58 protein-coding genes (1 of these 58 cut by a window edge) are annotated in these 53989 nt (G+C 75.0%); 24 read left to right on the forward strand and 34 right to left on the reverse strand.

All coding sequences use genetic code 11. The features are described from left to right. Window positions 1–62: 62 nt before the first annotated feature. Window positions 63–647, reverse strand: a complete 585-nt coding sequence (locus JQN70_RS10325) for a hypothetical protein (protein WP_204131262.1) — start codon at window positions 645–647, stop codon at window positions 63–65. Between the two features lie 141 nt (window positions 648–788). Between JQN70_RS10325 and JQN70_RS10330 the strand changes: the two genes are divergently transcribed. Together JQN70_RS10330 and JQN70_RS10335 are read left to right on the forward strand one after the other, a co-directional pair. Further along, window positions 789–1454: a response regulator transcription factor gene (locus JQN70_RS10330; RefSeq protein WP_204131263.1), complete on the forward strand. Its 666-nt coding sequence runs from the start codon at window positions 789–791 to the stop codon at window positions 1452–1454. Further along, window positions 1451–2818 carry a HAMP domain-containing sensor histidine kinase gene (locus JQN70_RS10335; RefSeq protein ID WP_307835915.1) on the forward strand — a complete coding sequence of 456 codons (1368 nt, stop codon included), beginning with the start codon at window positions 1451–1453 and terminating at the stop codon, window positions 2816–2818. The genes JQN70_RS10330 and JQN70_RS10335 overlap by 4 nt, the downstream gene beginning before the upstream one ends. A gap of 19 nt (window positions 2819–2837) precedes the next feature. Here JQN70_RS10335 and JQN70_RS10340 read toward each other — a convergent pair whose 3' ends face one another. Both JQN70_RS10340 and JQN70_RS10345 read right to left on the reverse strand, forming a co-directional pair. Further along, window positions 2838–3461 carry a MarC family protein gene (locus JQN70_RS10340; protein WP_204131264.1) on the reverse strand — a complete coding sequence of 208 codons (624 nt, stop codon included), beginning with the start codon at window positions 3459–3461 and terminating at the stop codon, window positions 2838–2840. Then, on the reverse strand, window positions 3458–4303 hold the full coding sequence (locus JQN70_RS10345) for a PHP domain-containing protein (protein WP_204131265.1): 846 nt from the start codon (window positions 4301–4303) through the stop codon (window positions 3458–3460). Before JQN70_RS10345 ends, JQN70_RS10340 begins: the two co-directional genes overlap by 4 nt. Window positions 4304–4400: 97 nt before the next feature. On the opposite strand from JQN70_RS10345, the gene JQN70_RS10350 reads away from it, so the two are divergent. Both JQN70_RS10350 and JQN70_RS10355 read left to right on the forward strand, forming a co-directional pair. Further along, window positions 4401–4907, forward strand: coding sequence for a SigE family RNA polymerase sigma factor (locus JQN70_RS10350; protein WP_204131266.1), 507 nt, complete (start codon window positions 4401–4403; stop codon window positions 4905–4907). Then, a complete protein-coding gene (locus JQN70_RS10355; protein ID WP_204131267.1) occupies window positions 4904–5971 on the forward strand; it encodes a hypothetical protein in 1068 nt (355 codons plus the stop codon). Before JQN70_RS10350 ends, JQN70_RS10355 begins: the two co-directional genes overlap by 4 nt. A gap of 15 nt (window positions 5972–5986) precedes the next feature. Here the strand turns inward: JQN70_RS10355 and JQN70_RS10360 are convergent, their stop codons facing one another. After that, entirely contained in the window at window positions 5987–6529 is a 543-nt protein-coding gene (locus JQN70_RS10360; protein WP_204131268.1) for a MaoC family dehydratase, read from the reverse strand. Between the two features lie 112 nt (window positions 6530–6641). Beyond that, complete coding sequence (locus JQN70_RS10365; protein ID WP_204131269.1) at window positions 6642–7580, reverse strand: type IV toxin-antitoxin system AbiEi family antitoxin domain-containing protein; 939 nt, start codon at window positions 7578–7580, stop codon at window positions 6642–6644. Between the two features lie 165 nt (window positions 7581–7745). On the opposite strand from JQN70_RS10365, the gene glpK reads away from it, so the two are divergent. Continuing rightward, a complete protein-coding gene (gene glpK / locus JQN70_RS10370; protein WP_204131270.1) occupies window positions 7746–9257 on the forward strand; it encodes a glycerol kinase GlpK in 1512 nt (503 codons plus the stop codon). Window positions 9258–9267: 10 nt separating this feature from the next. Here glpK and JQN70_RS10375 read toward each other — a convergent pair whose 3' ends face one another. The 5 genes from JQN70_RS10375 to JQN70_RS20025 form a co-directional block, all read right to left on the reverse strand. Further along, window positions 9268–9624 (reverse strand): hypothetical protein, encoded by a 357-nt coding sequence (locus tag JQN70_RS10375; protein WP_204131271.1) that lies wholly within the window; start codon window positions 9622–9624, stop codon window positions 9268–9270. A 24-nt stretch (window positions 9625–9648) separates the two neighbouring features. Further along, entirely contained in the window at window positions 9649–11568 is a 1920-nt protein-coding gene (locus tag JQN70_RS10380) for a PrsW family glutamic-type intramembrane protease (protein ID WP_204131272.1), read from the reverse strand. A gap of 96 nt (window positions 11569–11664) precedes the next feature. Next, the gene (locus JQN70_RS10385; RefSeq protein ID WP_204131273.1) at window positions 11665–12507 is read right to left on the reverse strand and encodes a serine hydrolase; all 843 of its coding nucleotides are present in this window, start codon (window positions 12505–12507) and stop codon (window positions 11665–11667) included. A gap of 62 nt (window positions 12508–12569) precedes the next feature. Further along, a complete protein-coding gene (locus JQN70_RS20020) occupies window positions 12570–13616 on the reverse strand; it encodes a DUF2332 domain-containing protein (RefSeq protein WP_307835916.1) in 1047 nt (348 codons plus the stop codon). After that, the gene (locus JQN70_RS20025) at window positions 13613–14122 is read right to left on the reverse strand and encodes a hypothetical protein (RefSeq protein ID WP_239111421.1); all 510 of its coding nucleotides are present in this window, start codon (window positions 14120–14122) and stop codon (window positions 13613–13615) included. The genes JQN70_RS20020 and JQN70_RS20025 overlap by 4 nt, the downstream gene beginning before the upstream one ends. Window positions 14123–14214: 92 nt before the next feature. Between JQN70_RS20025 and JQN70_RS10395 the strand changes: the two genes are divergently transcribed. Continuing rightward, a complete protein-coding gene (locus JQN70_RS10395) occupies window positions 14215–15705 on the forward strand; it encodes an aminopeptidase P family protein (RefSeq protein ID WP_204131275.1) in 1491 nt (496 codons plus the stop codon). Between the two features lie 42 nt (window positions 15706–15747). Here the strand turns inward: JQN70_RS10395 and JQN70_RS10400 are convergent, their stop codons facing one another. The 5 genes from JQN70_RS10400 to JQN70_RS10420 form a co-directional block, all read right to left on the reverse strand. Then, window positions 15748–15990, reverse strand: coding sequence for a hypothetical protein (locus JQN70_RS10400; protein WP_204131276.1), 243 nt, complete (start codon window positions 15988–15990; stop codon window positions 15748–15750). Between the two features lie 24 nt (window positions 15991–16014). Continuing rightward, window positions 16015–17085, reverse strand: coding sequence for a LacI family DNA-binding transcriptional regulator (locus tag JQN70_RS10405; protein WP_204131277.1), 1071 nt, complete (start codon window positions 17083–17085; stop codon window positions 16015–16017). A 93-nt stretch (window positions 17086–17178) separates the two neighbouring features. Further along, the gene (locus JQN70_RS10410; RefSeq protein ID WP_204131278.1) at window positions 17179–17919 is read right to left on the reverse strand and encodes a PIG-L deacetylase family protein; all 741 of its coding nucleotides are present in this window, start codon (window positions 17917–17919) and stop codon (window positions 17179–17181) included. Between the two features lie 21 nt (window positions 17920–17940). Continuing rightward, a complete protein-coding gene (locus JQN70_RS10415; protein WP_204131279.1) occupies window positions 17941–18537 on the reverse strand; it encodes a YflT domain-containing protein in 597 nt (198 codons plus the stop codon). A gap of 66 nt (window positions 18538–18603) precedes the next feature. Beyond that, window positions 18604–19803: an acyl-CoA dehydrogenase family protein gene (locus JQN70_RS10420; RefSeq protein WP_204131280.1), complete on the reverse strand. Its 1200-nt coding sequence runs from the start codon at window positions 19801–19803 to the stop codon at window positions 18604–18606. A gap of 272 nt (window positions 19804–20075) precedes the next feature. Here JQN70_RS10420 and JQN70_RS10425 point away from each other — a divergent pair, with 272 nt between their 5' ends. The 10 genes from JQN70_RS10425 to JQN70_RS10470 all read left to right on the forward strand — a co-directional run bounded on the left by JQN70_RS10425 (window position 20076) and on the right by JQN70_RS10470 (window position 29764). Further along, window positions 20076–20921, forward strand: a complete 846-nt coding sequence (locus JQN70_RS10425; protein WP_204131330.1) for a serine protein kinase RIO — start codon at window positions 20076–20078, stop codon at window positions 20919–20921. A 71-nt stretch (window positions 20922–20992) separates the two neighbouring features. Beyond that, complete coding sequence (locus tag JQN70_RS10430; protein WP_204131281.1) at window positions 20993–22048, forward strand: hypothetical protein; 1056 nt, start codon at window positions 20993–20995, stop codon at window positions 22046–22048. Next, the gene (locus JQN70_RS10435) at window positions 22045–22659 is read left to right on the forward strand and encodes an HNH endonuclease signature motif containing protein (protein WP_204131282.1); all 615 of its coding nucleotides are present in this window, start codon (window positions 22045–22047) and stop codon (window positions 22657–22659) included. Before JQN70_RS10430 ends, JQN70_RS10435 begins: the two co-directional genes overlap by 4 nt. Before the next feature lie 55 nt (window positions 22660–22714). Further along, window positions 22715–23530, forward strand: a complete 816-nt coding sequence (locus JQN70_RS10440) for an alpha/beta hydrolase (protein WP_204131283.1) — start codon at window positions 22715–22717, stop codon at window positions 23528–23530. Between the two features lie 10 nt (window positions 23531–23540). After that, entirely contained in the window at window positions 23541–24581 is a 1041-nt protein-coding gene (locus JQN70_RS10445) for a Gfo/Idh/MocA family protein (RefSeq protein ID WP_204131284.1), read from the forward strand. 5 nt (window positions 24582–24586) lie between these two features. After that, window positions 24587–25645, forward strand: coding sequence for a saccharopine dehydrogenase (locus JQN70_RS10450; RefSeq protein WP_204131285.1), 1059 nt, complete (start codon window positions 24587–24589; stop codon window positions 25643–25645). Between the two features lie 3 nt (window positions 25646–25648). Further along, window positions 25649–26305, forward strand: coding sequence for a response regulator transcription factor (locus JQN70_RS10455; RefSeq protein ID WP_204131286.1), 657 nt, complete (start codon window positions 25649–25651; stop codon window positions 26303–26305). Between the two features lie 96 nt (window positions 26306–26401). Next, entirely contained in the window at window positions 26402–27082 is a 681-nt protein-coding gene (locus tag JQN70_RS10460; RefSeq protein WP_204131287.1) for a hypothetical protein, read from the forward strand. A 4-nt stretch (window positions 27083–27086) separates the two neighbouring features. Then, window positions 27087–29045, forward strand: coding sequence for a sensor histidine kinase (locus tag JQN70_RS20910; RefSeq protein ID WP_204131288.1), 1959 nt, complete (start codon window positions 27087–27089; stop codon window positions 29043–29045). A 116-nt stretch (window positions 29046–29161) separates the two neighbouring features. Then, the gene (locus JQN70_RS10470; protein ID WP_204131289.1) at window positions 29162–29764 is read left to right on the forward strand and encodes a hypothetical protein; all 603 of its coding nucleotides are present in this window, start codon (window positions 29162–29164) and stop codon (window positions 29762–29764) included. Between the two features lie 48 nt (window positions 29765–29812). On the opposite strand, the gene JQN70_RS10475 is transcribed toward JQN70_RS10470, so the two are convergent. From JQN70_RS10475 to JQN70_RS10485, 3 genes are all read right to left on the reverse strand, one after another. After that, window positions 29813–30673: a L,D-transpeptidase family protein gene (locus JQN70_RS10475; RefSeq protein ID WP_204131290.1), complete on the reverse strand. Its 861-nt coding sequence runs from the start codon at window positions 30671–30673 to the stop codon at window positions 29813–29815. Window positions 30674–30766: 93 nt separating this feature from the next. Next, window positions 30767–31633 carry an HpcH/HpaI aldolase/citrate lyase family protein gene (locus tag JQN70_RS10480; RefSeq protein ID WP_307835918.1) on the reverse strand — a complete coding sequence of 289 codons (867 nt, stop codon included), beginning with the start codon at window positions 31631–31633 and terminating at the stop codon, window positions 30767–30769. Continuing rightward, complete coding sequence (locus tag JQN70_RS10485; protein ID WP_204131291.1) at window positions 31630–32703, reverse strand: HpcH/HpaI aldolase/citrate lyase family protein; 1074 nt, start codon at window positions 32701–32703, stop codon at window positions 31630–31632. Before JQN70_RS10485 ends, JQN70_RS10480 begins: the two co-directional genes overlap by 4 nt. Before the next feature lie 110 nt (window positions 32704–32813). Here JQN70_RS10485 and JQN70_RS10490 point away from each other — a divergent pair, with 110 nt between their 5' ends. Next, a complete protein-coding gene (locus tag JQN70_RS10490) occupies window positions 32814–33266 on the forward strand; it encodes a DUF1801 domain-containing protein (protein WP_204131292.1) in 453 nt (150 codons plus the stop codon). 55 nt (window positions 33267–33321) lie between these two features. Then, on the forward strand, window positions 33322–33888 hold the full coding sequence (locus tag JQN70_RS10495; RefSeq protein ID WP_204131293.1) for a dihydrofolate reductase family protein: 567 nt from the start codon (window positions 33322–33324) through the stop codon (window positions 33886–33888). A gap of 6 nt (window positions 33889–33894) precedes the next feature. Here the strand turns inward: JQN70_RS10495 and JQN70_RS10500 are convergent, their stop codons facing one another. From JQN70_RS10500 to JQN70_RS10510, 3 genes are all read right to left on the reverse strand, one after another. After that, window positions 33895–34839 (reverse strand): DMT family transporter, encoded by a 945-nt coding sequence (locus tag JQN70_RS10500; protein ID WP_204131294.1) that lies wholly within the window; start codon window positions 34837–34839, stop codon window positions 33895–33897. A gap of 146 nt (window positions 34840–34985) precedes the next feature. Continuing rightward, the gene (locus JQN70_RS10505; RefSeq protein ID WP_204131295.1) at window positions 34986–35972 is read right to left on the reverse strand and encodes an LLM class flavin-dependent oxidoreductase; all 987 of its coding nucleotides are present in this window, start codon (window positions 35970–35972) and stop codon (window positions 34986–34988) included. 147 nt (window positions 35973–36119) lie between these two features. Beyond that, entirely contained in the window at window positions 36120–37649 is a 1530-nt protein-coding gene (locus JQN70_RS10510) for an AMP-binding protein (RefSeq protein ID WP_204131296.1), read from the reverse strand. Window positions 37650–37786: 137 nt separating this feature from the next. Between JQN70_RS10510 and JQN70_RS10515 the strand changes: the two genes are divergently transcribed. Next, window positions 37787–38218 (forward strand): PNPOx family protein, encoded by a 432-nt coding sequence (locus tag JQN70_RS10515; protein ID WP_204131297.1) that lies wholly within the window; start codon window positions 37787–37789, stop codon window positions 38216–38218. On the opposite strand, the gene JQN70_RS10520 is transcribed toward JQN70_RS10515, so the two are convergent. Together JQN70_RS10520 and JQN70_RS10525 are read right to left on the reverse strand one after the other, a co-directional pair. Then, on the reverse strand, window positions 38187–39908 hold the full coding sequence (locus JQN70_RS10520) for a sensor histidine kinase (protein ID WP_204131298.1): 1722 nt from the start codon (window positions 39906–39908) through the stop codon (window positions 38187–38189). The genes JQN70_RS10515 and JQN70_RS10520 overlap by 32 nt on opposite strands. Continuing rightward, on the reverse strand, window positions 39905–40639 hold the full coding sequence (locus JQN70_RS10525) for a response regulator (protein ID WP_204131299.1): 735 nt from the start codon (window positions 40637–40639) through the stop codon (window positions 39905–39907). Before JQN70_RS10525 ends, JQN70_RS10520 begins: the two co-directional genes overlap by 4 nt. Window positions 40640–40712: 73 nt before the next feature. Here JQN70_RS10525 and JQN70_RS10530 point away from each other — a divergent pair, with 73 nt between their 5' ends. From JQN70_RS10530 to JQN70_RS10545, 4 genes are read left to right on the forward strand one after another with little or no spacing between them, the layout of a single operon-like run. Further along, window positions 40713–41279: a hypothetical protein gene (locus JQN70_RS10530; protein ID WP_204131300.1), complete on the forward strand. Its 567-nt coding sequence runs from the start codon at window positions 40713–40715 to the stop codon at window positions 41277–41279. Between the two features lie 51 nt (window positions 41280–41330). Beyond that, the gene (locus JQN70_RS10535) at window positions 41331–42626 is read left to right on the forward strand and encodes a magnesium transporter MgtE N-terminal domain-containing protein (protein ID WP_204131301.1); all 1296 of its coding nucleotides are present in this window, start codon (window positions 41331–41333) and stop codon (window positions 42624–42626) included. Next, window positions 42619–43173: a DUF1003 domain-containing protein gene (locus tag JQN70_RS10540; RefSeq protein WP_307835920.1), complete on the forward strand. Its 555-nt coding sequence runs from the start codon at window positions 42619–42621 to the stop codon at window positions 43171–43173. Before JQN70_RS10535 ends, JQN70_RS10540 begins: the two co-directional genes overlap by 8 nt. A 10-nt stretch (window positions 43174–43183) precedes the next feature. Next, window positions 43184–44317, forward strand: coding sequence for an Mrp/NBP35 family ATP-binding protein (locus JQN70_RS10545; RefSeq protein ID WP_204131302.1), 1134 nt, complete (start codon window positions 43184–43186; stop codon window positions 44315–44317). A 25-nt stretch (window positions 44318–44342) separates the two neighbouring features. Here the strand turns inward: JQN70_RS10545 and JQN70_RS10550 are convergent, their stop codons facing one another. Genes JQN70_RS10550 through sigE form a run of 4 tightly spaced genes read right to left on the reverse strand, consistent with a single transcriptional unit; the run spans window position 44343 to window position 47481 of the window. Beyond that, on the reverse strand, window positions 44343–44882 hold the full coding sequence (locus JQN70_RS10550; RefSeq protein ID WP_204131303.1) for a twin-arginine translocase TatA/TatE family subunit: 540 nt from the start codon (window positions 44880–44882) through the stop codon (window positions 44343–44345). Between the two features lie 39 nt (window positions 44883–44921). Next, a complete protein-coding gene (locus JQN70_RS10555) occupies window positions 44922–46334 on the reverse strand; it encodes a S1C family serine protease (RefSeq protein WP_204131304.1) in 1413 nt (470 codons plus the stop codon). After that, complete coding sequence (locus tag JQN70_RS10560) at window positions 46331–46876, reverse strand: anti-sigma factor family protein (RefSeq protein WP_204131305.1); 546 nt, start codon at window positions 46874–46876, stop codon at window positions 46331–46333. Before JQN70_RS10560 ends, JQN70_RS10555 begins: the two co-directional genes overlap by 4 nt. After that, the gene (sigE, locus tag JQN70_RS10565; protein WP_239111422.1) at window positions 46873–47481 is read right to left on the reverse strand and encodes an RNA polymerase sigma factor SigE; all 609 of its coding nucleotides are present in this window, start codon (window positions 47479–47481) and stop codon (window positions 46873–46875) included. Before sigE ends, JQN70_RS10560 begins: the two co-directional genes overlap by 4 nt. 136 nt (window positions 47482–47617) lie before the next feature. On the opposite strand from sigE, the gene JQN70_RS10570 reads away from it, so the two are divergent. Further along, window positions 47618–48253: an O-methyltransferase gene (locus JQN70_RS10570; RefSeq protein ID WP_204131307.1), complete on the forward strand. Its 636-nt coding sequence runs from the start codon at window positions 47618–47620 to the stop codon at window positions 48251–48253. Between the two features lie 18 nt (window positions 48254–48271). Here JQN70_RS10570 and JQN70_RS10575 read toward each other — a convergent pair whose 3' ends face one another. From JQN70_RS10575 to JQN70_RS10605, 7 genes are all read right to left on the reverse strand, one after another. After that, a complete protein-coding gene (locus JQN70_RS10575; protein ID WP_204131308.1) occupies window positions 48272–48628 on the reverse strand; it encodes a hypothetical protein in 357 nt (118 codons plus the stop codon). 131 nt (window positions 48629–48759) lie between these two features. Next, the gene (locus tag JQN70_RS10580; protein ID WP_204131309.1) at window positions 48760–48933 is read right to left on the reverse strand and encodes a DUF3117 domain-containing protein; all 174 of its coding nucleotides are present in this window, start codon (window positions 48931–48933) and stop codon (window positions 48760–48762) included. Window positions 48934–49059: 126 nt separating this feature from the next. Next, window positions 49060–50388 carry a hypothetical protein gene (locus JQN70_RS10585; protein ID WP_239111423.1) on the reverse strand — a complete coding sequence of 443 codons (1329 nt, stop codon included), beginning with the start codon at window positions 50386–50388 and terminating at the stop codon, window positions 49060–49062. Further along, a complete protein-coding gene (locus JQN70_RS10590) occupies window positions 50375–52540 on the reverse strand; it encodes a DivIVA domain-containing protein (RefSeq protein ID WP_204131310.1) in 2166 nt (721 codons plus the stop codon). Before JQN70_RS10590 ends, JQN70_RS10585 begins: the two co-directional genes overlap by 14 nt. Then, on the reverse strand, window positions 52537–52974 hold the full coding sequence (locus JQN70_RS10595; protein WP_204131311.1) for an SRPBCC family protein: 438 nt from the start codon (window positions 52972–52974) through the stop codon (window positions 52537–52539). The genes JQN70_RS10590 and JQN70_RS10595 overlap by 4 nt, the downstream gene beginning before the upstream one ends. Further along, window positions 52974–53258, reverse strand: coding sequence for a DivIVA domain-containing protein (locus tag JQN70_RS10600; RefSeq protein ID WP_204131312.1), 285 nt, complete (start codon window positions 53256–53258; stop codon window positions 52974–52976). The genes JQN70_RS10595 and JQN70_RS10600 overlap by 1 nt, the downstream gene beginning before the upstream one ends. A 28-nt stretch (window positions 53259–53286) precedes the next feature. Continuing rightward, window positions 53287–53989 carry the 3' portion of an LOG family protein gene (locus JQN70_RS10605; RefSeq protein ID WP_204131334.1) on the reverse strand. 29 nt of this gene lie beyond the right edge of the window, so 703 of the gene's 732 nt are visible here — the last part of the coding sequence; its start codon lies off the right edge, out of view; it ends in the stop codon at window positions 53287–53289.

Raw genomic sequence — 53989 nt, forward strand, 5'->3', positions numbered from 1 at the left:
CCCCCCCCCGGGCGGGTGCCGGGCCGGGGGGGGGCGGGGCGGCCGCCGGGCCCGCACGCCGGTCAGCTGCCCGACGGGGTCGAGGACGCCGACGGGGCCGGGGCGGGCGAGCAGTCCGCGCCACCGGCCGGCGGTGCCGGGGCCGCGGGGGCCTCGCCGGCCTTCGGCGCGGTCGGCGCGTCGCCGGCCTTGGGCGGGGTCGGCGCCTCGCCGGCCTTGGGCGGGGTGGGCGCCTCGCCCGCCTTCGGCGGGGTGGCGGCCGGTCCACCCGCGGGCGGCGCCGGTGCGGCACACCCGCACCCGGTCGTCGGGCTCGTCCCCGACCCGCCGTCGGAGGGAGCCGTGGTCGCCCCGTCCGTCGCCCCGGAGCCGTCACCCGACGGCACGGTGACCGAGGGAGCGCTCGAGCCGGTCGGGGTCGACGGGCCGTCGGCGTACGCGGCGCCCATCCACATCCCGCCGCCGAGGAGGGCGGCGGCGGCCACCCCGGCGGCGACGGTGAACCGGGTGCGGGTGCGCCCCACCGGTCGCTCCGCCACCGGGGTGGCCGAGGACGGGAGGGCGGCCATCTCGTGCGTGTCCCAGCGGCGGCCGTCGGGGTGCTGCGGGTCGGGGCCGGGCTGGTTGCGGTACAGGTTGTCGTCCACGGGGACTCCTCGGTGCCGGGCCCACCCCGGTGGCGGGCCGTCGGGACCGAGCCTGCGGACCCATCCTCAAGCCAGCCTCAAGCCGGCGGCCGGTGCGCATCCTTTGAGGAAACCTTGAGGTCGGCGACCCAGACTGGACCCATGGCCCCCGCCCGCATCCTCCTCGTCGAGGACGACGACGCCATCCGCGAGGCCGTCGCCGTGGCGCTGCGCGACGAGGGGTACGAGGTCGCCGCCCGGCGCGACGGCGACGCCCTCGAGGACCACCTCGAGGTCTTCCGCCCCGACCTCGTCGTCCTCGACTGGATGCTCCCCGGCCGCGACGGCCCGACCCTCGCCCGGGTGGTGCGCCGCTTCGGCGACGTCGGGGTCGTCATGCTCACCGCCCGCGACGAGGTGTCGTCGCGGCTGCGCGGGTTCGACTCCGGCGTCGACGACTACGTGACCAAGCCCTTCGCGATGGCCGAGCTCCTCGCCCGGCTGCGGGCGCTGCTGCGCCGGCTCGGGAGGGTCCCGTCGACCGTCGAGGTCGGTGACCTCGTCGTCGACCTCGACGCCGCCGTCGTCACCCGGGCGGGGCACCGGGTCGAGCTGACCGCCACCGAGCTGCGGCTCCTCGGCTTCCTCGTCGAGAACCGCGGCCGGACGATGTCGACGACCCAGATCCTCACCCAGGTCTGGGGCTACGAGGACGTCGCCGAGAACCTCGTGCAGGTCCACGTCTCGGCGCTACGGAAGAAGCTCGAGGCGCACGGTGGTCGCCTCGTCCACACCGTGCGCGGCATCGGCTACGTGGTGCGCGCGTGAGCCCCGGGGAACCCGGGCGCCTGCGCACCGGGTCGCTGCGCTGGCGGGTGACGGCCGCGGTGATGGTGCTGCTCGTCGCCCTGCTCCTCGTCCTGTCGGTCACCGTCGACCGGGTGCTGCGCTCACGCACCGAGGGCCAGCTCGAGCAGCGGCTCCTCGACCGGGTGGCGGTCGCCCAGGCCCTCGCCGACCAGGTGTCGGCGCAGGACCTCGTCGACCGCATCGGCGGCGAGGGCGTGTCGGTGCGGCTGACGACGGGCGACGGCGAGGTCCTGACGGCCGGCCCGCAGGCGGCCGCGCCGTCGCCGTCCGCCACCCCCGGGGGCCCGGCCCCGAAGCCCGGGCCGGCCGCCCCCGACCGGGTCCGGCGCAGCGGCGACGTGTACAGCGTCGAGCGCCGGCTGCCCGTCGGCGAGCTGGTGCTCACGACGGACGCCGGTGGTCTGCGCCAGACCCTCTCCCAGGTGCGGGTCGTCCTGGCGCTGTCCTCCCTCGGCGTCCTCGTCCTCGCGGCGCTGCTCGTCGGCCTCCTCACCGGCCGCCTCCTGCGACCGCTCGACACGATGACGACGACGGCCCGCTCCATCGCCGCCGGCGACCGCGGGCGGCGGCTGCGACCCGATCCCCCCGACACCGAGCTCGGACGGATGGCCGGCGCCTTCGACGACATGCTCGACGCCGTCGAGGGTGCGGAGGGCCGGGCCCGCGCCGCCGAGGCCCGGGTCCGCGACTTCGTCCTCGAGGCGGCCCACGAGCTGCGGACCCCGCTCGCCGGCGTGCAGGCCTCGGCCGAGGCGCTGCTGCTCGGGCACCCCGGCCGCGAGGAGCGGGAGCGGCTCCTCGCCGGGGTGGTGCGCGAGTCGCAGCGTGCCGGCCGGCTCGCCGACGACCTGCTGCTCATGGCCCGCATCGACCGCGGGGTCGAGCTCGAGCGCGGGCCGGTCGACCTGCGCCTCCTCGCCGAGGACGTCGCGGCCACGGCCACCCGGCGCCCGGGCGCGGCGGTCAGCGTGGGGTCCGCGCACGGGCCGTCGGTCGTCGAGGCCGACGCCGACCGCGTGACCCAGGTGCTGACCAACCTCGTCGACAACGCCCGCCGCGCCACCGGGCCGGACGGGCGCGTGCGCCTCGAGGTCGGACCGGGCGGGCGGGTGGTCGTCGCCGACGACGGCCCGGGCGTGCCCGCCGCGGACCGCGAGCGCATCTTCGAGCGGCTCGTCCGCCTGGACGCCGCCCGCTCGCGCGACCGCGGCGGTGCCGGCCTCGGGCTGCCGATCGCGCGCGGGCTGGCCCGGGCGCACGGCGGCGACCTGCGCCTCCTCGACACCGGCACGGGCGCGGCCTTCGAGCTGACCCTGCCCTGAGGCGGCCGCGCGCCCGGCGTCAGCCGCTCGCGCCCGCCCCGCGGACGAAGGCGGTGACGGCGTCGGCGACCATCTGCACGGCGATCGCCGAGAGCAGCAGGCCGGCGATCCGGGTGAGCAGGACGATGCCGCTGTCCTTGAGGAGCCGCGCCAGCGGGAGCGCGAACCGGAAGACGAGGAAGACGAGGAACAGCGCCGCGACGAGGGCCAGCCCGACGGCGAGCAGGCCGCCGGACCCGTCGGCGCCCTGCACGGCGAGCATCGTCGCGACGATGGCACCGGGCCCGGCGAGGAGCGGCGTCCCGAGCGGGACGAGGGCCACGTTCACTCCGGCGTCGGCGTGCTGCTCGGACTCGGCGCCGGTGAGCAGCTGGAGCGCGACGATGAGCAGCAGCAGCCCGCCGGACGCCTGGAGGGCCGGCAGCGAGATGTGCAGGTAGTCGAGGATGCGCTGGCCGAAGACCGCGAACGACGCGATGACCCCGAGCGCGACGAGGCTCGCCCGGCGGGCTGCCGCCACCTTCTGCTTCGGCGTCAGCGGACCGGTGAGGGCCAGGAAGATCGGGATCGCCCCGGGCGGGTCGAGGATGACGACGAGCGTGACGAACGTCGTCGTGAACGCGGAGAGGTCGAACCAGCTCACGCCCGGACCACCTCCGCGCCCGTGGCCGAGGCCTCGATGCGTTCGAGCACGTCGGGGTCGGTCGTGTTCTCGCCCAAGCGGTTCCGCTTGCCCTCGCCGTGGTAGTCGCTCGACCCCGTGACGAACAGGCCGAGCCGGGCCGCGAGGTCGGTGAGGTGCGTGACGTCGTGCGGCTCGTGGTCGCGGTGGTGCACCTCGAGGCCGGCGAGCCCGGCGGCGGCCAGCTCCTCGATGAGCGCGTCGCCCACCGTGCCGGTGCGCGTGCGCGAGGACGGGTGGGCGACGACGGGCACTCCCCCGGCGGCGCGGACGACCTCGACCGCGCGCACGGGGTCGGGTGCGTAGTGGGAGACGTAGAACGGGCTGTCGTCGGACAGCCAGCGGGCGAAGGCCTCGTCGCGGTGCGTCACGACGCCCGCCCGCACGAGCGCGTCGGCGATGTGCGGCCGGCCGGGCGTGGCCCCCTCGTCGACCTCGGCGCGGACCGCCTCGACCGTGACCGGGATGCCGGCGGCGGCCATCCTCCCCACCATCCGGTCGAGCCGGGAGTCGCGGCTGTCGCGGGCCTGCTCGAGCTCGGCGACGAGGTCCGGGTGGCTCGGGTCGGGCAGGTACGCGAGGAGGTGGAGCGAGCGGCCGCGGCGCCCGCAGGAGACCTCGATGCCCGGCACGAGCGCGACACCCGCGCGCCGGGCCGCCTCGGTGGCCTCGGCCCAGCCGAGCGTCGTGTCGTGGTCGGTGATCGCGACGACGCCCAGACCCGCCGCGGCGGCGGAGGCGACGAGGTCCGCGGGGGACTCCGTGCCGTCGCTCGCGGTGGAGTGGGCGTGCAGGTCGATCACCCGCAGATGCTACCGGCGTGCGGAGAGGGGGCCGACCGAGGCAACCTTTCCCCGGGTACCCCCGTAGAGAGGGTGTGACCGAGCACCTGGAGGGACCATGACCACACGGGTGAGGGCCGAGCGCGACGCCGCGTTCACGGCCTTCGTCGAGCAGGCGTCGCCGTCGCTGCTGCGCACGGCCTGGCTGCTCACCGGCGACCACCACGCGGCCCACGAGCTCGTGCAGGCCGCCCTCGTCAAGACCTACGTCGTCTGGCCGCGGGTGCGTCCGGAGGGGGCGCTCGCGTACGCGCGCAAGATCCTCGTCAACGAGCGGACCGATGCCTGGCGCCGCCGCCGCGGCGAGGTGGTCGTCGGGGAGGTGCCGGAGGCGGGCGTCGCCCCGTCGTCCACGAGCGAGGACCGCGACCTCGTCGTCCGGCTGCTCGCCGGCCTCCCGGACCAGCAGCGGCGCGTCGTCGTCCTGCGCTACTACACCGACCTCAGCGAGCAGGCCGTCGCCGACCTGCTCGACATCTCGCTCGGCTCCGTGAAGTCCGCCGCCTCGCGCGGGCTCGCCGCCCTGCGCACCCAGCTCGCCACGACCGACGGGAGTACCCGATGAGCCACGACGTCTTCGAGGACGAGCTGCGTGCTCGCCTGCTCGGCGCCACCGAGGCCGAGGCCCCGGCCTTCCACGACATCGACACCGCGGAGGTGCTCGGCACCGGCCGGCGCATCGTGCGGCGGCGGCGGATGGCCGCCGTCGGCGGGACGCTGGCCGCCGTGACCGTCCTCGGCGCGGGTTCCTGGGCCGTGCTGGACGGCACGACGAACCGCGCCGCCGACGAGATCCCGGCCACGCGCAGCAGCGGCCCGCAGGTCGCCCCCGACGTCGTGTCGGTCTCCCTGCCGGCCGGCGACGGGGGCGCGGTCCCGGTCTACACGGTCCACCTCGAGCGCAGGACGGGCCGGGTCACCGTCGCCTCGGTCTCCGCAGCCGGGACGGCCACCGACCTCGGTGACGTCGGCCGGGTGCCGGCCGACCGGCCGTCGGCCGTCTACGCCACGGTCTCGCACGACCCCTTCGTCGCCGTCGGGGTCGTCCCCGCCGACGCCGAGCAGCTGATGCCCCGCTTCACCGGGGGCGACCTCGGCGGGGTGAGCACCGAGGAGGGCGCACTCCCGACGACGACGTGGAAGGCCTTCCTCGTCCACTCGGAGAAGTCACCCGCGGACGCCGACCTCACGGGGCTCGACTGGGCCGGTGGCGGACGGGTCTTCGACGAGGGTGGGCGCCAGCTGCCGAGTGCCGGCCTCGGGGACCGGACGGTGTACCTCGACACCGCGGGCGGCGAGGTCGGCGTGGTCACGGCGGACGGCAGCGCCCGGTCGCCGTTGTCCTCGACGCCGGCCGGCGATCCCCCGCACGTCACGACGGCCGTGAAGCAGGACGGCAGGCCGACCGTCACGACGACCGCCCTCGTGCTGCCGATCGACGCGCAGGACGTCCTCGTCGAGGCCGCCCCGGGTGCCACCCTGCGCTCGAGCGACACCGCACCGCTGTTCGACGGGGCGGGCCTGGCGGTGGTGGCCGTGGTCGAGGGGCCGGACTCGGCCGTCCCGGCGGTGGCGCGGGTGCGCTGGACCGTCGACGGTGCGGCACGGGACTGGACGCCGAGCGGATGAGACGGTCGCGGGACGTCAGTCCTGCGTGGTGGCCGCCGGACCAGCCCAGTTCCGGTCCGGCTGCGGCGCGGGGCGGCCGGGCTGCTCGCCGCCACGGGCCTCGAGGTAGTTCTCCTTGGGCACCATGACCTTGCGGCGGAAGATGCAGACGACCGTGCCGTCCTGGTTGTAGCCGATCGTCTCGACGTGGACGACGCCGCGGTCGTCCTTGCTCGTGCTCTCCCACTTGTCGAGCACGGTCGTCTCGCCGTAGAGGGTGTCGCCGTGGAAGGTCGGCGCGACGTGGCGCAGGCTCTCGATCTCGAGGTTGGCGATCGCCTTGCCGCTGACGTCCGGGACGCTCATCCCGAGGAGGATCGAGTACACGTAGTTGCCGACGACGACGTTCTTCCCGAACTGCGTCGTCTCCTCGGCGTAGTGGGAGTCGAGGTGCAGCGGGTGGTGGTTCATCGTCAGGAGGCAGAACAGGTGGTCGTCGTACTCGGTGACCGTCTTGCCGGGCCAGTGCTTGTAGGTGGCACCGACCTCGAACTCCTCGTAGCTGCGGCCGAACTGCACGTCGTCTCCTCCGGTCGTGGGTCCGGCCATCCTCCCGTGCGGCGTCCGGCCGTGGCAGCCCCCGGCTGCGTGCCCTTCCCCACACCCGCGCGGGCCGGACGGGGTTGTCGGCTCAGGACGCGGACACGACCCCGCCCGGTGCCGACAACCCCGCCATCGCCCGGCGGATGCGCACCACGACGCGCTCCGGGTGGTCGAGGTCGGCCCAGGTGACCCGGACGACGACGTAGCCGAGCGCCCGCAACCGATCCTCACGGCGCTTCTCGGCGACCAGCGCGCCGCGACCGTCCGCGCCCGCGTACTTGACGGCGACGTCGAACTCGACGACGACCCGCTCTCCGACGAGCAGGTCGACGCGGGCGACGAGCCCCACCTCGTCCGCGATCGGCACCTGCGCCCGGACCTCGAAGCCGGCGTCGACGAGGAACAGGCGGGTCAGGCTCTCGCCAGGCGACTCCGACAAGGCGCTGCACCGCGCGAGGACCGACTGCGCCCGCTGCTGCTGCATCGGCCGACGCGCCAGGCCCAGGAGCACCTCGCCCACCTCCTCGCGCGACACGCGGCCCTCGTGCAGCGCCGCGTCCACCGGGACGAGCGCGGCCCGGACCCCGGAGCGCAGCGTGACCTGTGCGAGCGCGACGGCCAGCGGCACGCACCGGTAGCCGTCGGCCACCACGTGGTCGGCGGTCGCGCGCGGGTGCATCCGCAGGCCACCCGCGGTCCGGGTGCGCTCGACGTCGGCGAGCACGTCGACGACGTCGAGCGGCACGCCGACGAGCGGGAGTCCGTGGAGCGCCGGCGCCGACCGGTGCGATGCGACGTCGCCGCGCCGCGTCCGGAGGACCGCCCGGGTCCGCAGCGCGAGCCGCTCCTCGGGCCCGGCGGCATCCCACGCCTCCCCGAGCACGTAGGCGTCCCGACGCACGCGCACGAGCTCGCCCGACCGGCGACCGCGACGCAGGGTCGTCTCGTCGACGCCGAGGACGCCGGCCTCGCCACTCGTGAACACCGCGCCGCGCCCGAGCGCGAATGCCGTCAGCCGACCGTCCATCGGGTGATCGTCGCGGAGTCGGGCCGGCCGGCCGTGAGGTTCTCCACAGGCGCGGGCCAGGACGGGGTTGTCGGCGGCGGACGCGCAGACAACCCCGTCCCGCGCCGACAACCCCGTCGGCGGGCGGCGGTGCGGCGCAGGCAGCCGGAGTCCTAGGGTCGGGGCATGGCGGACTTCATCGGCGCGGTCGACCAGGGCACGACGAGCACCCGGTTCATGGTCTTCGACCACGACGGACGCGAGGTGGCTCGCCACCAGCTCGAGCACGAGCAGCTCCTCCCCCGCGCCGGGTGGGTCGAGCACAACCCGCTGGAGATCTGGGACCGCACCCAGACCGTCATCGGCTCGGCCCTCACCGGCGCCGGCCTCGCGACCTCCGACCTCGCCGCCATCGGCATCACCAACCAGCGCGAGACCGCGGTCGTCTGGGACCGCCGCACCGGCCGGCCGCTGCACAACGCCATCGTCTGGCAGGACACGCGCACCGCGTCCATCGCCAGGGCCCTCGACGCCGACGGCCGCGGCGACGTCGTCCGGCGCAAGGCCGGACTCCCGCCCGCCACGTACTTCAGCGCCGGCAAGGTCCAGTGGATGCTCGAGAACGTCGACGGCCTGCGCGACGCGGCCGAGCGCGGCGACGCGCTCTTCGGCACCCCGGACACCTGGGTGGTCTGGAACCTCACCGGCGGCCCGGACGGCGGCCGGCACGTCACCGACGTCACCAACGCGAGCCGCACGATGCTCATGGACCTCACGACGCTCGACTGGGACGACGAGCTGCTCGGCTTCTTCGGCATCCCGCGGGCGATGCTGCCGACCATCCACCCGAGCAGCCATGCCGAGGCCTACGGCACGACGAGCGGGGTCCGGGGCTCCACCCGTGTCCCCATCGCCGGCGTCCTCGGCGACCAGCAGGCGGCCACCGTGGGCCAGGTCTGCTTCGAGCCCGGAGAGGCCAAGAACACCTACGGCACAGGCAACTTCCTCCTGCTCAACACCGGCGAGGAGCTCGTCCGCAGCAAGAACGGCCTCCTGACGACCGTGGCCTACCAGCTCGGCGACGCCAAGCCGGTGTACGCCCTCGAGGGTTCGATCGCGGTCACCGGCAGCGCCGTCCAGTGGCTGCGCGACCAGCTCGGCATCATCAGCGGAGCGAGCGAGGTCGAACGGCTCGCGGCGCAGGTCGAGGACACCGGGGGCGTCTACTTCGTCCCCGCGTTCAGCGGCCTGTTCGCCCCCTACTGGCGCAGCGACGCCCGCGGCGCCATCGTCGGCCTCTCCCGCTTCAACACCAACGCGCACCTCGCCCGGGCCACCCTCGAGGCCATCTGCTACCAGTCCCGCGACGTCGCGGAGGCGATGGAGGCCGACTCCGGCGTCGAGATGACCTGCCTCAAGGTCGACGGCGGGGTCACGTCCAACCGCCTCTGCATGCAGCTGCAGGCCGACGTCCTCGGCGTGCCGGTGTCGCGTCCGGTCGTCGCCGAGACCACCGCGCTCGGCGCCGCCTACGCGGCCGGGCTCGCGACCGGCTTCTGGTCGGGCACCGACGAGCTGCGCGCCAACTGGGCCGAGGACGAGCGGTGGGAGCCGACGTGGTCCGAGGACCAGCGGCGCGACGGCTACGCCGGGTGGAAGAAGGCCGTCGAGCGGACCCTCGACTGGGTCGAGGACTGAGCGGCTCGGCTCACTCCGGGGCCAGCACCTCGCTGACGGCCTCGAGGACCTCGACCCGCCACCGCGCCGGGACGGTGTCGAGGAAGGCGAGGACGGTCGCGGTCAGCGACTCGCCCGCCCGGGGCGCCAGCCCGGGGGCGGACGGGGCGTCGTCGAGGTCGGCCGGGTCGCCGAGGTCCGCCGGACCGGTCGGGGCCGCCGCCGCCGCGGCCTCGAACACCGCGTCGAAGTGCGCGTCGAGGTCGGCAACCGTCGCGGCCCGGACGTCCTCGGGCAGCGCCGCGAGCGCGGCCACGGCCTCCTCGCCGAGCAGGTCCGCCGGCGGGACCCAGACCGTGTGCGCGGCGCCGGTGTCGTCGATCCACATGGTGTCCTCCTCCCGTCCGGCAGCCTAGGGGCCCTTGTAGATGAAGTGGCGGATGAGCTCGCGTCCACCCTTGACCGCGCGGACGGTGACGTCCGCCCAGCCGTACTTGCCGTAGCGCACCGGCGGCACGTCGGCGTCGAACCCCCGGGCCCGCATCCGGGCCGCCCACCGGTTCGCCTGGCCCTTGATGTCCGCCACGCTCTTCCCGTAGGTCCGGGTCCGGCTCGTGTTGTCGGTGTACCGCGGCGGGGGGTCCCCGCCCGAGCCACGACCACCGCCCCCGCCACCGTCGTTCGCCTGGTTCATGAGGACGCCGGACTCGGCGAGGATCGCCCCGGTCGTCAGGGTGAGGACGAAGGCCGACGACACCTCGAGCACCGGGACCAGCAGCCCACCGGCACCGACCGCGAAGAGCAGGGACGGCGGGAACATCACGAAGGACATGAGGACGAGGGCCAGCCCGGCAACGAGCAGGAGCGTCGACAGGGCGTCGAGCACGTGGAAGGTCGGCGCCACCCGGCCGTTCGGGTCACGCTCGACGACGGTCAGCGCGAGCATCAGCACCGCGACGCCCAGGGACGACAGCGCGGTCGCGAAGCGGGCGTCCCTCCGCAGTGCGACCTCGTGGAGGCTCGGTTGCGGTACCGCGCGGGTCGAGGTCCAGAGCCCCCGCAGCTGGGAGGCAGTGAGCAGGCCGCCCGCGAGCACACCAGCCGCGAGCAGCCACAGCCCGACCGTGCTCGTCAGGGCGCGCTGGACCGACGCCGTGAACGGGAAGGCACCGAGGACGAGGTAGAGCACGGCCGGCACGAGGGCCAGCGCCCAGAGGACGAGCCGCCAGGACCGCAGCGCCGACAGGTCGAGCCCGCCGAGCAGCCGCCGCCCCGCCCCCTGCCACGCTGCCGTGGCGCCCGGCGCCTCCAGGGCCCGGGCCACCGGTGCGATGCCGTCCGCGAGCCCCGGCTCCGGGGTACCCGCGGCCAGCGCCCGCAGGGCCGCGCGCCGGCTGAGGACGAACTGCCAGGTGACCAGGGTGCTCCAGGGTGGCGCCAGCGTGACGAGGCGGGCGAGCCGGCCGGCGTCGAGGCCCATGGTCCGCTCCCCCGCGAGGAGGACGTCCGGACGCTCCCGGCGCCCGCGGGCCAGGGCCAGGCGGTCGAGCACCACCGCGACGAGCAGGGCCGGGACGAGGAGGAGGTGCAGGTGGTCGCCGAACCAGGCGAGCAGGTCGCTGAGGACCCCGTCAGCGTGCGGCGGCAGCTCGAGCCGGGCGTTGTAGTTGGCGTGGTCGAGGGCGACGCCGAGCGTGGGCAGCAGGCCGAGCAGGCGCAGCGCGTCGCGGCGCCGCCCGAACCACGCGATGCCGAGGGCCGCGAAGGCCGTCCAGACGAGGTGCTGCGGGGTGTCGCCGGCGGAGGCGAAGAGCTCGCTGTACGCCGCCGGCACCGGGAGCCACGACGTCCCGGAGGTCCAGAGCGAGGGAACGGTGACCGTCCCCCCGAGGCCGGCCGAGACGAGGTAGCCGCCGTGGACGTGCGTCGCGGCGAGCCCGAGCCGCGAGAAGCGCAGGACCGCCTCGAGCAGCTCGAACCCCATGCCCAACGCAGCACCGAGCAGCAGGTGGTCGACGTACCCGAGCTGGCGGTACGCCCGGGGCCTGCGCCACGCGAGCCAGAGGAGCGGCAGGACCTTGGCGACCTCCTCGATGACCGGGTCGACGGTCCAGGCGGCGAACCGCTGCACGTCGGCCACGGTGGCGACCCCGAGCGCACCCACGGCTCGCGTCCAGCCCCACTGGAGGACGGCCGCCCCCACCCCGCACACGAGCGCCCCGACGGCGAGGGCCTGCACCACGGTGCTCCAGCGGACGGAGCGCGCCGGGGACCCGAGCACCGTCAGCTGGGTCACCGCGACGATGGCGGCGACGACCATGAGGAGCAGCATGGGACCTCCGCGTCAGGCCGCGACCAGACTAGGGAGCCGCCGTCGGGACGGCAAGGGTCCGGGGCCGGCACTGGCGGCCGGCCTCCCCGCCGGCGGTCAGGCCAGCGGCTGGTCGAGTGCGTCGAACACGATGCGGCACAACCGGTTCACTGTCTCCTGGCCGTACCCGTACCCGTTGTGCGACCGCGACATGAAGGCCAGCTGGAAGCTGCGACCCTGCCCCGACACGTGGCCGACGCCGTTGAGCCGGTAGCCGTCGGAGCGGGGACCCCAGCCGTTCTTCAGCTCGACGTGCACCGAGGACGGCAGCCCGTCGCCCAGTCCCCACGTCTGGCTGGGGGTGACCGACGCCATGAGCGACCGGGCGTAGGCCCGGCGGTCGGACGTCAGGTAGGTGCCGAGGACGAGCTGGTTCATCGTCTGCACGAGGTCGCGTGGCGACGACGTCGAGTGCCCCCACCAGGTCGGCGCGCGGAAGACCGTGCTGCCGTGGACCGTCGTCTCCCGCAACCCGATCTGGTCGGCGACGATGCGCAGCCGGCGCAGGGTCGCGAACCGCACGAGCGCGTCGGTGGCGTCGTTGTCCGAGCTCCGGATCATCCGCGAGGCGAGCGACTTCTGGCTGCTCGTGAGCCCCTGCCCACGGTCCTGCATGATCTTCAGCGTCGTGATGAGGACGAGCACCTTGATGGTGCTGTGCGTGTGCCGGTTCAACGGCGGACGCCAGGCGAAGTAGCGACCGGTGCGGTTGTCGCGCACCATGAGTCCGGCGTTGCCTGCGCGGGTCGCCATGTACCGGTCGAGGGCCGCGGTGAGCTGGGCGGGGGTGTCCACCCCGGCCGCGGCCGCCGGTGCCGCACCGAGCCCCAGGGCGCCGAGCGCGATCCCGACCGACCCGGCGCGCACGACCTCACGGCGTCCCGGTGCCGATGTCCCCATACCCCGCTCCTCCCGCTCCGTGGACGGCGATCGTCCCACGGGGCGGTGCGGCGCACCACCGTTCAGGAGTGCACGAGCTCCAGGGGCGGTCCGTGGTGGGCGCAGCCGGCGAGGACCTCGCCGTCGAGCTCGACGACCGGCAGGTGTCCGGGCGAGGTGTCGGGGCGGGTCCGGTCCGCCGTCCAGGGGTTCTCCATCGCGACGTGGGCGACGGGGATGCGGGAGCGGGCCTCCTCGACGGCCGACTCGAGGGCCTGCGACTCCTCGAGCGGCCAGTAGAGGCGGGTCACCGAGTGCCAGACGACCGTGAGCAGGTCGTCCTCGACGGGTTCGGCGAGCCGCTCGCGGACCCAGTCCGCCGCCCGGGCGCGGTCGAGGACGACGGGGGTGGTGGCCAGCGCGGCGAGCGCGCCCTCGAGCCGTGCGTGCCGGTCGAGCATCCACGGCCAGACGAAGGAGCGGAGGTGGGTCGCACCCTCCTCCCGCGTCGCGTCGACGGGCGCGACGTCGCAGCCCCGTCGCCCGACGACGGTGAACTCCTCGGGGCGCAGCCCACGGGCACCGCACCCGTCGACGACGAGTGGTGCGTCGAGGGGGCCGTGCGCCCATCCGTCACCGACGAACCGGTACCGGTCCACGAGCAGGCCGAGCCCCGCCGACGCCCCCGGCTCGAGCAGTCGCACCCGACGGATGCCGCTGCGCCGCACCGCCTCCGAGACGCCGACGAGCAGGGCGAGCGTGCGCGCCGGCTCGTTCGTCTGGGGTGCTTCGTCGAGCGAGGCCCGGAGCTCGTCGACGTGGGCGGACAGCACCGGACGGACCGCCGCCCACGCGTCGGACGGGTCCTCGTCGCCGCCGAGGCACGGGTAGAACGGCTCGAGCTGGGGTGCCTCGCCGCGCAGGACGAGCCGGAACAGCCCGGCGAGGAGGCGCAGCTGGGGGAACTGCCGGGCCTCGGCGTCCTCCCAGCCGTCGAAGAGCTCGCGGGTGACGCCGCCGGCGTCCCAGTCGTCGGCCATCTCGGCGAGGAGGACGCCGTAGAGGTGCTCGCGGTGGCCGAAGTGCACGCGGAACCGCTCGGCGAGCGAGGGCTCCGCGGAGGTGGTCACGGGAGCAGTCCGCCGATGACGCCGGGGACGACGTCGAGCAGGCTGCCGCCCGGGGAGGGCGTCGAGGTCGGCGTCGGCGTGGCGCTCGGGGTGGCGGAGGGGCTCGACGACGATCCGGGAGTGGACGGGCTCGGGTCGGGCGTGCCCGACCGGGCCGCGCTCGGGGTCGCCGACGCGGTGGCGGACGGCGTCGGGGAGGGTGCCGGGTCGGCGGCGTCGGCGGCCGGGTCGGCGGCGTCGGCGGCCGGGGCCGAGGGCCGGCTCGGGGGCGCGCTGCGGGTGAAGCTGCGCGAGGCCCGGTTGAGGCCGTCTCCGCGCTCCGTCGTCGTCGTGGACGCGGGCTCGGTGGTGGTCGTCCCCGTGCTGTCGGGGGCGGCGGCCACCCGCGGGGCCTCGGCGCTGCCGTCGGCGAGGGTGGTGGCGAAGCCGCCGGTGGCGAGGAGCGCGACAGCCCCTGCGGCGACCGCGGCGGGGGTCCGTCGGCGTCGTGCGCTGTGCTTGCCCATCCGGCCAGTCTCGCAACGGCCGCACGCCGGTCGCAAACCGGTGCCCGCCTCCCGTGGCCGACCTCACCCCCGTGCCGTGGCAGCATGGACCGGTGAGCGAGGAGCAGAAGCAGGCCGACAACCGCGCCCGGGCGACCACCGACGAGCTGCGCGCCTTCATCCGCGAGGACTGGGCGCCGCGCCGCCCGACGGCCGAGGCGGCCGCGCCGGCCGCCGCCCCCGCGGCCGCCCGCCGGGCGGTCCTCAGCGCGGCCTACCCGAAGCAGCGGCTCGTCGTGCCTGCCGGGGGCCTGAAGGTCCGCAGCAACGACACCGACTACGTCTTCCGCCCGCACACGGCCTTCGCCTACCTCACCGGCCTCGGCGCCGACCGCGAGCCGGACGCCGTGCTCGTCCTCGAGCCGCTCGACGACGGCGGGCACGAGGCGGTGCTGTACTTCCGCCCGCTCGCCGAGCGCCACAGCGACGAGTTCTTCGCCGACGCCCGCTACGGCGAGTTCTGGGTCGGCGCGCGCCCGAGCATCGAGGACGTCGAGCTCGAGCTGGGCCTCACCGCCCGCCACGTCGACGGCCTCGTCGACGCCGTGGCCAAGGACGCCGGCGAGGTCGCGGTGCGGGTCGTCCGCGACGCCGACGCCGAGCTGACCGCCCGCCTCGACGCCGCCCGCGTGGCCAACGGCGCCGCCGAGGAGGGGCTCCAGGAGTCCGACGACGCGCTGGCCCACGAGGTCTCGCTCATGCGCCTGTGCAAGGACGAGCACGAGGTCGAGCAGATGCGCGCGGCCGTCGCCGCCACGCACGAGGGCTTCGAGGCGATGATCGCCGCCCTCCCGGAGGCGGTCGCCACGGGGCGCGGCGAGCGGTGGCTCGAGGGAACCTTCGGCCTCACCGCGCGCCACCGCGGCAACGGGGTCGGCTACGACTCGATCTGCGCCGCGGGCGACCACGCGAACACGCTGCACTGGATCAAGAACAGCGGTGAGGTCCACGAGGGCGAGCTCGTGCTCATCGACGCCGGCGTCGAGGTCGACAGCCTCTACACGGCCGACATCACGCGCACGCTGCCGGTCGACGGCACCTTCACCGACGCCCAGCGCGAGGTGTACGAGGCGGTGCACGCGGCCCAGGAGGCCGGGATGGCCGCCGTCCGGCCGGGCAACAAGTTCTCCGACGTGCACGCCGCCGCGATCCGCGTCATCGCCGAGCACCTCCACGCGTGGGGCCTTCTGCCGGAGGGCATCTCGGTCGAGGACACCCTCGACAAGGAGCACGGCCAGTACCACCGCCGCTGGATGGTCCACGGCACGTCGCACCACCTCGGCCTCGACGTCCACGACTGCGCGCTCGCGACGCGCGAGGAGTACATGGACGCCGAGCTCAAGCCCGGGATGGTGCTCACCGTCGAGCCCGGCCTCTACTTCAAGGCCGACGACCTCAAGGCCCCGGAGCGGTTCCGCGGCATCGGGGTCCGCATCGAGGACGACGTGCTCGTCACCGAGGACGGCTGCGAGAACCTCTCGGCCGCGATGCCCCGTGGCGCCGACGAGGTCGAGGCCTGGATGGCGCGGGTCCAGGGCCGCTGAGCGACCCCGGACCCCGCCGGCCGGTGTCCGGGGACCGGCCGGTCAGCAGCCGGCCGGGGTGGCGGGACGGCGCACCGGGTCGATCCGGTCGGCCCAGCGCCGCTCGACGGCCGCGGCCCGGCGCAGTGCCGCGGCGAGGGCCCGACGGCCGGGCGCCGCGGTGGGCACCTCGCGCCGGCCGGTGAGGTGCGCGCGGCCGTCGTCGACGACGGGGGCGTCGGGACGGGCGGAGAGGGCGTCGGAGTCGGCTCGCCGGATGATGGTGAGGGCGATGTGGTCCTGCATGGTTCCTCCTGTGGGAGTGGGTGGTCAGCGGGGTGCGGGTCCGGTGCTGGAGCGCACCACGAGCTCGGTGGGGAGCAGCACGCGCCGCTCGGTGTAGTCGGGGTCGAGGAGCATCCGGCCGAGCAGCCGGCCCTTCTCGGCGATCGGCTGGCGGACCGTGGTCAGGCCCACCGCCTCGGCGCGGGGGATGTCGTCGAAGCCGGTGAGCGAGACCTCGCGCCCGACCTCGAGCCCGCGCTGGTGCACGGCGTCGCGCGCCCCGAGGGCCAGCACGTCGCTGATGCACGCGATGGCGCTCGGGCGGTCCTGGCGATCGAGCAGGAAGGCCGCGCCCGCGGCGCCCGCCTCCTGCGAGTTGTGCCCGGCGAACACCGCCGTGACGGTGGCCTGCGGCCCGAGCGCGTCGCGCAGCGAGGTGAGCCGGGCGCGTGAGTCGACGAAGAGGTCGGCCTCGTCCTCGGGCCGCACGACCCGGGCCTCGCCGAGCGGGGCCCGGCCGTCGACGATGATGCCGACGCTGCGGTGCCCGAGGTCGCGCAGGTGCCGGCCGAGCGCGCGCCCGGCCCCCTCCTCGTCGATGAGGACGTAGCGCTGGCGCTCGTCGGCGTCGTCGATGGTCGAGACGAGCGGCAGCCCCCGCTCGAGGGCCACCTCCCGCGCCGGGTGGTCGGCGTCGACGCAGTACGCGACGACGCCGTCGACGACCGCCTGGCGCATCGCCTGGGCCGAGGGCTCGGCGTCCTGCGGACGGCTGGGGTCGAAGTGCTCGAGCGGGATGAGCAGCAGCCCGGTCCGGTGGGTCTCTGCCACCTGGGCCAGGCCGGCGAGCAGGCCGACCGAGTACGGGTCGGAGAAGGCGTAGGACAGCTGCTCGGTGAAGAGCAGGCCGATGGCGCCGGCCCGCTGCGAGCGCAGGCTGCGGGCGGCCGGGTCGGGCCCGGCGTACCCGAGCCGCTTGGCGGTGGCGAGCACGCGCTCGCGGACCGCCGTGGAGAGCTGGTCCGGCTTGTTGTAGGCGTTGGAGACCGTCGAGACCGAGACCCCGGCCTCCTCGGCGACCGTCTTGAGGGTGACCCGCACCATCGGGACCACCACCTCTCGCTCGTCGTCTGCATCGATCTACTAGATCGATCTAGTACAACGATACAGAAAGGGTCGCACTGGGGCAAGACGAAGGAGCGGCAGGCGTCAGCGGCGGTCGATCACGAGGTCGAGGGTCAGCGCGAAGTCGACGCCCGCCCGCCGACCGCCGTCGCCGAGGATCGACTCGACGAGGGCCCGCGGGGCCGGGAAGTCGTCCGGGAGGGCGGCGTTGTACGCGCCGTGGGCCTCGAGCGAGCGCACCGCCGCCTCGACGTCCTCGCGCGAGACCTCGACGTGGTGGGTGGGCTCGGGTGCCCCGGCGACGGCGAGCACGCCCACCCCGCCCCAGGGCTCGAGGCCCTCGTCGAGCAGCTCCCGGTGCAGCCAGCGGTTGCCGGCGTCGGCGACCGCGTCGACCGTCGCGAGCCCGACCGCCCGGTGGTCGGCCTGGTTGACGAAGCCGCCCGCGAAGCGCAGGTCCCACGGCTGGGCGACGACGACCTCCGGGCGGTGCCGCCGGATCGCCGCGGCGATCTCGCGGCGCAAGGGCACCCCCTCCTCGATCGCCCCGTCGACGAGCCCGCCGAACTCGACCACCTCGACCCCGACGCGGCGTGCGGCCTCCCGCTGCTCGGCCTCGCGGACCGGCCCGGCCTCCTCGGGGGCCATCGTGTCGATGCCCGCTTCGCCGCGGGTCAGGAGGAAGTAGGCGACCGAGGCGCCCTCCCCCACCCACCGGTGGACGGCGGCGGAGGTGCCGTACTCGATGTCGTCGGGGTGCGCGACGACGCAGAGGACGGAGCCGAAGCGGTCGTCGAGGCGCTCGAGCGCGGGTCGGTCGGCCATGGCCGCGACCCTACGCGCGGCTCAGGCCCGCGGGGGCTCCTGCTGCGGGGCCTGCGTCGTGCGCGCGTCGGCGGCCGTGCGGGCCCGCTCCTCCTCCTGGGCCCGGCGCACCTCCTCCTGGGCGGCGCGCATCGGGTCCATCTGGGCGAGCAGCTCGCGGCCCCGGGTGACGTGCCGGTGCTCGCAGAGGACCTCGTACTTGGCGGCGACGACCTGGCTCACCGAGGTGAAGTCGCGCTGGCCGCGGGTCAGCCGGTAGCCGAACCACGCCCAGACCGTGCCGAACACGGCACCGAAGAGCACGGTGGAGATGATCGAGACGATGTTGAAGCCGCTCGGGTCGAAGAGCGCGAGGATCGTCCCGACGAAGAGCCCGAGCCACATGCCCGACAGCGCGCCGGCCCCGATGACCCGGCCTTGGGTGAGCCGGCCGGTGACCCGCTCGAGCTGCTTGAGGTCGGTGCCGACGATGAGGACGTCCTGCACCGGGAACTCGTGGTCCGAGAGGTAGTCGACGGCCTTCTGCGCCTCCTCGTACGAGTCGTGGACCCCGAGGCTCATCGGGTACTCCAGCGACAGGGCGGCGCGCAGGCCCGGACGCATCGGCTGGTTGCTCATGCGACCAGTGTGTCACCGCGGGCTGGACGCGGGCTGGACGCCTCCTGTGGGGCGTCGGGACCGGGCTCAGCGGGCCTTGTAGTCCTCGAGCAGCCGGCGCCCGATGATCATCTTCTGGATCTCGGCCGTGCCCTCGCCGATGAGCAGCATCGGGGCCTCACGGTAGAGCCGCTCGATCTCGTACTCCTTGGAGTACCCGTAGCCGCCGTGGATGCGGAAGGACTGCTCGACGACGTCGGCGCAGTTCTCCGCGGCGAGGTACTTCGCCATCCCGGCCTCGAGGTCGTTGCGCTGGCCGGCGTCCTTGAGCCGCGCCGCCTTGACCATCATCTGGTGGCTCGCCTCGACCTTGGTCGCCATGTCGGCCAGCCGGAAGAGGATGCCCTGGTGCTCGGCGATCTTCTTGCCGAAGGTCTCGCGCTGCTGCGAGTAGGCGATGCCGAGCTCGAAGGCGCGCCGGGAGAGGCCGCAGGCGCGGGCGGCGACGTTGACGCGGCCCACCTCGACGCCGTCCATCATCTGGTAGAAGCCCTTGCCGGGGACGCCGCCGAGGACCTGCTCGTCGCTGGTGCGGTGGCCCTGGAAGACGAGCTCGGTCGTGTCGACGCCCTTGTAGCCCATCTTCTCGATCTTGCCGGGCACGGTGACGCCCTGCGCCGTCTCGCCGAAGCCGGACTCCTTCTCGACGAGGAAGGTCGTCATGTTCTTGTACGGGCTGTCGGACTCGCCGAGGTCGGTCCTGACGAGCACCGCGACGAGGTTGGCCGAGCCGCCGTTGGTCAGCCACATCTTCTGGCCGTCGATGGTCCAGCCGCCGTCCTCGCCCTTGACCGCCTTGGTGCGGATGGCCGAGACGTCGGAGCCGAGCCCCGGCTCGGACATCGAGAACGCCCCGCGGACCTCGCCGGTGGCCATCCGCGGCAGGTACCTCTGCTTCTGCTCGTCGGTGCCGTGCTGGAGGATCATGTACGCGACGATGAAGTGGGTGTTGATGATGCCGCTGACGCTCATCCAGCCGCGGGCGATCTCCTCGACGACGAGCGCGTAGGTGAGCAGGCTCTCCCCGAGGCCGCCGTACTCCTCGGGGATCATCAGCCCGAAGATCCCCATCTCCTTCATGCCCTCGACGATGTCGGTCGGGTACTCGTCGTTGTGCTCGAGCTGGGTGGCGACGGGGAGGATCTGCTCGTCGACGAACTCGCGCACCAGCTTGATGAGCTCGTGCTGCTCCTCGGAGAGGCCGTCGGTGGTCTGGAGGCGCGACATGGTGGCGAGTATGCCTGCGGCGGCGGGCGGCCGGAACGCGCGCACGGTGTGAGTCCCCCCACCGTGTGACCCGCCCCACGGACCACCACTTTCCCTCCGGCAGGTCGGGAAAACCGGTGGCGCCGGGTGCGCAGGCTCCGGCACGCTGGACCCGACGCACGGCGCCCGGCCGTGCCCTGAGCGCCTGGAGGTGGACCCGATGTCGACGACCGTCGCGGGCCGTACCCCGGTCCACCTCCCCTTCCTCGCTCAGGAGCACTCCGTTGGCACACATGCCGTTCCACCTGCCGGAGAAGCAGGCCTCCTTCTCCACCGACTCCTCCCCTGACGCCCCGCCCGAGGGCGAGCGCTGGTCCTCCTGGGACGGCGCCACGCACGGGCCGAAGCCCCGACCGGGCTGGGTGATCACCGCCCTCGGCGCCGTCGACGCCGACCTCGGTGTCCTCAAGACCGGCAAGGAGGCCGACGTCCATGTCGTCCGCCGCTGGGTCCCCGGCGCCGGCGACCCCGTGACGATGGCCGCCAAGCGCTACCGCTCGGGCGACCACCGTCTCTTCCACCGCGACTCCGGCTACCTCGAGGGTCGCCGCGTCCGCAAGAGCCGCGAGATGCGGGCGATGGCCCGGCGCACCGACTTCGGCAAGCAGGTCATCGCCGGCCAGTGGGCGATGGCCGAGTTCGACGCGCTCGGGAAGCTCTGGGAGCTCGACCTCCCGGTTCCCTACCCGGTCCAGCTCGACGAGTCCGAGATGCTCATGGAGTTCGTCGGGACGACCGACGGCGCCACCCCGGTCGCGGCCCCGCGCCTGGTGTCGATGCGCCCGGACCCCGAGCACCTCGCCGACCTCTTCGACCAGCTGCGCACGGCGATGCTCACCCTCGCCCACCACGGGTGGACCCACGGCGACCTCAGCCCGTACAACGTCCTCGTCCACGAGGGCCGGCTCGTGCTCATCGACTGGCCGCAGGTCGTCGACGTCATCGGCAACCCCCAGGGCTTCGACTTCCTCGAGCGCGACGCCACGACGATGGTGACGTGGTTCCGCCGCAAGGGGCTCGACGTCGACGCGGGCGAGCTCGTCGCCGACCTCGTGGCCGAGGCGACGACGCGCTTCTGACAGGCGGTGCGCAGCAGGTCCTGAGTCGTTCGGCGACCCTGACCCCAGACGTCGAATGAGGCTGAAATCATTTGCGCCACAGCAGTTTTGCTCACCCTGAACCCTTCTCTTTCGAACGCCTGTCCGGTACGATGGATCCGATGAGGGAGGGGGGTCCGATGGCCACGACGAGCACGCTGATGGAGGCCGCGAGAGCGGCCTTCGGGCTGCTGGTCGAGGCCCTCGATGCCGGCCCGGTCGGCGCGTCGCAGGCGGAGTGCGCCGAGCTGCTCGGTGAGCTGCAGGCGGTCCTCGACTTCGCGTCGGCGGCGCAGGACGTGGCGATCGTGGCGTTGGCTGCGGTCGAGTCGGAGTGGGCCGAGGACGGCACGCTGGTCGAGGTGCGGCGGGCGCCGGGGCACGTGGCCCTGGATGCGCCTGCGATCGTGTCGGGGGTGCTGAACGTGTCGGCGGTGCACGCCGAGCGGCGGGTGCGGGATGCGGTGCGCCGCGCCGCGGACGGGCCGGAGGGGTCGCTGCTGCGCACCGGTCTGGGTGGGTTGCACGTCGCGATGCACGCGGGGCGGCTCGATGCGTACCGAGCACAGGTCGTCGCTCACGAGCTGGAGGAGGTCCCCGCCACGGTCGCCGCGACGGTGGTGGACTCCCTGCAGGAGTGGTTCGACCGCGAGGACGGCGCTCACCTTCGCCGGAGGACGCGCCGCCACCTGGCTCGGATCAGCCCGGACCTGCTGCGGCAGCGCGCGGTCCGGGCACGGGCCGAGTCCCGGTTGGAGCGGTGGGTCGACGAGCCCGGCGTGGACACGTGGCACGGCACCTTCCCCTCCGAGGAAGCCTGCCCCGCGTGGGCCGCGATCGACGCCCTGGCCCAGCAGTACGTCACCGACGGGGTGTGCCAACACGTCGACCGGGCCCGCGCCAAGGCGCTGACGGACCTGGTCACCGGATCGGCGACCATCGACCTCCAGGTCGTCCTGACCACCGCCGCCGGGAGCACTGTCCAGCCTGCCGCTGAGCGTGCGCCGGGTGCGTCCGGTGACCTGGTCCTGTCGGCACCACCCGCGCCGGGGAGCCCCTGCTCGTCGAGCGCGGCTGGCTCGAGCAAGCGGTCGCCGCCACCACCGTGACCGGGCGTGATCGCGTCGGGCGGGTCCTGCTCCTGCCCTGCGACACCGGCAGCGGTGCCCCCGTCGACCCCCACGGCGAGCTCACCGCTCGCGCCTACCGCCCCTCCGCGCGATTGGCCGCGTTCGTCCGGGCCCGGGACCGACACTGCCGCTTCCCCGGCTGCTCCGTCGCGGCCCGCTTCTGCGATCTCGACCACGTCCGCCCGCTCCCGACCGGTCCCACCAGCGCCGGCAACCTGGCCTGCCTGTGCCGGCGCCACCACCGCGTCAAGCAACGACCCGGCTGGCGGGCCGAGCCGCACCCCGACGCCTCCGTGACCTGGACCGACCCCACCGGTCGGACCCGCACCAGCCACCCACCCGACCAGCTGCATCCGGTCACGCTGCCCGACAACGGGACCGACCCACCCCTGCCACCGCGCGGCAACCCGTCACTGGTGCTGCCCGACGGCCCCCACTCGACTCTCGAGCACCACCTCGAGCACCATCCCGCCGCGTGGACCTGCCGTGTCCACATCATCCGACCGCGGATCCACCTGGCCGTCGAAACACCTGCGCACACCCGCGGCCGACGACGGCCGGCGACCGCCCCGGAGGCGCCACCCTTCTGAGCGGGCCGCGAAGACATCTCGTCGGTGTCCAGGGCGTGCCACCTACGCTGGCACCGTGACCCGACCCGACCGCCGGACCGTGGTGGCTGGTGCCCTCGCGGCGGTCGCGGCGGCGGCGAGCGCCTGTTCGCGCCGACCGGAGGGGTCTGGCGGCGCGGGTGTCGAGGTGGAGCGCGGAACCCTGCGCTCGCGCCACCTGCCCGGCCGCGACCTGCCCTGGGTCATGGCGATCCCGCGCGACGCCGACCGCCACCGGCCTCCGGTCGTCGTCCTGCACGGCAAGGGCGGCCACGCCGAGCAGGCGCTCTCGCTCCTCCGCCTCGGTGACCACGTCGCCGCCACCGGCCTGGCCGTCGCCGCGGTCGACGGCGGCAACGGGTACTGGCACCGGCGGCACGACGGCACCGATGCCGGCCGGATGGTCCTCGACGACTTCCTGCCCCTCGTCGCCCGCGCGTACGGCGAGACCGAGCGGGTTGCGTTCCTCGGCTGGTCGATGGGCGGGTACGGGTCGATCCTCCTGGCCAGCGAGCTCGGGCCCGAGCGCGTCGTCGCCGTCGTCGGGTCGAGCGCGGCGCTGTGGACCTCGCCGGGCGACTCGGCCCCCGGTGCCTTCGACGACCGCGCGGACTTCCTCGCCCACGACGTCTTCGCCGACGACCGGCTCGCCACCCTCGCCCGGCTCCCCGTGCGGCTCGACTGCGGGCGCGACGACCCGTTCGCCGGGGCCAACCGGGCCTTCGCCCGGGTCCTCCCGAGCGCCGCGCTCACCGTCGACCCCGGCGGCCACAGCGGCACCTACTGGCGTGAGCACGGAGGTGCCCAGCTGCGCTGGATCCGCGACCGGCTCGACGGGGCCGCCAGCACCTAGGGTGCTCACCATGCCCGCCTCGCCCGCCCTGGCCGACCCCACGGTGCCCGACCCGATGGACGCCCCGCCGGTGCGCTGGGGCGTGCTCGGCCCCGGCGGCATCGCCCACACCTTCGCCGCCGCCGTCCGCGAGGGGACGCGCTCGAGCGTCGTCGCGGTCGGGTCGCGCTCGGCCGAGCGGGCCGCCGACTTCGCGCGCCGGCACGACGTCGCGTCCGCCCACGGGTCCTACGAGGACCTCGTCGCCGACCCCGCCGTCGACGCCGTGTACGTCGCCTCGCCGCACAGCGAGCACCACGAGCACGCCCTCCTCGCGCTGCGGGCCGGCAAGCCGGTGCTCGTCGAGAAGGCCTTCACCCGTAGCCTCGCCGAGACCGACGAGGTGCTCGACACGGCCCGCGCGAGCGGGCTGCTCGCGGCCGAGGCGATGTGGAGCCGCTACTCCCCGCAGTACGACGTCGTGCGGCGGACCGTCGAGGCGGGCACGCTCGGCGACGTCGTCCTCGTCGAGGCCGACCACGGCCAGCGCCTGTGGCCGGACGGGCCGCAGCGCCTCTCCGACCCCGCCCTCGCCGGCGGCTCCCTCCTCGACCTCGGCGTCTACCCGATCGCCTTCGCCGACCACGTGCTCGGCGGCCTCGACGACGTCGCCGCCCGGGGCACGCTGAGCCCCGAGGGCGTCGACGTCACCGTCGGCGTCACGGCCCGAGGCGGCGGGGCGCTCGCCCGGATGACGAGCACGATGGCCGCCACCACCCCGTGCCGGGCCCTCGTCGCCGGGTCGGCCGCCCGCCTCGAGCTGAGCGGCCCGGGCTTCTTCTACGGCGCCGCGACGACCGTCCGGCTCGTCGCGCCCGACGGCACCGACCTCGACACCTGGACACCGGACCTCCCCGAGCACGGCTTCCGCTTCCAGGCCGCCGAGGTCGCGCGGGCCCTGGCCGAGGGGCGCACCGAGCCGTGGTCGGTCCCGTGGGAGGCCACCCGCAGGGTCATGGCGGTCATGGACGAGGTCCGCCGTCAGGTCGGCGTCGTCTACCCGGGAGAATGAGCGCCATGAGCTCCGTCCACCTGTGGCTGCGCCACGAGACCCGCTCGACCGAACGCCGCGCCCCGCTCGTCCCGCACGACGCCGCGCGCCTCGTCGCCGACGGGGTGCGGGTCACCGTCGAGGAGTCGCCGCAGCGCGTCTTCGACGTCGAGGCCTACCGGGCCGGCGGCTGCCACGTCACGCCGGCCGGATCGTGGGTCGACGCTCCCGACGACGCCCACGTCCTCGGCATCAAGGAGCTGCCGGACGAGCCGGCGGCGTTGCGGCACACCCACATCTTCTTCGGGCACGCGTACAAGGGCCAGGACGGGGCGGGGTCGCTGCTCGCCCGGTTCGCGGCCGGGGGCGGCGAGCTGCTCGACCTCGAGTACCTCACCGTCGACGGCCGGCGGGTCATCGCCTTCGGCTACTGGGCGGGGTACGTCGGGGCCGCGCTCGGCGTGCTCGCGGCTCGGGGCGCGCTCGCCCCGCTGCACCCCATGGAGCGGGCCGAGCTCGACGCCCTCGTGCGCGCGGCCGGCGCCGACGGCATGTCGGCCCTCGTCGTCGGGGCGCAGGGACGCAGCGGCCGCGGCGCCCTCGACGCCCTCCTCGCGGCGAACACGGTGCTCGACGGCTGGGACCGCGAGGACACCCGCGTCCTCGACCGGGAGGCGCTCCTCGACCACGAGCTGCTCGTCAACTGCGTCCTCTCCACCACGCCGCAGCCGGCCTTCGTCCGCCCCGAGGACCTCACCGCACCGCGCGCCCTGCGGGTGGTCGCCGACGTCACGTGCGACGTCACGTCCGAGCACAACCTCGTGCCCGTCAACACGGCGATCACGTCCTGGGAGGAACCCGCCCGGCGGGTCGGCGACGACCCGCCGCTCGACGTCATCGCCGTCGACAACCTGCCCTCCCTCCTGCCCCGCGAGGCCAGCGTCGCCTTCTCGGCCGACCTCGTCCCGCTCGTGCCCACCCTCGCCGGACGCCGGGGCCCCTGGCGCGAGGCGCTGCGGGCCTTCGTGGCGGCGCAGGCCCACCGCGCCGGCGGCCCCCGCGCCGTCGCCCCCGGACCCAGCTGAGCGATGGTCCCGCCGCCCGGCACCCGCGTGCTCGTCCTCGACGACCACGCCGTCGTGCGGCGCGGGCTGCTCGCCCTGCTCGCGGACGTCACGTGGGCCGGCCCCGTGGTCGAGGCCGGCACCGTGGCGGAGGCCCGCGAGCTGGCGACGCGGCTGCAGCCCGGCCTGGCGGTCGTCGACGTCGGCCTCCCGGACGGCGACGGCATCGACTTCGTCACCGAGCTGGTCCGCATCGCGCCCGGCTGCCGGTCCCTGGTCCTCACGATGGACCGCTCCGTCGGCACCGCCGAGCGCGCGCTGGCCGCCGGCGCCGCAGGGCACCTCGCGAAGGACTCCGCCCCCGAGCTCGTCGTCGACGCCCTGGGCACCATCGCCTCCGGCGGCGTCGTCCTCGGCTGGGACCTCGTCGCCGGCCGGGTGAGGGTCGGCGGCGCCCCGCCCGCACCCGGAGCGCGGGGGCCGCTGGCGGCGTTGTCGCCGCGCGAGCTCGAGGTGGCCCGGCAGGTCGCGGCCGGCGTCGCCAACCCGGTCATCGCGCGGCACCTCGGCATCAGCGAGAAGACGGTCCGCAACGTGCTGTCGGGCGTGCTGCCGAAGGTCGGGGCGCGTGACCGCGTCCACCTCGCCCTGCTCGTCCGGGAGCACGACGGACCCGGCTGAGGTGGCCCGGTCCCGCTCCCGTTGTCGGCCGGGCGGGGTCGGAGGACACTGAGGGGTCGGCGGGGCCGGGCGGGCCCCGAGCAGAGGAGACCCGCGATGGCCGACCCCGACGACCTCGTCCTCGCCATCACGCCCGACGACCGGCTGCTCCACACCGGGACGCGGCGCTGGCTGCTCGACCACGTCTACGGCATCGACCCCGCGGTCGGCGTCCGCCGCGACCTGCACGACGCCGAACCCGGTGCCGGCGTGGGCGCGCTCGAGGTCTTCGACGACTCCGGGCACGCGCTCCGGGTCGCGGACGACGGCACCGACCTCGTACCGGTCGGGACCGGCGACGTCGACCCCGACGTGCTCGTGGGCCGGGTCGCCCACGTGCTCGACCTGGTCCGCGAGCACCTGGCGACCCATCCGGAGCTCGACGTCCCCCCGAGCGCCGTCCCGTGGGCGACGGGCCCGCTCCCCGAGGTGCTGGCCCTCCTCGAGCGGGCCGGCGCAGGCGCCCCGACCACCCGGCCCGCCCGACACGTGCCCGGGTCGGGGCTGCGCCAGCGCCTCGTCGCGGCGGGTGCGTGGGTGTGGGCCGCCTCCGTGCGCCGCGCCCCCACGGTCACGGCCCGGGTGGCGCGGGTCGTCGGACGGCTGCCCGGCCTCGGCGGCGCGGGTGACCTCACGGGCGACCCGACGACGCCTCCCGTCCCGCCGTACCTGCCGCCGGACGGCGTGCCGCACAACGGCAACTGGCTGCACAACCTCTGGCACCGGCTCAAGGGCTGACCCCGTGCGGCGCGGGCACCCCGTCGCGTTCGCCGGGACGGTCTCGGCGGCCGGCCTCGTCGTGCTGGGCCTCGCCGGTGTCCTCCTCGGCCCCGGCGGGCGGCTCGACCCGCCGATCGCCCTCACCGTCTCGGCCGCGGTCGGCTTCGTCCCGGTGGGGGTCTTCCTCCTGCGGCACCGGCCCCGGAGCCGCACCGCCCGCCTCACCGCCCTGACCGGGCTGGCCGCCCTCGTCGGCCTCGTGGCGGTGGCCTGGTCCGGGACGACCGCCGGCGCGTGGCTCGTCCAGTGGTCGTGGTGGCCCCCGCTCGCCGTGGCCCCGGCCGTGCTCCTCACCTTCCCCGACGGCGCCGCGGGCCCGCGCGCACGGCGCGCGTCGCGGCTCCTCGTCGCCACGGGTGCAGCGTCCTCCGCGGTGCTCGCCGCCGCCGCGGCCCTCGCCCCGCGGACGCTGCTCACCGACAGCCGCGTGCCCCTCCCCGATCCGTGCCTCCCACTGCTCGTCGCCTTCGCCGCGCTGGGCGCCGTGTCCGCCCTCGCGCTGCCGGTCGCGCTCGTCGTGCTCCTGCGCCGAGCGCGGGCGCGGGAGGGTGCCGTCCGGGCCCAGATCCTCTGGCTGACGCCGGCCGCGGGCCTGCTCTGCGTGGGGCTCGTGCTCGACGCCCTCGACGTGCCCCTCGCGCTGACCCCCGCCGTGCTCGCCCTCCCGCTCGGCATCGGCGCCGCCATCCTCGAGCACCGGCTGGACGACCTCGACCAGGTGGTGCCGCGGGGCGCCGTACGGCTCACCCTCGCGGTCGCGGTCCTCGCCGCGTACGCCGCGACCCTCCTGCTGGTCGAGCGGGTCACCGGCTCGGTCGGCGTCGGGTCCGTCCTCGTCCTCGCGGTCGTCGCGGTCCTCCTCGACCCGGCCCGGCGGTGGCTGCAGCAGCGGGTCGAACGGCTGCTCTTCGGGCGCCGGGACGACCCCTACGAGGTGCTCACCGCGCTCGGCCGCCGGATGGCGACGGCCGCCGCCCCCGAGGAGATGCTCCGGGCCGGCGCGCAGGCCATCGTCGAGACCCTGCGGCTCCCCCGCGCGACGGTGGGGGTCGACGTCGACGGGCGCGACCTCGTCGTCGCCGACGTCGGGCGGGCCGACACCGACGCCGTCACCTTCCCGCTGCGCCGGGAGGGGCGGCGCGTCGGCGAGCTGACGGTGTGGACGCGCCGTCGCGGCGACGGCCTCGGCCCGGCCGAGCGCGACCTGCTCGCCGAGGTGGCGCGGCAGGCGGCCGAGGCCGCCGAGGCGCACCGGCTGACCCTCGCCCTGCGCGCGGCCCGGGAGCACCTCGTCCTCACCCGCGAGGAGGAGCGGCTGCGCCTGCGTCGCGACTTCCACGACGGCGTCGGGCCGATGATCGCCGGCGTGCGCATGCAGCTGCACGCCGCCCGGCCGCGGGTCGAGGGCCGCGAGGGCGCCGTCCTCGACGACGTCCTCGCCGACCTCGGGGACCTCGGGCGGTCGGTGCGCGAGATCGTCGACGGCCTCCGGCCCGCCGCGCTCGACCTCGGCCTCGAGGCCGCCGTCCGCCGGGCGGCCGAGGCCGTGCTGGCCGGACGGGACGTCCGCGTCGAGGTGGCCGGACGGGTCGACGACCTGCCGCCGGCGGTCGAGGTCGCCGCCTACCGCATCCTCGCCGAGGCCCTGAACAACGTGGCCCGGCACAGCGGCGCGACCCGCGTCGACGTCTGCCTCCTGAGGTCCGAGGACCTCCGGGTCTCGGTGCGGGACAACGGGTCGTGGCTCGACCCCGCGGCACGGACCGGGGTGGGGACGACCTCGATGCGGGCCCGCGCCGAGGAGCTCGGGGGGCGGCTCGACGTGGTCGGTGGTCCGGAGGGGACGCACCTCGAGGCCGTCCTGCCGATCGGCCGACCGGTCGGCGCGCCGGCGGAGGATCCCGGGACACTGTCCCGCTGAGACCGGGACGCTGTCCGTGGCCGGCGGGACACGACCAGGCCGACGGTGGCGACGAGGCGATTCCGTCCTCACCAGACCGCCCCGGCCGTGACCGGGGCCGACCCGAAGGACCCGTCATGATCCACCTCGACAGCTACGCCGGCCAGAACTGGACCATCGTCCCCGTCACCACGCCCCCCAGGCTCCCCGTGACCGGGCCCACCGCGCCGTCCGGGCCGGTCGCCAACCTGCCCGACATCGACATCACCCCGGCGACGGACGTCGGGGTGCCCTACCCGAGCAACCAGCTCTGGGCCCTGACCCTCACCGGGGTCGTGTTCTGCGACGTCCAGGGCACGAGCGAGAGCGCCTGGCGCTACGAGACCGTCTCGTTCACCCCCGACTACACCCCGGCCCTCGAGCGGGCCGCTGCGTGGATGGGGGCCGCCACGGGTGGGCGGACCTGGCTGTTCGAGCTCGAGCAGTGGGCTCCGCACGTCACGACGGCGACGAACTTCAACCGCAACGTGGCCAACAACTCCGGCCACGGCGTCGACGCCTGGCGTCCCGCCCCCTTCCGGACGGAGACCGACGCCTTCGGGGTGGAGCGGAGCCACCTCTTCGACGGGGTCCTCGCCGACGTCGTCGTCCGCGACACCGACGCGATCATCCACCGCCTCGCCTACCACGTGACCCTCGTGGGACGGCTGGCCCTGTGGACGCCGCCGCCCATCCCGTGACGTCCGCTCGTGGCGCCGGCCCGGTCGAGGACCTCGGCCGGGCCGGCGTCAGCGCACGAGGACGCGGCTGCCGATCGGCATGAGGCCGCGCGACCAGATCATGTTCATCGCCGAGTTGCTGACCCGCGCGCACCCGTGCGAGGCCGGGTAGGGCGGGATGCTCGGCGAGCCGTGCACGGCCCAGCCCCGGTAGAAGTACTTCGGCCGCCAGAGGACCCCGAGCTTGCTGTCGTCCTGGCCGTCGACCTGCCGCTGGACGGCGAACGAGCCGCGCGGCGTCGTCGCGATCGCCGGGTTGCCGGCCGAGGAGGTGTACTCCTCGCCGCTGCCGGTGGAGGTGTTGAGGACCATCGACACCCGACCACCCCGCACGACCATGAGCAGCTGCCGGTCGAGGTCGATCTCGATACCGTTGCCGGAGAGCTGGTTCCGCGGACGGACACCGGCGGCGAGCGCCTTCTTGGTCTGCGGGCCGACCACCCCGTCGCGGGAGATGCCGGCCGCCTTCTGGAGCGCGAAGACCGCCTGCTGGGTGAGCGACCCGAAGCTGCCGTCGGGCTCGCCCAGCCAGTACCCGAGCCCGGACAAGCGCTTCTGCAGGGCGAGGACGTCCTTGCCGTGGTCGCCGTAGCGCATCGTCGTCCGGGGCTTCGTGGGTGTCGGGGACGGGCTCGGCGTCGGCGTCGTCGAGGGGGACGGGGCCGGGGTGTCGGTGGGCGTGGGGGTCGCGGTCGGCGTCCACGACGGCGTCGGCGTGTCCGCCGTGGGGGTCGGCGACGCGGCCGTGGACGACGTGCTCGGGGCGGCGATGCCGGTCGGCGCGTCCGTCGCGGAGCAGCCGGAGACCACCGTCGCCGCGGCGAGCGCGAGGGCGGTGAGGACCGTGGTGCGGGCGTGCGGCGTGCTCATCGCCTCACACGAGACGGCACGGAGGCCGGTCCGCGCAACCGACGCGCCCGCGCCGTGACCGCATCGTTGTGCGGACGCCTCCCGCGGTCGTCGTCAGGAGCGGGCGCGGACCGCCTCGTCGGTGGCCAGGACGCCCCGGGCCACCTCGACGTGGAGGTTCTCGACCATCCTCCCGTTGTAGGTGACGACACCGCTCCCGGCGCCGGCCTCCCAGGCCTCGAGCAGGCCCCGGGCGTCCTCGACCTCGGCCTCGCTCGGCGCGAACACCGTGTTGCACGGCTCGACCTGCCCCGGGTGGATGAGGGACTTGCCGTCGAAGCCGAGGTCGCGTCCCTGCCGGCACTCGTCCTCGAAGCCCGCGAGGTCCTTGACGTCGTTGTACACGCCGTCGAGCACCGCCACCCCGGCCTCGCGCGCCCCGAGGACGACGAGCGCCAGCGACGTGAGCAGCGGGGCGCGGCCCGGCACGAACCGCGCCCGCAGCTCCTTGACGAGGTCGTTGGTGCCGAGGACGAGGACGGCGAGCCGGTCGGACGCCGCGGCGATGGCCCGGGCGTCGAGGACGGCACCCGGGGTCTCGACCATCGCCCAGAGCCGGGTGCGGTCCGGGGCGCCGAAGCGCTCCATCGCGTCGACGAGCCGGTGGACCTCGTCGGCCGAGCCGACCTTGGGGACGACGATGCCGTCCGGGCCTGCGGCACAGGCGGCCTCGAGGTCGGCGTCGTGCCACTCGGTGCCGAGGCCGTTGACCCGGATGGTCACCTCGCGGTGGCCGTACTCCCCCGATGACGCTGCGGCACAGGCGTTCTCGCGCGCGCCGGGCTTGGCGTCGGGCGCGACGGCGTCCTCGAGGTCGAGGATGAGCCCGTCGACCGGGAGCGTCTTCGCCTTCGCGAGGGCTCGCTCGTTGCTGCTCGGCATGTAGAGGACCGAGCGGCGGGGGCGCAGGTCCTCGCTCACGCGCCGGCCTCCCCGTTGCTGGGGGCGTAGAGCTCGGCGAGCTCGGGGTCGTTGGCGGACAACCGGTCCGCCAGCTCGAGGATGACGAGGCACTGCTTGAGGCTCGCGTCGTCCTCCATCTTCCCGTCGAGCATCACGGCGCCCGTTCCGTCGCCCATGGCCTCCTTGACGCGGCGGGCGTGCGCGACGTCCTCGGCGCTCGGGCTGAAGACCTTCTTCGCGATGGCGATCTGCACCGGGTGCAGGGTCCAGGTGCCGACGCAGCCGAGGAGGAAGGCGTTGCGGAACTGGTCCTCGCACGCGACGACGTCCTTGATGTCGCCGAACGGCCCGTAGTACGGGAAGACCCCGTGCATCGCGCAGGCGTCGACCATCCGCGCGATCGTGTAGTGCCAGAGGTCCTGCTGGAAGACGGCGCGGGCTCCCTCGACGTCGCCGTCGACGGGGTCCTGGCGCACGAGGTAGCCGGGGTGACCGCCCCCGACGCGCGTGGTCTTCATCCGGCGGTCGGCGGCGAGGTCGGCCGGGCCGAGGCTGATCCCCTGCATCCGGGGGCTGGCCCCCGCGATGGCCTCGACGTTCGCGACGCCGCGGGCGGTCTCGAGGATGGCGTGGACGAGGATCGGGCGCTGCACACCGGCCTTCGCCTCGAGCTGGGCGAGCAGCCGGTCGACGTAGTGGATGTCCTCGGGGCCCTGGACCTTCGGGACCATGACGACGTCGAGCCGGTCGCCGATCTCGGTGACGAGCGTGGTCAGGTCGTCGAGCGCCCACGGGCTGTCGAGCGCGTTGACGCGCGTCCAGAGCTGGGTGTGCTCGCCGAGGTCGGTGGCCCGCGCGATGTCGACGAGCCCCTGCCGCGCGGCCTCCTTGTTCTCGGCCTTGACCGCGTCCTCGAGGTTGCCGAGGAGGACGTCGACCGTGCCGACCATGTCCGGGACCTTCGCGGCCATCTTCGGGTTGCTCGGGTCGAAGAAGTGGATCATCCGGCTCGGCCGGGCCGGCACCTCCCGGACCGGCGCCGGGGCCCCGACGGCGAGGGGGGCGAAGAAGTCCTTGGCGCTGCGCATCATCGAGCCTTCCGAGGCGGGTGCACGGTCGCGTCGGACGCTAGCAGCGGGTCCCGCCGCCCCCGCATGAGCCACGTCACGGTGTGACCCACGCCGCTAGCATCCGGCCCATGGACAGCGCGGAGCAGGTCGAGGCGCACCTCGCGGGTCTGCCCGCCCCCCGGCAGGCCGACCTCCGGACGATCCACGAGCGGGTGCTCGCCGAGCACCCGGGCTGCCCGGTGTCGTTCACCGACGGGCGCGACGCCAGCGGGAAGGTCGTCACCAACCCGACCATCGGCTACGGCGAGCGCACCATCACCCACGCGGACGGCTCGACGCGCGACTCCTTCCGGGTCGGCCTGACCGCGACCTCGAGGGGCATCTCCGTCTACGTCCTCGGCCTCGACGACGACACGCACCTGGCCCGCACGTACGCCCCCTCGATCGGTCGCGCCGACGTCACCGGCTACTGCATCCGCTTCCGGCGGCTGGCCGTCGTCGACCTCGACGTGCTCCTCGCAGCGGTCCGCGACGGGATGACGGCCGGTGCCGGCGCCCCACCCCGCCGCCCCGGCCGTTGACTCCCGACCCGGTGAGGTCGCAGGCTGTGCACCCACGGGCGGAGGAAGGGGCACCATGGGCAGGCTGATCTACGCGGCCAACGCCTCGCTCGACGGCTACCTCGAGGACGAGACCGGCGCCTTCGACTGGTCCGAGCCGGACGAGGCCGTGCACGCCTTCTGGAACGAGCACGAGCGCGGCGTCGGCACCTCGCTCTACGGCCGGCGCATGTACGAGACGATGCGCGTCTGGGCCGACGACGACTGGCTCGAGGGCGAGCCGCCGGTCGTCCGCGAGTACGCCGAGATCTGGCGGGCGGCGGACAAGGTCGTCTACTCCACCTCCCTGCCCGAGGTGACCACCCCGCGCACCACCCTCGAGCGGTCCTTCGACCCCGAGGCCGTGCGACGCCTCAAGGAGGCGTCCGACGCGGACCTGAGCATCGGGGGCGCGACGATCGCCGTCGAGGCCTTCCGCCACGGGCTCGTCGACGAGTGCGTGCTGCTCCTGCACCCCGTCGCCGTCGGCGGCGGGAAGCCGGCCCTGCCCCACGGGGTGCGACTCGACCTCGAGCTGCTCGAGCAGACGCGCTTCGACAGCGGCGTCGTGCACCTGCGCCACGCGGTGCGGCACCGGACCTGAGCCCGCTCAGGCGCTCGCCCGCAGGGCCTCCCGCGCGTCGTCGGGCACGGCCACGGCGGGCCGCCGGCTGCGCTGCTCGTGCCACGCGAGCCCGAGCACGGCGCCGAGGACGAGGACGAAGCCGCCCCACTGCGACGGGGTCGGCCGCGCGCCGAGGGCGACGATGCCGACGACGACGGCCGAGAGCGGGAAGGCCAGCTCGGCGAGCGTGGCCCGCGACGCCGGGGTGTGGCCGAGGGCGCGGTAGTAGAGCACGAGCGCGAGCAGGCCCGGCAGCAGGGCGAGCAGGAGGATCGGCACCACGGCGTCGGTGCCGACGGCGAGCGGGGTCGAGGTGAGGACCGCGGTGACGCCGAGGGTGAGGAACCCCAGCGCGAAGCGCAGCGCGGTGAGGTCGGCGAACCCCAGCTCGGCGCTCGCGGCCCGGCCGAGCACCGTGCCGGCCGCCCACAGGGCCGCAGCACCGAGGGCCAGCAGCGCGGCCTGCGCGCTCGTGACCCCGACCGAGGTGGGGTCGGGGAAGGCCAGCAGCCACGCGCCCACCACGGCGGGGACGACGAACCACAGGAAGCGCCGGCGGACCCGCTCCCCGAGCAGCAGCGCCGCGAGACCGACCGCGATGAGCGGCTGGAGCTTCTGCAGCACCTGGGGGGTGATGGGGTCGCCCAGCCGGAAGGCGGCGGTGAACATCACCGTCGCGAGCGCGGAGGAACCGGCCCCGATGACGAGTACCGACAGCTTGGTCCGCACCGACGACGCCGCGACCCGCCGCAGCGCCGGCCCCAGCCACCACAGGGTCAGGACGGTGAGCACGAGGTGCTCCCAGAAGACCACCGTCAGGCTGGGGTACTCACGCGCCAGCGGACCGCGCCAGAGCGAGGACAGCCCCCACAGCGTGGCGGCGAGCGCGACGAGCCAGGTGCGGTCGGCGCCGGGACGGGTGGTGCTCATGCGGGTCCTCCGGGACGGGTTGTCGCCCACCGGTTCCCGGGGGCCGGACGAGTCACCACCGTACGGCGGAGGGTGCGGCCGGAGCGCGGGTGGGCGAGCGAGAGCGCATCACCCACCCGCGCGTCCGGGGGTGCCTCGCGAGGCGGTCAGGACGCCTCGACCTTCGGCATGATGTCGTTCTTCAGGCGCTTGAGGTCATCGAGGGTCTTCGACACCGGCACGTCGGCGAAGGGCGGCCAGAGCAGCGGCATCGTCAGCCCGGCCTCCTGGTAGGCCTTGAGCCGGTCGGTGATCTGCTGCTCGGTGCCGACGAGGATGTTCGTCAGCTTCCGGTTGTCGGTCTGGTCGGTCTCGGTGTCGGTGATCGTGAACCAGATCATGCTGCTCATCTCGAGGTCGTCGATCGACTTGCCGAGCGCCTCGAGCTCCTGGGCGATGGCGGCGCGCCAGTCGGCGAGCTCGCGCGGGGTGTCCTGGATGCCGATCCAACCCGCGAGGCCGTACTTCGAGACCCGCCGCGCCGAGCGCTTGGGGTCCTTGAGGCCGCTGAAGAAGATCGGCGGCCCGGGGCGCTGCAGCGGCTGGTGGCCGAAGCCCGACGGCGCGAAGTCGGCGAACTCGCCGTGGTACTCGAAGGTCTCGTTGGCCCAGATGCCCTGGCAGATCTCGATCGTCTCGCGGACGTGGGCGTGCCGCCGCGGGAAGAGGTGCGTCGCGCTGGCGGCGTCGAACTCCTCGGGCATCCAGCCGGCGCCGATGCCGACGTTGAGGCGCCCGCCGGAGAGGTGGTCGATGGTCGCGCACTCGGCGGCGAAGACGCCCGGCGAGCGGTACGGGGTGTCGGTGATGCTCATCCCGATGCGCAGCTTCCGGGTGCGGGCGGCCAGCCACGGCAGCAGCGGCCAGCCCTGGAACCACTTGCCCCTGGACTCGACGGGCATCTGGGGCGGGAACTGCTCCATCATCCCGAACGGGTACTGCAGCTCACCGCGGTCGGAGGCCTCCGGGACGATGATGCGGTCGAGGGTCCAGACCGAGTCGAAGTCGAGCTCCTCGGCCAGGTCGGTGAGGTCCTCGAGCTCCTTGACGGTCACGTGGTTGCGGAAGTTGGGGAGGTAGAGGGCGAGCTTCATCGGTCAACTCCTCGGCAGCGGTCTCGGCCCGGGTGGCCGTCGCGGGTTCCGGGAGAACCGTTCCGGCCGTACGTCCAGAGAACACAGTCGGCCCGTCGTGCCACAAGGGGCGGCGTCCTCATGGTTTCCTCAACGCTGCGTCGCGGGTCAGCCCTCGCGCAGCCGCTCGCGCAGCTCGCGCTTGAGCACCTTGCCGTAGTTGTTCGTCGGCAGCCCGTCGACGAGGTGGTACTCCTTCGGCCGCTTGAACCGCGCGATCCGCTCGATGCACGTGCGGTCGAGCTCCTCGGACGTCGGGGCAGCTCCCTCGGCCGGCACGACGAAGGCCACGACCGACTCCCCCCACTCCGGGTCGGAACGGCCGACGACGGCCACGGCCTGCACGCCCGGGTGGGTGAGGAGCGCTTCCTCCACCTCGCGCGGGTAGATGTTCATCCCGCCGCTGATGATGAGGTCCTTCGACCGGTCGTGGAGGGTGAGGAAACCGTCGTCGTCGAGGCTGCCGACGTCGCCGGTGTGCAGCCAGCCGCCGCGCAGGGTCTCGGCGGTCTCCTCGGGCTGGTCCCAGTAGCCGGCCATGACCACCCCGCCGCGCACGAGCACCTCCCCCGGCTCGCCGGCCGGGAGCGGGCGGTCCTCGTCGTCGACGACCCGGACCTCGACGTCGGTGCGCGGAAACCCGACCGACTGCATCCGCTCGCGCCAGCGCGGGTGGTCGCGGTCGGCGTGGTCGGCGGCGGACAGGCCGGTGATGGTCATCGGCGTCTCGCCCTGGCCGTAGATCTGCGCGAGGCGGGGACCGAAGGTGGCCAGGGCGTCCTCGAGGTCGGCGAGGTACATCGGCGCCCCGCCGTAGATGATCGTCTTGAGGCCGGTGAGGTCGGCCCCCGCGAGGGCCTGGTCGTGGGCGAGGCGGCGCACCATGATCGGCGCGGCGAAGAACGACAGGCCCGGCCACCGGGCGAGCAGCGCCAGCAGCCCGGCACCGTCGAGGGCGCCGCCGGGCGGGAAGACGCTCACCGCGCCCCGGGCCACGTGCGGGAGCCCGTAGAGGCCCGAGCCGTGCGAGAGGGGCGCCGCGTGGAGGACGCTGTCGGTGGCGGCAACGGGGTCGATGTCGGCGAAGTAGCTGAGCGAGGCCATGAGCAGGTTGCCGTGGGTCAGCGTGGCGCCCTTCGGCCGGCCGGTCGTGCCGCTCGTGTAGAAGAGCCACGCGGGGTCGTCGCGTCCGCGGTCGGCGAGGGATCGCGGTGTGCCGGAGGTGAGTCGGTCCCAGTCGGGCCCGGGCGCGACGACCACCTGCTCGAGCGTGGCCACCGCGTCGAGCAGCGGACGGACGTCGGCCTCGTGCTCCTCGTCGGTGACGACCGCCCGGGTCCCGCTGTGCTCGAGGACGTAGGCGATCTCGTCGCGGTGCAGGCGCGCGTTGACCGGGACGGCGACCAGCCCGGCGTGCCAGGCGGCGAACTGCACCTCGAGGTACTCCGGGCGGTTGGCCATGACGATCGCGAGGCGGTCCCCCTCGTCGAGGCCGAGCCCGTCGCGCAGCCCGCCGGCGCCCGCGGCGACCCGCTCGGCCCACTGCCGCCAGGTCGCGTGCACGTGGTCGCCGACGGCCAGAGCCGCCGCGTCGCCGAGCCGGCGCCCGTTCCGCTCGACCCACGTCGCGAGGTTCATGCCGCCAACCTCTCCGCCGGCGCGGGGTCCGTCAAGGCACCGGCGGCCGCGTTGAGCGGACGATGATGCTCCGGTCCTAGCCTCGGGGCCACGGGCCGTCGTGGTGGCGTCCGAACCGAGCGGACGGGAGCACGACGATGCGGCTGACGAGCGAGACGGCCCGGGCCCGGCTGGCGGCCGAGGTGCACGGCGTCCTGTGCACCCTGCACCCCGAGCGCGGCCCCGACCCCCAGCCCGTCGTCTACGCCGTGAGCGCCGACGGCCACGTCGGGGTGCCGATCGACCGGGTCAAGCCCAAGTCCTCGTCCCGGCTGCGCCGCGAGGACAACCTCGAGGCCGACCCGCGCGGCTCGCTGCTCGTCGAGCACTGGGAGACCGAGGACTGGTCGCGGCTCTGGTGGGTGCGCGCGACGCTCGAGCACGTGCCCGATCCGCCCGCCGCGCTCACCGACGAGCTCGCCGACCGGCTGGCGAGCACCGTGCCGCAGTACGCGGACAAGCCGTTCCACCGGGTGCTCGTGTGCCGCATCACCGGCGTCACGGGCTGGGCCGCCTCCGAGGACGCCTGACCCGGGCACGGGGCAGCCGCAGGACCATCGAGGTGCCGGCGGCCGAGGTGGCCCCCACCGCGAGCTCGCCGTCCATCGCGACGGCGAGCCCGTGCGCGAGGCCGAGCCCCAGCCCGATGCTCCCCTCGTCGGGTGTCCTGCCGCCCTCCGGCGGGCCGGCCGCCCGCGCGGCGTGGACGTACGGCTGGAAGACCCGCGGGAGCAGGTCGGCGGGGATGCCCGGCCCGTCGTCGTCGACCGAGAGCACGACGACGCCCGGGTCCTCGCCGGGCCGGGTGCGGACCTCGACGGCGCCCCCCGTGCGTCCGTGCCGGACGGCGTTGCCCACGAGGTTGAGCAGGAGCTGGCGCAGCCGGCGCCGGTCGGCGAGGACGAGGTCGTCGGCGAGCGAGCGGCCGAGGGAGGTCCCGCGGCGCGCGGCGGCGTCGGACAGCAGCCCGAGCACCTCCTCGACGACCTCCCGCACCGCGACGGGCTCGAGGGCGAGGGGCAGCGCGCCGGCCTCGAGCCGGCTGAGGTCGAGGACGTCGGCGAGCAGCTCCATGACGTGGCCGGCGGCCGCGTCGATGCGCGCCAGGGCCTCCCGCCGCCGGTCCGGGTCGAGGTCCATCGTCCCGAGCAGCTCGGCGAAGCCGACGATGGCCTGGATCGGGGTCCGCGCCTCGTGCCCCACCGCGGCGAGCAGGGCCGAGCGCTCCCGCAGCAGCCGCTCGGCCGTCCGCCGGGCGGTCTCGGCCTCGGTCCGCGCCCGCCGGTGGCGCTCGGCCGCGTGGCGCTCGGTGAGGTCGAAGACGTTGACGACGTACTGCGCGGGTTCGCCGTCGCGCCCGTGGAGGAGCGAGACGGTGACCTCGACCTGCACCTCCGGCGCCGGGTCCCGGCGCAGCGCCGCCTCGAAGACGACCGGTGCGACGTCGTCGGCGTGCAGCGCGGCGAGGCGGGCCCCGAGCGTCGACCCCGACGGGACGAGGACGTCGGCGAGCGAGCGCCCGACGAGACCCCCGCGACCACCCGCGAGGGCGACGAGCGCGGTGTTGGCCGTGACGACCGTGCCGTCGAGGCCGATGATCGCCATGCCGAGGGAGTTGTCGTCGAACGAGCGACGGAACCGCTCCTCGCTCTCGACGAGCTCGCCGAGCGCCTCGGCGTGCTCGATCGCGACCGACGCGAGGTGGGTGTACCGGTCGACGAGCTGCTCCTCGCGCGGCGTCGGGCGGTGCGGGTGCGGGTGGTAGACGGCGAAGGTGCCGACCGGCAGCCCGTCCCGCCCGTCGATCGGGGTCGACCAGCAGGCCCGCAGGCCGGCCGCGTCCGCCGCCGGCCGGAAGTCGACCCACCGCCGGTCGGTGCGCACGTCCCTCGCGACGACGACCACGTCGAGGGCGGCGGCCGTGCCGCACGACCCCGCCCCGTCGCCGATCGGCAGCCCGTCGATGGCGGCGACGTAGCCCGCCGGCAGGCTCGGCGCGGCGCCGTGGTGGAGCGTCCCGCGCTCGCGGTCGAGGAGCAGCACCGAGCAGCAGGCCCCCGGGATGAGCCGCTCGAGGGAGCCGAGGATCTCGGTGAGCACCGCCGTCAGCGGCGCGCCACCCGCGATGAGCTCGAGGACCTCGGTCTGCCGCTCGAGCATCTCCTGCGCGTCGCCGGGACGCAGGGCCGACCCCGCGTCGTGCAGCCCGGCCGTGCTCATCCGCGGTCGCTCAGCTGGTAGCCGACGCCGCGCACGGTGAGCAGCAGCGCGGGTCGGGCGGGGTCGGCCTCGAGCTTGAGGCGCAGCCGGTGCACGTGCTCGGTGACGGTCGCCTCGCCGAGCCACTCCGACGAGGAGTTCCAGACGCGGTCGAGCAGCTGGCTGCGGCTGAACACCTGGCGCGGGTGGGTGACGAGGAAGGCGATGAGGTCGAACTCCTTCGGGGTCAGCTCGACCTCCTCGTCGTCGACGAGGACCCGGCGGGCGGCGGGCTCGACCCGGACCGCGCCGACGACGACCGCCTCCTCCGACAGCTCCGGGCTCGACCGCCGCAGGACCGAGCGGACGCGGGCGGCCAGCTCGCCGGGCGAGAACGGCTTCACGAGGTAGTCGTCGGCCCCGAGGTCGAGGCCGACGATGCGGTCGGTCTCGCCGCTGCGGCCGGAGAGGACGATGACCGGGGTGTCGGAGCGACCGGTCTCGCCGCTGCGCACCCTCCGGAGCACGTCGAGCCCGCCGAGGCCCGGGAGCGACAGGTCGAGGACGACGAGGGCCGGCCGGTCGTCGCGCAGCCGGCGCAGCGCCGTGGGACCGTCGTCGGCCTCGACCGTGCGGAAGCCGTCGTCGTCGAGCTGCCAGCGCACGACGGTGCGGATGGCCTCGTCGTCGTCGACGACGAGCACCACCGGCGCCCGCGCGTCCGCGGCCCGCTCCGTCGCGGCCCGGTCCATGAGGGGATGGCTACCACACCGCCGGGCCCCGCGTCACGCGATCGGCCGGGGCCGGGTGTGGGAGAGTCGGGCCATGTCCGAGCCCGCCACCCCGGCGTCGGACCCCGCCGCGGGGCCCGACGTCACCCGGCTGCTCCACGAGGCGGCGAGCCGGTCCGGGCTGATGTGGGTGCACGTGCCCGGTGGCACCACCCACCCGGTCTGGCACGCCTGGCACGACACCGGCGACGAGCGGGGCACCGGCCCGGCCGCGTACGTCGTCTCCGGACCCGGCGAGCAGACCCTGCCCTGGCTGCCGACCCAGGTCGAGGTCGTGCTCCGCAGCAAGGACACCGGCGGCCGCCTGCTGACGATGCGCGCCACCGCCGAGGAGCTGGCCCCCGGCTCGCCCGAGTGGGAGGCCGCCGCCGAGGTGCTGCGCCCCGAGCGCCTCAACGCCACCGGCGACGTCGTCGAGCGCTGGCGCCGGGGCTGCACCCTCCACAAGATCACGCCGCACGGCCGCCCGATCGAGTCCCCCGGGCACTACGAGGACGCCTCCGGCGCCGAGCCCGTCCGCCCGGCGCCGGCCACGACCGCGGCCTGGCGCCCGTGGCACTGGCGCGGCCGGGCCGGCGCCCGCCGCAACACGAGGCGCTGACCGGCTGCCGCCGCACCGACCCGGGCCCTGCCGGCGGCTAGCCTGTCAGCCGTGAGCACGCCGACCCGCGCCTTCGTCGGCCGCCTGTCCGAGCTGGACGTCTTCGACCCGCTCGGTGACAAGGTCGGCCGCGTCCGCGACGTCGTCGTCACCTTCAGCGCCGCCCGCACCCGACCCCGCGTCATCGGCCTCGTCGTCGAGGTCCCCGGCCGGCGCCGCGTCTTCGTCCCGATGACCCGCGTCACGAGCGTCGAGGGCGGTCAGGTCATCACCACCGGCCTGGTCAACATGCGCCGCTTCGAGCAGCGCCCCAACGAGACCCTCGTCGTCGCCGAGCTCTTCGAGCGCGAGGTGCAGGTACGGGTCGACTCCGGTGACGTCGTCGCGGCCACCGTGCAGGACGTCGGCATCGAGCAGCTCGGGCCACGCGGCTGGGGCGTCACCCGGGCCGCCGTCCGGCTCTCGGCCTCCCGCCCCGGTCGGCTCGGTATCGGCCGCCGTCGCGGCGAGACCTTCGTCGCCCCCATCGAGGACGTCCGGGGCATCCGCGACGCCAGCGAGGGCCAGGGCGCGGCGATGCTCCTCGAGACCTACGAGGACCTCAAGCCGGCCGACCTCGCCGAGGTCATCCACGACCTCACCCCGCAGCGGCGGGCCGAGGTCGCCGCGGCCCTCACCGACGAGCGGCTCGCCGACGTCATCGAGGAGCTGCCCGAGGACGACCAGGTCGAGATCCTCGTCGGCCTCGAGGTGGGCCGGGCCGCCGACGTCCTCGAGGCGATGGAGCCCGACGACGCCGCCGACCTGCTCTCCGAGCTCCCGCCGGAGCGCCAGGAGGAGCTGCTCCAGAAGATGGACGCCGACGAGGCCGCCGACCTGCGCCGCCTCCTCACCTACGACGAGAACACGGCCGGCGGCCTGATGACCACCGAGCCGGTCATCCTCGGGCCCGAGGCCTCGATCGCCGAGGCGCTGGCCGTCGTCCGCCGCCAGGAGCTCTCGACCGCGCTCGCGTGCACCGTCTTCGTCTGCCGGCCCCCGCTCGAGACGCCGACCGGCAAGTTCCTCGGCATCGTCCACATCCAGCGACTGCTCCGCGAGCCCCCGCACGCGCCGATCGGCGGCATCCTCGACAAGGACGTCGAGCCCCTGCTGCCGACGGCCAGCCTCGGCCAGGTCACGCGGATGCTCGCCACGTACGACCTCGTCGGCATGCCGATCGTCGACGAGGAGGGGCACCTGCTCGGCGCGGTGACGGTCGACGACGTCCTCGACCACATCCTTCCCGACGACTGGCGCGAGGAGCGCCACGACGTCGTCGCGCACACGGAGGTGACCCGTGGCTGAGCGCGAGCGCCGCCCCCGCATCGACCAGCCGCGCGAGAGCACCCGGCGGCGCTTCACGATGCCCAGCGCCTTCACCGAGGAGGCCTTCGGGGTCCTCTCCGAGAAGTTCGCCCGCTTCATGGGCACCGCGTACTTCCTCATCGGGATGACGGTGTTCGTCGCGGCCTGGCTGCTGTGGAACACCCTCGCGCCCGGTGACCTGCGCTTCGACCCCTACGCGTTCATCTTCCTCACCCTGATGCTCAGCCTCCAGGCGTCGTACGCGGCCCCGCTCATCCTCCTCGCGCAGAACCGGCAGGCCGACCGCGACCGCGTCGCGCTGGAGCAGGACCGCTCCCGCGACGAGCGCAACCTCGCCGACACCGAGTTCCTCACGCGCGAGGTCGCGGCCCTGCGCATCGCGCTGCGCGACATGGCCACCCGCGACTTCGTCCGCAGCGAGCTGCGCGACCTCCTCGACGAGATGGACGAGCGCGGGCTCGTCGTCTCCCGGGCGGTGCCGGCCGAGGACGGGGCCGAGGACGGCACTCCGGCCGAGCCGACCTAGACTCGGGGGCATGCCGCAGGTCAGCCCCGACGCCCTCCACGCCGCCCTCGAGACGGTCATCGACCCCGAGATCCGGCGACCCGTCACCGAGCTCGGGATGGTCGAGTCGGTCTCCTGCGACGACGACGGCCGGGTCGCGGTCACCATCCTGCTCACCGTCGCGGCCTGCCCGCTCAAGGACACGCTGACGAAGGACACGACGAACGCCCTCGCGGCGGTCGAGGGGGTCACCGACGTCACGGTCACGCTCGGGGTCATGAGCGACGACCAGCGGGCCGACCTCAAGACGAAGCTCCGGGGCGGCACGGCCGAGCGCGAGGTGCCGTTCGCGAAGCCGGGCTCGCTGACCCGCGTGTACGCCGTCGCGTCCGGCAAGGGCGGGGTGGGCAAGAGCTCGGTCACGGCCAACCTCGCGGCCGCGCTCGCGCAGCAGGGCCTGTCGGTGGGCGTCGTCGACGCCGACATCTACGGCTTCTCGATCCCCCGGATGCTCGGCGTCGAGCACAAGCCGACCCAGGTCGACGACATGATCATGCCGCCGGTCAGCCACGACGTGCGGGTCATCTCGATCGGCATGTTCGTCCCCGGCAACCAGCCGGTCGTGTGGCGCGGGCCGATGCTGCACCGCGCGCTCCAGCAGTTCCTCGCCGACGTCTTCTGGGGCGACCTCGACGTCCTGCTCCTCGACCTCCCCCCGGGCACCGGCGACATCGCCATCTCGGTCGCCCAGCTCGTGCCCGGTGCCGAGATCCTCGTCGTCACCACGCCGCAGCAGGCCGCGGCCGAGGTCGCCGAGCGGGCCGGCTCGATCGCCCTCCAGACCCACCAGCGGCTGGCCGGCGTCATCGAGAACATGAGCTGGCTCGAGCTGCCCGACGGCTCGCGCGAGGAGATCTTCGGCTCCGGCGGCGGCCGCGAGGTCGCCGAGTCGCTGTCGCGCTCGATCGGCGCCGAGGTCCCGCTGCTCGGCCAGATCCCGCTCGACACCCGGCTGCGGGTCGGCGCCGACCAGGGCACCCCGGTCGTGCTCGGTGAGCCGGACTCGCCTGCGGCCGTGGCTCTTCGGGGCATCGCCACCGGCCTGGCCACGCGCTCGCGGGGCCTCGCCGGACGCTCGCTCGGCCTCTCCCCCGTCGGCCGCTGACGTTCCTGACGGGCGCCCGCCGGGGTCAGGTGGCGTCGGTGTCGTACGGCGTGGGCCGTGACGGGTCGAACTCCTGGGGCGCCAGCCACGGCTCGTAGGCCGCGTCGTACCCGGGGTCGCCGTACCCGTCGGCCTCGGTGGGCAGCGGGTCGAGGACGTCGGCCGCGACGCCGTCGTCCGTACCGCTCCCGTCGACCGCCCCGGCCGCCCCGGCCGCCCCGACGGCACCGGCCGCGGCCGTGCTCCGGCGCAGCCGCCCGGCGTCGCGCACCGAGTCGATCTCGCCCCGGATCGGGGCCACGGCCTCGTCGAGCGGCTCGAGGAGCGCCTCGCGGACGATCCGGCGCGGGTCGTACTGGCGCGGGTCGTACTGGCGCCAGTTGATGTCCTCGTACTCCGGGCCGAGCTGGTCCTTCAGCTGGTCCTTGGCGCCCTCGGCCATGACGCGCAGCCGCCGGATGGCGTGCGCGAGCTTGGCCGCGTACTCGGGGAGCTTGTCCGGACCGAGCACGAAGACCGCGATGAGGGCGAGGAGCACGATCTCCCAGCCGTTCACGCCGAACACGGCGTCACATCCCTTCCGTCGGGCCCGGGAGGCCCCCGGTCACTCCGACCCCCCGAGGACCATGGTGACATCCCGCTCGTTGCCGTCGCGACGCACGGTGAGCTTCACCGAGTCGCCGACCTTGCGGGCCCGGATCTTCACGACGAGCTCGCCGTCGTCGGACACCGGCTTGCCCTCGAAGGCGACGATGACGTCGCCGGCCCGCAGCCCGGCCTTGTCGGCGGGACCACCACGGCTCACCGCGGGTGCGCCGTTCGGGCCGTCGTCGGCGATCCGCACGCCCTCGCCGTCGTACTGGCTGTCGAGGTAGACCCCGATGACCGGGTGCTCGGCCTTGCCCTTCTCGATGAGCTGCTCGACGGTGGTCGCCACCTGGTCGCTCGGGATGGCGAAACCGACGCCGATGTTGCCGCTCTGCCCCCCGATCGAGCTGCCGGGCACCCGCGCGATCGCCGAGTTGACCCCGATGACCTGCCCGCGCATGTCGAGCAGCGGGCCGCCCGAGTTGCCGGGGTTGATGGCCGCGTCGGTCTGGATGGCGTTGATGAAGGACTGGTCGTCCTGCTCGCCCGGCGTGACCGGACGGTCGAGGGCGCTGACGATGCCGCTGGTCACCGTGGAGTCCAGCCCGAGCGGGGCACCGACGGCGATCACCTCGTCGCCGACGACGACGTCGGCCGAGCGCCCGACGGGCAGGGCCTTGAGGGAGGCGCCCTCGACCGCGACGACGGCGAGGTCGTAGGAGGCGTCGCGCCCGACGACCTTGCCGGAGACCTGGCGTCCGTCGGAGAGGACGACGGTGATCTTCTCGGTCGAGCCGGCTCCGGCGACCACGTGGTTGTTCGTGACGACGTGCCCGGCGTCGTCGTAGACCCAGCCGGAGCCGGTGGCGCCGCCGTCGGCGCCCTCGACGCGCAGGGTGACGACGCTCGGCAGCGCGCTCGCCGCGATGTTGGCCACCGAGCCCTGCGGCCGGGTCGTGGCGCCCGCCCCGGGTGTGGGGGCGGCGACCGAGCGGCCGGTGGAGCCGGTGCCTCGGTCGGCGAGGTAGCCGCCGACGATGCCGCCGCCGGTGCCGGCGAGGAGCGCGGCGGCGACCGTCGCGCCGACGAGCGCACCCCAGCCGGGTCCGCGGCGACGGGCCGGTTCGGGGGCCGAGAGCGGGGCGCCGGCGGGAGGGCCGGTGGGCGGCACGGCGCCCCACGACCCGCTGATCGGTGGGTAGGCCTGCGTCGTGGCGGCGGTGGACGCCGACGCGGCGGGCGGCGGGGGCGGGCCGGCGGGGACGCCACCGGCCGTGGCCCACGTGGGCTCCGGTACGGGGACGGTCGCGTCGGGGCCGGGGCTCTCGGGCGCCGCGGGCTCGCTCGCCGGAGCCGCGGGTTCGGGCGCCTCGCGGTCACCCCGGTCCCACGGCTGCCAGTCGTCGGTCCCGGGCTGCCGTTCGCTCATGGGGTCGATTCTGCCCGCTGACCGCTCGGGCCGGGAGCGGAGCCCCCGGTCGTCCACCGGACGGGCACGACCGTGGTCGCCGCGAGCGGCGCCGACGGCCGGGTGCTGGACACCGCCGGCGTCGTGGGGCCGGCCACGACGCCCTGGCGCGGGGCGACGGGGACGCCGATGACGGTGAGGCTCCACGCGGCCGCGGCGGCCACCCCGCCGGCCGCGGCGGCGACGACCGTCGCCCGCAGGGCGCTGCGGTGGCACGGGGGGTCGGTCGGCGCGAGGAGCGGCAGCGGACCGGGACCGGCCGGGCGCGGCGCGGGGACCGGCCCGCGGCCGAGCGCGAGGAGGGTGACCCGCAGGTCACCGGGCATCGACGGGGCGCCGGCCAGCGCCTCGCGCAGCCGCCGCTCCTGGTGCACGGCCTGCCGGCAGAGCTCGCACGCGACGAGGTGGTGCTCCCAGGCGCCCTGCCGGGCGGCGTTCAGCCGGCCGGCGGCGTACTCGGAGAGCTCGTCGTCGAGGCAGTGCACAGCCGGCCGAGCGGTCATACCGCTCCCGCGGCGGGGCGCCGGACGATCGGGCCGCGTCGGGCCGGGACGGTGACCTCGGGGCGCGGCTTCGGGGCGCGGTGGGCGAGGGCCTCGCGCAGCTGGGCCCGGCCGCGGTGGATCCGCGAGCGCACCGTCCCGAGCTTGATGCCGAGCGTCGCGGCGACCTCCTCGTACGAGAGGCCCTCGATGTCGCAGAGGACGACGGCGGCCCGGAAGTCCGGCGAGAGGGCGTCGAGCGCGCGCTGGACGTCGTCGTCGAGGTGGGTGTCCTCGTAGGTCAGCTCGGGGCCGCGGTCCCGGCTGGGGAGGCGGGCCGCCGACTCGTCGGAGAGGGCGTCGAAGCGGATCCGCTGCTTGCGGCGCATCTTGTCGAGGAAGACGTTCGTCGTGATGCGGTGCAGCCAGCCCTCGAAGGTGCCGGGCTGGTAGGTGTGCAGCGAGCGGAAGACGCGGACGAAGACGTCCTGGGTGAGGTCCTCGGCGTCGTGGACGTTGCCGGTGAGCCGGTACGCGAGACGGTAGACGCGGGCCGAGTGCTGCTCGACGACCTCTTCCCAGGACGGCGGGACCCACGCCGGGGCGGCGTCCTGCTGCGTCGTCATCGCTTCGTCCCTCACCAGGCTGCTCATGTCACCCATCGATACGTGCCGTGGCCGTGAATTGTTCCCGGGAAGCCTGAACGCCCGCTGGGAATCGCCGGTCGCGCCGACCCCCGCCCGGCGCACTAGGGTTGCCGCCATGAGCGGACTGAAGCCGGCCAGCTGGGCCTACGCCGAGGAGTTCGTCCCCGAGCCGGAGGTCCACGAGGCCGCCCGCCGCCGGGGCGTCGAGCTCGGGGCCGCCTCCCCCGTCGGCACCGGCGCCGGGGCCGTGCTCCGGCTGCTCGCGGCCACGGTGGGCGCCCGGCACGTGCTCGAGGTGGGCACCGGCGCCGGCACCTCGGGGCTCTGGCTGCTCGCCGGGATGCCGGACGACGGCGTGCTGACGACCATCGACGTCTCGGCCGAGCACCAGCGCCTCGCCCGGCAGGCCTACACCGAGGCCGGCTACCCCCACCAGCGCACGCGGGTGATCACCGGCGCAGCGGCCGAGGTGCTGCCGCGGATGGCCGACGGCGGCTACGACATGGTCCACGTCGACGCGGACAAGGACACCTACCCCACGTACGTCGAGCACGCGGTGCGCCTGCTGCGGCCGGGCGGGGTCCTCGTCGTCGACAACATGCTCTGGCACGACCGGGTCGCCGACCCCGCCGCGCGCGACGAGACGACGACCACGCTGCGCGACCTCGGCAAGGCACTGCGCGACCACGACGACCTCGTCACCGCGCTGCTGCCGGTGAGCGACGGCGTGCTCGTCGCCGTCCGGCGCTGAGCCCCCCGGGCCCCGGCGTCAGCTGACCGACGGGCCGGCGCCGCGGCGGAAGCCGGCCGGCCCCTCGGCGATGGCCACGACCTCCCAGTCCTCGAGGAGGACCGGGGCCGAGCCGATGATCTCGCTGCCCGGCGAGCTCGCCGCCCCCGGCTCGAAGCCCTCGCGGAAGTGCTGGCGCTCCTGCTCGCTGTCGAAGACGTACGTCCCCTCGAACCACTCCCCCTCGCGCATCCGCCACACCTTGAAGGCGAGGCCGTCGAGGAACATGAAGCGGGCGATCGAGGTGCCGACGACGTACTCGCGCAGCTCGTCGGCGGCCCCGCGGGGAGCGTCCTCGAGCGACCAGCGCACCGTCAGTCCGTAGCCAGCGTTCATGCGGGCGACGCTAGGTGGGCCGCGCGGGGGGCGCCACCGCGTCTCACGACTCGTCCCCGCCCGGTCCGGACGCGACGGGACCCCCGCCGCGTGGTGCGGTGGGGGCCCCGTCGACGGGTGTCGGGCTCAGGTCAGGACAGGCCCTCGCAGTTGTCGATCGCCTCGCCGAGCGCCCGGACCTCCTCGGGGGTCATCTCGACGACGAGCCGTCCGCCGCCCTCGAGGGGCATGCGCAGCACGATGCCGCGACCTTCCTTGGTGACCTCGAGCGGGCCGTCGCCCGTCCTCGGCTTCATTGCCGCCATGGCGTGTATCCCTTCCTCGGCGCGGCAGCGGAGATCGCGCCGCGTGGCGGTCCGGCGCCGGACCGCCGGACGTAGGCACCCATTATCGCGTAGGCCTCCGACCTCACGAAATCCGAACCGCGGGAATCACGGCGGGAACGAGCCCCACGGGGTGTACGTGAGCAGGCTGCAGGTCCACCAGAGGATGCCGCCGACGAGGACGAGCACGACGACACCGACGCGCCGCTTCCAGTGCGGCACGACCTGCTGGCCGTTCGCCGTCCGCATCGCCACGGACGCGAGGAGCGCCGCGAGGGGCATGTCGAGGAGGAGGAAGCGCCACATCGAGGTGATCGGCCGGACGACGGCGAAGAGGTAGAGCGGGTAGGCCAGCGCCCACGCGCGCATCTCGACGCTCATCCAGCGCCCGTGCCGGCCGAGGACGAGCGCGACGTAGGTGCCGGCCAGGGCGACGAGCACGAGGACCCCGAGCGCCCCCTTGGACTGCCAGGCCCACTCGAACCACAGGACGAACGGGCCGTCGGCGGGCTTCTGGCCCCAGGCGGCCTGGACGTCGAAGAACGCGGTGGGGACCCCGGTGGCGAGGCCGGCGACCACCGGCCAGGCGATGCCGCTGACGCCGAGGGCGGCGAGCATCGTCACGACGGCGGCCCGCTGCCCGGCGAGCGGCCGCAGCCCGGCCGCGCGCTCCTCGCGCCACCGGACGACGAGGTGGATGAGGACGGCGATGCCGAGGGCGGGGGCCACCCCCCGGGTGAACCCGAGCGGCACGGCGAGCGCCGCGACGAGGAGGTAGTGGCGCCGGACGAGGACGAGCAGGGCCGCGGCGACGAGGGCCACGGCGAGGGCCTCGGTGTACGGCTTGAGCATCACCGACGTCGTGGGGTAGAAGCACCAGAGGCAGGCCGCGACGAGGGCGAGGCGCTCGCGCTGGGGCTGGCGGCCCGCGTGGTAGGTGCTGCGGAACAACGCGTGGATGAGCACCGCGGCGACCGCGCCGAGGACGAGGTTGACGACCGCCCCGGCCACCGCGAACGACATCCCGGTGAGCATGACGGCCTTCACCAGGTACGGGTAGAGCGGGTAGAACGCCCACGCGCTGTACGTGATCCGTCCGTTGTCGGCGTCGACGGGCAGCGGGACGGGGTAGCCGTCCTCGACGATCCGCTGGTACCAGACGCCGTCCCACAGCCCGATGAGGTCGCCGACGGTCGGGTCGGGGTGCCCGACCCCCGCGGGGTTCTGGAACCACGTCGCGGCGATCCACACGGCGAGGACGGAGACGACCCGCGAGAGCGCGTAGACGGCGAGGACGGTGAGGACGGGGCGGGCCAGCGCGCGGCCGGCGAGCTCGTGGCGGCCGCGGGAGGTGAGCAGCCGACGCAGCACCGAGCCGCCGACCGGCTCCTCGCCGGTGACCGGCTCCGCCGCCGGCGCCACCTCAGCCCTGGCCATCGGTCAGCTCCCTCACGTCCCACAGGTACACCCCGCCGACGCGCTGCGGCTCCCCGAACACCGAGGTGATCGAGGTCCGCAGCGCGGCGGCGGACGGCCGGTCCTCGGGCAGGACGACGGCGTCGACGCGGCCGGGCCGCCGGTCCTGCACCGAGTCGACGCGTCCGGCCCGCAGGTCCTGCACGAAGCCTGCCCGCTCGTCGGGCCCCACGGGGATCTCGGTGCCGTCCTGCGCGACCTCGGCGAGCCACGTCGTGAGACCCGTCGGGGTGGCACCGTACTGGCCGGTGCGCTCGGCCGTGGCGTCGGGGCCGACGAAGTAGCCCGCGACGACGGGGAAGCCCCAGCGCGCGGCGGCCTGCCACTCGAGGGCGCGGGCGTCGGCGACGTTGGGCGGCGGCGCCGCGAGCACCGACCCGCCGTCGTCGACGTGGTCGCGCCACAGGCCGTCGGTGAAGAAGGCGGGCACGACCGGGCGCGGGTCGACGACGAGCGGGGTCGGGACGACCGGGAGCAGGGCGAGGACGGCGGTGACCGTGGCGAGGGCCAGGCCCGGCCCGGGCGCGCCGACGTACCGGTCCACGGCCCGGCGCAGCCCCTCGGCGCCGAGGGCGAGGAGCAGGCCGAGGGCCGGGAGCGCGACGAGGGTGAAGCGGGTCGGCAGGACGTTCTCGACGACCGGGACGTGCTCGAGCAGCGCCCAGGGCCCGGGGATCCCGAGCGGCGTGCCGTGGAGGGTGGCCTCCTCGCCGAGCGAGAGCCAGCACGAGACGACGACGACCGCGGCGAGGCAGCGCACGACGACGCTGCGCCACAGCAGCAGCGTGGTCGCGCCGGCGGCCACGAGCAGCGGCACGCCGAAGAACGAGTTCTCCTCGGTGCGGTTCATCGACAGCGCCGCCGAGGCCCACGGGTCGGCGCCGACCGTGCGGGTGGCCCGGTTCCAGAGCTGCGCGAGGTCGTTGCCCGCCGGCGGGTGCCAGATGGAGGCGTAGGACTGCGGGCCCCGGAACTGCCACCAGAGCGGCACGGCGACGACGACGAGCGCGACGAGGCCGCCGACCCCGAGCCCGGTGAGGACCGGCCGCAGGGGCGGGCGGTGGTGCACGAGCCACACCGCGCCGGCGACGAGCACGCCGACCGCCGTGAGGAGCAGGACCTCCTCCCCGACGAACACCTGCCAGGCCGCGAGGAGGCCGAGCACGACGCCGTCACGCACCGGCCGGCGGCCGCCGAGCAGCCGGAGGAGGCGGTCGAGGATGACCGGCACGAGGGCCTGGACGACGAAGTTCGGGTGGCCGTTGGCGTGGCTGACCATGCCCGGCCCGAACCCGGCGAGGGCGCCGGCCAGGGCGGCGAGGACGGGGTGGACGGGGAGCCACCGGCGGGCCAGCCAGAACCACGCGGTGGCGGTGAGCGCGAGGCCGAGGAGCTCGACGAGGACGAAGGTGACCTGCGGTCCGGCGAGCAGGGTGAGGGGGGCGAGGGGCACCCCGAGGCCGAGGACCGCGGCGTTGGCCATGAGGTTGACCCCGGCCGGGTAGTTCTGCAGGTCGCTCGACAACGGGTTGGAGAGCGTCGCGAGGTTGTGCGCCGTGGCGCCGAAGTACCACTCGAAGGCCTGCTGGTCCTGGACGCCCTGGGAGAGGTACCCGGTGCGCACGGCGGCCAGCAGGTGCATCGTCACGTAGGCCGCGGCGGCGAGGTAGGCCAGCGGCGCGAGGAGGTCGAGGCGGGTCAGCGGCGCGGGGCGTCCGGCAACCGGGTCACGCCCGGCTGCCGGACCGGGTCGAGGGGGCGGATCGTCCTCCGGGTCGTCGGGCGTGACGGCGTGGCCGCTCGGCGTGGCGTCCGGTGCCGCGGCCGGGCGGTCGACCTCGGAGGCCTCGACGTCGAGACCCCGGAGGCGCGCGATCTCGGTGTCCCGGGCGGCGATCCGCGCCTCGAGGCGGTCGACGACCTCGTCGACCTGGTCCATCCGGTAGCCGCGGAAGGCGAGCCGGTAGCCAGGTGCGGCACCGTCCGGTGCGGGCGGGACGTCGGGGTCGACGGGTCCGGCGGCGATCGCGCCCGGGCGGTCGCGCCCGAGCCACCAGGCCCCGAGGACGAGCGCCCCGACGCCGACCACGGCGGCGAGCACCGACCACGTCACGGGCGCTCCCCCGCCTCGGCGCCGGCGACGAGCCCCTCGACGACCCGGCCGAAGAGCAGCGGACCGAGCCGGTCACCGACCGGCCGCGTGAGGCGGCGCAGCCCCGGCAGCCACAGCTCCTCGGTCCACACGACGTCGGTGGACCCGTCCGGCGCGGTGTCGACGGTGATGTCGGCCCAGCCGCGCAGGAACCACCCGGTCTTGACGAGGCGCAGCCGCCGGCCGGGCTCGAGCGCCGTGACGAGCATCCGGTCGGCGCCGGCGACCGGGCCGAGCCGGGTGACGGCGTTGACCTCGGCGCCGAGGACGAGCCCGCCCTCGGGCACCGCGACGTCGGTGAGCGGCACGTGCCGGGTGTGCTCGGGCAGGTCGGTGACCGCCGACCAGGCCACCGGGGCGGGGAGGGCGGTGCGGCGCCGGATCGTGAAGGCCATCAGCCCTGCGGCCCGCGCAGCTCGGCGGCCTCGCGCTCGCGCTCGGCGAGCGTCTCGCGCAGGGCGTCGAGGTGGGCGTCGACGTCGCGCATCGCGTAGCCGCGTGCGGCGGTGTCGAACCGGACGGTGTCGACGTCGGCGGCGTCCGGCTCGTCGGGGAGGCCGTGGTCGGGGGTGCTGGTCACGGCCTCGGCGAGCGGGTCGACGGGCAGGCGCCCGGTCGCGACACCGAGCACCGCCACGACGAGCGCGACGGCGACGAGCACGAGGAGGACGGCGACCACTCCCCGATCCTACGGCGGCGACCTGGGGCTACCCCGCGGGCGTCGTGGGCTCCGCGGTGCCCCGGGCCGAGGCGCGGTCGGCCTCGACGACGACCCGGACCGCCTCGTGGGGGTCGTCGGTGAGGGTGAGCAGGGAGAGGTCCTTCTCGCTGATCGTGCCGGCCGCGGCCGCGGTGTCGCGCAGCCAGCCGAGCAGACCGCCCCAGTACTCGCTGCCGACGAGGACGATCGGGAAGCTCGTGACCTTCTGCGTCTGCACGAGGGTCACCGCCTCGAACAGCTCGTCGAGGGTGCCGAAGCCGCCGGGCAGGACGATGAACCCGCAGGCGTACTTGACGAACATCGTCTTGCGGGCGAAGAAGTAGCGGAAGTTGACGCCGAGGTCGACGTGCGGGTTGAGGCCGGCCTCGAACGGCAGCTCGATGCCGAGGCCGACCGAGGTGCCGCCGGCCTCGCGCGCCCCCTTGTTCGCGGCCTCCATCGCACCCGGGCCGCCACCGGTGATCACCGCGTAGCCGGCCTCGACGAGGGCCCGCCCGACCTCCTCGCCGAGGCGGTAGGCCGGAGCGTCGGGCGCCGTGCGCGCCGAGCCGAAGACGCTGACCGCGGGACCGAGCTCGGTGAGCGCGCCGAAGCCGTTGACGAACTCGGACGTGATCCGCATGACGCGCCACGGGTCGGCGTGCAGCCAGTCGGTCGAGCCGCGGGAGTCGAGCAGCCGCTGGTCGGTG

Source organism: Phycicoccus sonneratiae (assembly GCF_016887965.1).
Taxonomy (GTDB): Bacteria; Actinomycetota; Actinomycetes; order Actinomycetales; family Dermatophilaceae; genus Phycicoccus; species Phycicoccus sonneratiae.

What these genes read in the sequence shown, in the direction of transcription:
- JQN70_RS10400 (WP_204131276.1), bottom strand. Translation starts at nt 15,990, where the DNA reads ATGCAGGACCACATCGCCCTCACCATCATCCGGCGAGCCGACTCCGAC.
- JQN70_RS10560 (WP_204131305.1), bottom strand. Translation starts at nt 46,876, where the DNA reads ATGACCGCTCGGCCGGCTGTGCACTGCCTCGACGACGAGCTCTCCGAG.
- JQN70_RS10490 (WP_204131292.1), top strand. Translation starts at nt 32,814, where the DNA reads ATGGACAGCGCGGAGCAGGTCGAGGCGCACCTCGCGGGTCTGCCCGCC.
- JQN70_RS10570 (WP_204131307.1), top strand. Translation starts at nt 47,618, where the DNA reads ATGAGCGGACTGAAGCCGGCCAGCTGGGCCTACGCCGAGGAGTTCGTC.
- JQN70_RS10555 (WP_204131304.1), bottom strand. Translation starts at nt 46,334, where the DNA reads ATGAGCGAACGGCAGCCCGGGACCGACGACTGGCAGCCGTGGGACCGG.
- JQN70_RS10575 (WP_204131308.1), bottom strand. Translation starts at nt 48,628, where the DNA reads ATGAACGCTGGCTACGGACTGACGGTGCGCTGGTCGCTCGAGGACGCT.
- JQN70_RS10470 (WP_204131289.1), top strand. Translation starts at nt 29,162, where the DNA reads ATGATCCACCTCGACAGCTACGCCGGCCAGAACTGGACCATCGTCCCC.
- sigE (WP_239111422.1), bottom strand. Translation starts at nt 47,481, where the DNA reads ATGACGACGCAGCAGGACGCCGCCCCGGCGTGGGTCCCGCCGTCCTGG.
- JQN70_RS10475 (WP_204131290.1), bottom strand. Translation starts at nt 30,673, where the DNA reads ATGAGCACGCCGCACGCCCGCACCACGGTCCTCACCGCCCTCGCGCTC.
- JQN70_RS10500 (WP_204131294.1), bottom strand. Translation starts at nt 34,839, where the DNA reads ATGAGCACCACCCGTCCCGGCGCCGACCGCACCTGGCTCGTCGCGCTC.
- JQN70_RS10530 (WP_204131300.1), top strand. Translation starts at nt 40,713, where the DNA reads ATGTCCGAGCCCGCCACCCCGGCGTCGGACCCCGCCGCGGGGCCCGAC.
- JQN70_RS10585 (WP_239111423.1), bottom strand. Translation starts at nt 50,388, where the DNA reads ATGGCCAGGGCTGAGGTGGCGCCGGCGGCGGAGCCGGTCACCGGCGAG.
- JQN70_RS10545 (WP_204131302.1), top strand. Translation starts at nt 43,184, where the DNA reads ATGCCGCAGGTCAGCCCCGACGCCCTCCACGCCGCCCTCGAGACGGTC.
- JQN70_RS10380 (WP_204131272.1), bottom strand. Translation starts at nt 11,568, where the DNA reads ATGCTGCTCCTCATGGTCGTCGCCGCCATCGTCGCGGTGACCCAGCTG.
- JQN70_RS10375 (WP_204131271.1), bottom strand. Translation starts at nt 9,624, where the DNA reads ATGTGGATCGACGACACCGGCGCCGCGCACACGGTCTGGGTCCCGCCG.
- JQN70_RS10355 (WP_204131267.1), top strand. Translation starts at nt 4,904, where the DNA reads ATGAGCCACGACGTCTTCGAGGACGAGCTGCGTGCTCGCCTGCTCGGC.
- JQN70_RS10425 (WP_204131330.1), top strand. Translation starts at nt 20,076, where the DNA reads ATGCCGTTCCACCTGCCGGAGAAGCAGGCCTCCTTCTCCACCGACTCC.
- JQN70_RS10510 (WP_204131296.1), bottom strand. Translation starts at nt 37,649, where the DNA reads ATGAACCTCGCGACGTGGGTCGAGCGGAACGGGCGCCGGCTCGGCGAC.
- JQN70_RS10385 (WP_204131273.1), bottom strand. Translation starts at nt 12,507, where the DNA reads ATGGGGACATCGGCACCGGGACGCCGTGAGGTCGTGCGCGCCGGGTCG.
- JQN70_RS10445 (WP_204131284.1), top strand. Translation starts at nt 23,541, where the DNA reads ATGCCCGCCTCGCCCGCCCTGGCCGACCCCACGGTGCCCGACCCGATG.
- JQN70_RS10595 (WP_204131311.1), bottom strand. Translation starts at nt 52,974, where the DNA reads ATGGCCTTCACGATCCGGCGCCGCACCGCCCTCCCCGCCCCGGTGGCC.
- JQN70_RS10410 (WP_204131278.1), bottom strand. Translation starts at nt 17,919, where the DNA reads ATGGCCGACCGACCCGCGCTCGAGCGCCTCGACGACCGCTTCGGCTCC.
- glpK (WP_204131270.1), top strand. Translation starts at nt 7,746, where the DNA reads ATGGCGGACTTCATCGGCGCGGTCGACCAGGGCACGACGAGCACCCGG.
- JQN70_RS20025 (WP_239111421.1), bottom strand. Translation starts at nt 14,122, where the DNA reads ATGGGCAAGCACAGCGCACGACGCCGACGGACCCCCGCCGCGGTCGCC.
- JQN70_RS10485 (WP_204131291.1), bottom strand. Translation starts at nt 32,703, where the DNA reads ATGCGCAGCGCCAAGGACTTCTTCGCCCCCCTCGCCGTCGGGGCCCCG.
- JQN70_RS10495 (WP_204131293.1), top strand. Translation starts at nt 33,322, where the DNA reads ATGGGCAGGCTGATCTACGCGGCCAACGCCTCGCTCGACGGCTACCTC.
- JQN70_RS10350 (WP_204131266.1), top strand. Translation starts at nt 4,401, where the DNA reads ATGACCACACGGGTGAGGGCCGAGCGCGACGCCGCGTTCACGGCCTTC.
- JQN70_RS10415 (WP_204131279.1), bottom strand. Translation starts at nt 18,537, where the DNA reads ATGAGCAACCAGCCGATGCGTCCGGGCCTGCGCGCCGCCCTGTCGCTG.
- JQN70_RS10455 (WP_204131286.1), top strand. Translation starts at nt 25,649, where the DNA reads ATGGTCCCGCCGCCCGGCACCCGCGTGCTCGTCCTCGACGACCACGCC.
- JQN70_RS10520 (WP_204131298.1), bottom strand. Translation starts at nt 39,908, where the DNA reads ATGAGCACGGCCGGGCTGCACGACGCGGGGTCGGCCCTGCGTCCCGGC.
- JQN70_RS10450 (WP_204131285.1), top strand. Translation starts at nt 24,587, where the DNA reads ATGAGCTCCGTCCACCTGTGGCTGCGCCACGAGACCCGCTCGACCGAA.
- JQN70_RS10580 (WP_204131309.1), bottom strand. Translation starts at nt 48,933, where the DNA reads ATGGCGGCAATGAAGCCGAGGACGGGCGACGGCCCGCTCGAGGTCACC.
- JQN70_RS10365 (WP_204131269.1), bottom strand. Translation starts at nt 7,580, where the DNA reads ATGGACGGTCGGCTGACGGCATTCGCGCTCGGGCGCGGCGCGGTGTTC.
- JQN70_RS10515 (WP_204131297.1), top strand. Translation starts at nt 37,787, where the DNA reads ATGCGGCTGACGAGCGAGACGGCCCGGGCCCGGCTGGCGGCCGAGGTG.
- JQN70_RS10460 (WP_204131287.1), top strand. Translation starts at nt 26,402, where the DNA reads ATGGCCGACCCCGACGACCTCGTCCTCGCCATCACGCCCGACGACCGG.
- JQN70_RS10525 (WP_204131299.1), bottom strand. Translation starts at nt 40,639, where the DNA reads ATGGACCGGGCCGCGACGGAGCGGGCCGCGGACGCGCGGGCGCCGGTG.
- JQN70_RS10330 (WP_204131263.1), top strand. Translation starts at nt 789, where the DNA reads ATGGCCCCCGCCCGCATCCTCCTCGTCGAGGACGACGACGCCATCCGC.
- JQN70_RS10420 (WP_204131280.1), bottom strand. Translation starts at nt 19,803, where the DNA reads ATGTCGCGCCTCCAGACCACCGACGGCCTCTCCGAGGAGCAGCACGAG.
- JQN70_RS10505 (WP_204131295.1), bottom strand. Translation starts at nt 35,972, where the DNA reads ATGAAGCTCGCCCTCTACCTCCCCAACTTCCGCAACCACGTGACCGTC.